General features: G+C 50.7%; 48 protein-coding genes (2 of these 48 cut by a window edge). 35 read left to right on the plus strand and 13 right to left on the minus strand.

Annotated features, from left to right (window positions below):
- Window positions 1-720 carry the beginning of a catalase/peroxidase HPI gene (katG, locus tag LN341_RS06010; protein ID WP_234204397.1) on the minus strand. The gene continues 1,491 nt to the left of window position 1, outside the view, so the window shows 720 of its 2,211 coding nt (coding positions 1-720); it begins with the start codon at window positions 718-720; its stop codon lies off the left edge, out of view.
- Window positions 721-1,317: 597 nt separating this feature from the next.
- The gene (locus LN341_RS06015; protein ID WP_162486088.1) at window positions 1,318-1,467 is read right to left on the minus strand and encodes a hypothetical protein; all 150 of its coding nucleotides are present in this window, start codon (window positions 1,465-1,467) and stop codon (window positions 1,318-1,320) included.
- A gap of 135 nt (window positions 1,468-1,602) precedes the next feature.
- On the opposite strand from LN341_RS06015, the gene LN341_RS06020 reads away from it, so the two are divergent.
- The 6 genes from LN341_RS06020 (at window position 1,603) to LN341_RS06045 (ending at window position 5,532) form a co-directional block, all read left to right on the plus strand.
- A complete protein-coding gene (locus LN341_RS06020) occupies window positions 1,603-2,052 on the plus strand; it encodes a hypothetical protein (RefSeq protein WP_234204398.1) in 450 nt (149 codons plus the stop codon).
- Between the two features lie 420 nt (window positions 2,053-2,472).
- A complete protein-coding gene (locus LN341_RS06025; protein ID WP_046219301.1) occupies window positions 2,473-2,730 on the plus strand; it encodes a DUF333 domain-containing protein in 258 nt (85 codons plus the stop codon).
- A gap of 160 nt (window positions 2,731-2,890) precedes the next feature.
- Complete coding sequence (locus tag LN341_RS06030) at window positions 2,891-3,421, plus strand: cytochrome b (protein ID WP_234204399.1); 531 nt, start codon at window positions 2,891-2,893, stop codon at window positions 3,419-3,421.
- Between the two features lie 282 nt (window positions 3,422-3,703).
- Window positions 3,704-4,402 carry an aquaporin Z gene (gene aqpZ / locus LN341_RS06035; protein ID WP_234204400.1) on the plus strand — a complete coding sequence of 233 codons (699 nt, stop codon included), beginning with the start codon at window positions 3,704-3,706 and terminating at the stop codon, window positions 4,400-4,402.
- Between the two features lie 115 nt (window positions 4,403-4,517).
- The gene (locus LN341_RS06040; RefSeq protein WP_234204401.1) at window positions 4,518-5,279 is read left to right on the plus strand and encodes a metallophosphoesterase; all 762 of its coding nucleotides are present in this window, start codon (window positions 4,518-4,520) and stop codon (window positions 5,277-5,279) included.
- A gap of 100 nt (window positions 5,280-5,379) precedes the next feature.
- A complete protein-coding gene (locus LN341_RS06045) occupies window positions 5,380-5,532 on the plus strand; it encodes a DUF2256 domain-containing protein (RefSeq protein ID WP_234204402.1) in 153 nt (50 codons plus the stop codon).
- On the opposite strand, the gene LN341_RS06050 is transcribed toward LN341_RS06045, so the two are convergent.
- From LN341_RS06050 to LN341_RS06060, 3 genes are all read right to left on the minus strand, one after another.
- Window positions 5,519-6,223 carry an SDR family oxidoreductase gene (locus LN341_RS06050; RefSeq protein ID WP_234204403.1) on the minus strand — a complete coding sequence of 235 codons (705 nt, stop codon included), beginning with the start codon at window positions 6,221-6,223 and terminating at the stop codon, window positions 5,519-5,521. The genes LN341_RS06045 and LN341_RS06050 overlap by 14 nt on opposite strands.
- 6 nt (window positions 6,224-6,229) lie before the next feature.
- Entirely contained in the window at window positions 6,230-7,561 is a 1,332-nt protein-coding gene (locus LN341_RS06055; RefSeq protein ID WP_234204404.1) for a DUF2252 family protein, read from the minus strand.
- A gap of 127 nt (window positions 7,562-7,688) precedes the next feature.
- Window positions 7,689-8,624 carry a DMT family transporter gene (locus tag LN341_RS06060; RefSeq protein ID WP_234204405.1) on the minus strand — a complete coding sequence of 312 codons (936 nt, stop codon included), beginning with the start codon at window positions 8,622-8,624 and terminating at the stop codon, window positions 7,689-7,691.
- Window positions 8,625-9,019: 395 nt separating this feature from the next.
- Between LN341_RS06060 and adhP the strand changes: the two genes are divergently transcribed.
- The 13 genes from adhP (at window position 9,020) to LN341_RS06125 (ending at window position 22,638) form a co-directional block, all read left to right on the plus strand.
- Entirely contained in the window at window positions 9,020-10,036 is a 1,017-nt protein-coding gene (gene adhP / locus LN341_RS06065) for an alcohol dehydrogenase AdhP (RefSeq protein WP_234204406.1), read from the plus strand.
- Window positions 10,037-10,364: 328 nt separating this feature from the next.
- Window positions 10,365-12,548, plus strand: coding sequence for a vWA domain-containing protein (locus LN341_RS06070; RefSeq protein ID WP_234204407.1), 2,184 nt, complete (start codon window positions 10,365-10,367; stop codon window positions 12,546-12,548).
- Between the two features lie 169 nt (window positions 12,549-12,717).
- A complete protein-coding gene (yeiP, locus tag LN341_RS06075; protein ID WP_234204408.1) occupies window positions 12,718-13,290 on the plus strand; it encodes an elongation factor P-like protein YeiP in 573 nt (190 codons plus the stop codon).
- A 189-nt stretch (window positions 13,291-13,479) separates the two neighbouring features.
- The gene (locus LN341_RS06080) at window positions 13,480-13,977 is read left to right on the plus strand and encodes a hypothetical protein (RefSeq protein ID WP_234204409.1); all 498 of its coding nucleotides are present in this window, start codon (window positions 13,480-13,482) and stop codon (window positions 13,975-13,977) included.
- A 346-nt stretch (window positions 13,978-14,323) separates the two neighbouring features.
- The gene (locus LN341_RS06085; RefSeq protein WP_234204410.1) at window positions 14,324-15,121 is read left to right on the plus strand and encodes a transporter substrate-binding domain-containing protein; all 798 of its coding nucleotides are present in this window, start codon (window positions 14,324-14,326) and stop codon (window positions 15,119-15,121) included.
- A gap of 78 nt (window positions 15,122-15,199) precedes the next feature.
- Window positions 15,200-16,147 carry an amino acid ABC transporter permease gene (locus tag LN341_RS06090; RefSeq protein ID WP_234204411.1) on the plus strand — a complete coding sequence of 316 codons (948 nt, stop codon included), beginning with the start codon at window positions 15,200-15,202 and terminating at the stop codon, window positions 16,145-16,147.
- 19 nt (window positions 16,148-16,166) lie between these two features.
- Window positions 16,167-16,892 carry an amino acid ABC transporter ATP-binding protein gene (locus LN341_RS06095; RefSeq protein ID WP_234204936.1) on the plus strand — a complete coding sequence of 242 codons (726 nt, stop codon included), beginning with the start codon at window positions 16,167-16,169 and terminating at the stop codon, window positions 16,890-16,892.
- Between the two features lie 282 nt (window positions 16,893-17,174).
- Complete coding sequence (locus LN341_RS06100; RefSeq protein WP_234204412.1) at window positions 17,175-19,361, plus strand: methyl-accepting chemotaxis protein; 2,187 nt, start codon at window positions 17,175-17,177, stop codon at window positions 19,359-19,361.
- A 77-nt stretch (window positions 19,362-19,438) separates the two neighbouring features.
- Window positions 19,439-20,179 carry a 5-oxoprolinase subunit PxpA gene (locus LN341_RS06105; protein ID WP_234204413.1) on the plus strand — a complete coding sequence of 247 codons (741 nt, stop codon included), beginning with the start codon at window positions 19,439-19,441 and terminating at the stop codon, window positions 20,177-20,179.
- A complete protein-coding gene (gene pxpB, locus LN341_RS06110; protein ID WP_234204414.1) occupies window positions 20,176-20,874 on the plus strand; it encodes a 5-oxoprolinase subunit PxpB in 699 nt (232 codons plus the stop codon). Before LN341_RS06105 ends, pxpB begins: the two co-directional genes overlap by 4 nt.
- Window positions 20,856-21,782: a biotin-dependent carboxyltransferase family protein gene (locus tag LN341_RS06115; protein WP_234204415.1), complete on the plus strand. Its 927-nt coding sequence runs from the start codon at window positions 20,856-20,858 to the stop codon at window positions 21,780-21,782. Before pxpB ends, LN341_RS06115 begins: the two co-directional genes overlap by 19 nt.
- A gap of 51 nt (window positions 21,783-21,833) precedes the next feature.
- A complete protein-coding gene (locus LN341_RS06120) occupies window positions 21,834-22,394 on the plus strand; it encodes a gamma-glutamylcyclotransferase family protein (protein WP_234204416.1) in 561 nt (186 codons plus the stop codon).
- On the plus strand, window positions 22,387-22,638 hold the full coding sequence (locus tag LN341_RS06125; protein WP_234204417.1) for a hypothetical protein: 252 nt from the start codon (window positions 22,387-22,389) through the stop codon (window positions 22,636-22,638). Before LN341_RS06120 ends, LN341_RS06125 begins: the two co-directional genes overlap by 8 nt.
- 17 nt (window positions 22,639-22,655) lie before the next feature.
- On the opposite strand, the gene LN341_RS06130 is transcribed toward LN341_RS06125, so the two are convergent.
- Window positions 22,656-23,435, minus strand: coding sequence for a DUF3108 domain-containing protein (locus LN341_RS06130; protein ID WP_234204418.1), 780 nt, complete (start codon window positions 23,433-23,435; stop codon window positions 22,656-22,658).
- A 475-nt stretch (window positions 23,436-23,910) separates the two neighbouring features.
- On the opposite strand from LN341_RS06130, the gene LN341_RS06135 reads away from it, so the two are divergent.
- Window positions 23,911-24,129, plus strand: coding sequence for a hypothetical protein (locus tag LN341_RS06135; RefSeq protein WP_046219284.1), 219 nt, complete (start codon window positions 23,911-23,913; stop codon window positions 24,127-24,129).
- 161 nt (window positions 24,130-24,290) lie between these two features.
- Window positions 24,291-24,767: a DUF2947 domain-containing protein gene (locus LN341_RS06140; RefSeq protein ID WP_046219594.1), complete on the plus strand. Its 477-nt coding sequence runs from the start codon at window positions 24,291-24,293 to the stop codon at window positions 24,765-24,767.
- A gap of 50 nt (window positions 24,768-24,817) precedes the next feature.
- Here LN341_RS06140 and LN341_RS06145 read toward each other — a convergent pair whose 3' ends face one another.
- Both LN341_RS06145 and LN341_RS06150 read right to left on the minus strand, forming a co-directional pair.
- Window positions 24,818-25,609, minus strand: coding sequence for a pirin family protein (locus LN341_RS06145; RefSeq protein ID WP_234204419.1), 792 nt, complete (start codon window positions 25,607-25,609; stop codon window positions 24,818-24,820).
- Window positions 25,610-25,785: 176 nt separating this feature from the next.
- Window positions 25,786-27,444, minus strand: a complete 1,659-nt coding sequence (locus LN341_RS06150) for a VRR-NUC domain-containing protein (RefSeq protein WP_234204420.1) — start codon at window positions 27,442-27,444, stop codon at window positions 25,786-25,788.
- 184 nt (window positions 27,445-27,628) lie between these two features.
- Here LN341_RS06150 and LN341_RS06155 point away from each other — a divergent pair, with 184 nt between their 5' ends.
- On the plus strand, window positions 27,629-29,146 hold the full coding sequence (locus LN341_RS06155) for a phosphatase PAP2 family protein (RefSeq protein WP_234204421.1): 1,518 nt from the start codon (window positions 27,629-27,631) through the stop codon (window positions 29,144-29,146).
- Window positions 29,147-29,325: 179 nt separating this feature from the next.
- Window positions 29,326-32,385 carry an FAD-binding and (Fe-S)-binding domain-containing protein gene (locus LN341_RS06160; RefSeq protein WP_234204422.1) on the plus strand — a complete coding sequence of 1,020 codons (3,060 nt, stop codon included), beginning with the start codon at window positions 29,326-29,328 and terminating at the stop codon, window positions 32,383-32,385.
- 59 nt (window positions 32,386-32,444) lie between these two features.
- Here LN341_RS06160 and LN341_RS06165 read toward each other — a convergent pair whose 3' ends face one another.
- The gene (locus LN341_RS06165) at window positions 32,445-33,275 is read right to left on the minus strand and encodes a UDP-2,3-diacylglucosamine diphosphatase (protein WP_234204423.1); all 831 of its coding nucleotides are present in this window, start codon (window positions 33,273-33,275) and stop codon (window positions 32,445-32,447) included.
- A 224-nt stretch (window positions 33,276-33,499) separates the two neighbouring features.
- Between LN341_RS06165 and LN341_RS06170 the strand changes: the two genes are divergently transcribed.
- The 6 genes from LN341_RS06170 to LN341_RS06195 all read left to right on the plus strand — a co-directional run bounded on the left by LN341_RS06170 (window position 33,500) and on the right by LN341_RS06195 (window position 39,761).
- Window positions 33,500-35,356 carry a diguanylate cyclase gene (locus tag LN341_RS06170; RefSeq protein ID WP_234204424.1) on the plus strand — a complete coding sequence of 619 codons (1,857 nt, stop codon included), beginning with the start codon at window positions 33,500-33,502 and terminating at the stop codon, window positions 35,354-35,356.
- 103 nt (window positions 35,357-35,459) lie between these two features.
- Complete coding sequence (locus LN341_RS06175; RefSeq protein ID WP_162940910.1) at window positions 35,460-35,615, plus strand: hypothetical protein; 156 nt, start codon at window positions 35,460-35,462, stop codon at window positions 35,613-35,615.
- Between the two features lie 342 nt (window positions 35,616-35,957).
- Window positions 35,958-36,494 carry a diaminobutyrate acetyltransferase gene (gene ectA, locus LN341_RS06180; protein WP_027252511.1) on the plus strand — a complete coding sequence of 179 codons (537 nt, stop codon included), beginning with the start codon at window positions 35,958-35,960 and terminating at the stop codon, window positions 36,492-36,494.
- 23 nt (window positions 36,495-36,517) lie between these two features.
- On the plus strand, window positions 36,518-37,783 hold the full coding sequence (gene ectB, locus LN341_RS06185) for a diaminobutyrate--2-oxoglutarate transaminase (RefSeq protein ID WP_120510542.1): 1,266 nt from the start codon (window positions 36,518-36,520) through the stop codon (window positions 37,781-37,783).
- A gap of 11 nt (window positions 37,784-37,794) precedes the next feature.
- Complete coding sequence (locus LN341_RS06190; protein ID WP_046219278.1) at window positions 37,795-38,190, plus strand: ectoine synthase; 396 nt, start codon at window positions 37,795-37,797, stop codon at window positions 38,188-38,190.
- 137 nt (window positions 38,191-38,327) lie between these two features.
- On the plus strand, window positions 38,328-39,761 hold the full coding sequence (locus LN341_RS06195) for an aspartate kinase (RefSeq protein ID WP_234204425.1): 1,434 nt from the start codon (window positions 38,328-38,330) through the stop codon (window positions 39,759-39,761).
- An 86-nt stretch (window positions 39,762-39,847) separates the two neighbouring features.
- Here the strand turns inward: LN341_RS06195 and LN341_RS06200 are convergent, their stop codons facing one another.
- The gene (locus LN341_RS06200) at window positions 39,848-42,130 is read right to left on the minus strand and encodes a YgiQ family radical SAM protein (protein ID WP_234204426.1); all 2,283 of its coding nucleotides are present in this window, start codon (window positions 42,128-42,130) and stop codon (window positions 39,848-39,850) included.
- A gap of 374 nt (window positions 42,131-42,504) precedes the next feature.
- On the opposite strand from LN341_RS06200, the gene LN341_RS06205 reads away from it, so the two are divergent.
- The 6 genes from LN341_RS06205 (at window position 42,505) to LN341_RS21845 (ending at window position 51,290) form a co-directional block, all read left to right on the plus strand.
- A protein-coding gene (locus tag LN341_RS06205; RefSeq protein WP_234204911.1) for an IS3 family transposase occupies window positions 42,505-43,616 on the plus strand; the annotation gives its coding sequence in 2 pieces (ribosomal slippage) (window positions 42,505-42,757 and window positions 42,757-43,616; 1,113 coding nt in all).
- 46 nt (window positions 43,617-43,662) lie between these two features.
- Window positions 43,663-44,385 (plus strand): hypothetical protein, encoded by a 723-nt coding sequence (locus LN341_RS06210; protein WP_234204427.1) that lies wholly within the window; start codon window positions 43,663-43,665, stop codon window positions 44,383-44,385.
- A 419-nt stretch (window positions 44,386-44,804) separates the two neighbouring features.
- Window positions 44,805-45,764, plus strand: coding sequence for a reverse transcriptase domain-containing protein (locus LN341_RS06215; protein WP_234204428.1), 960 nt, complete (start codon window positions 44,805-44,807; stop codon window positions 45,762-45,764).
- A gap of 45 nt (window positions 45,765-45,809) precedes the next feature.
- Window positions 45,810-46,307, plus strand: coding sequence for a hypothetical protein (locus tag LN341_RS06220; protein WP_234204429.1), 498 nt, complete (start codon window positions 45,810-45,812; stop codon window positions 46,305-46,307).
- An 819-nt stretch (window positions 46,308-47,126) separates the two neighbouring features.
- Window positions 47,127-49,058: an immunoglobulin-like domain-containing protein gene (locus tag LN341_RS06225; protein ID WP_370643735.1), complete on the plus strand. Its 1,932-nt coding sequence runs from the start codon at window positions 47,127-47,129 to the stop codon at window positions 49,056-49,058.
- A gap of 9 nt (window positions 49,059-49,067) precedes the next feature.
- Window positions 49,068-51,290 (plus strand): chitinase, encoded by a 2,223-nt coding sequence (locus tag LN341_RS21845; RefSeq protein WP_304622699.1) that lies wholly within the window; start codon window positions 49,068-49,070, stop codon window positions 51,288-51,290.
- 375 nt (window positions 51,291-51,665) lie between these two features.
- On the opposite strand, the gene LN341_RS06240 is transcribed toward LN341_RS21845, so the two are convergent.
- From LN341_RS06240 to LN341_RS06250, 3 genes are all read right to left on the minus strand, one after another.
- On the minus strand, window positions 51,666-53,210 hold the full coding sequence (locus LN341_RS06240; protein WP_234204430.1) for a PAS domain-containing methyl-accepting chemotaxis protein: 1,545 nt from the start codon (window positions 53,208-53,210) through the stop codon (window positions 51,666-51,668).
- Between the two features lie 439 nt (window positions 53,211-53,649).
- A complete protein-coding gene (gene asnS, locus LN341_RS06245; RefSeq protein ID WP_234204431.1) occupies window positions 53,650-55,050 on the minus strand; it encodes an asparagine--tRNA ligase in 1,401 nt (466 codons plus the stop codon).
- Between the two features lie 206 nt (window positions 55,051-55,256).
- Window positions 55,257-57,671: the 3' portion of a hypothetical protein gene (locus LN341_RS06250; protein ID WP_234204432.1), read on the minus strand. 447 nt of this gene lie beyond the right edge of the window; 2,415 of the gene's 2,862 nt are visible here — the last part of the coding sequence; its start codon lies off the right edge, out of view; the stop codon is at window positions 55,257-55,259.

Consider the following 57,671-nt stretch of genomic DNA (forward strand, 5'->3'; position numbering starts at 1 on the left):
GCCGGAACCCAATGGATCAGGATTGCCGTCCGGGCCTTCCGGGTTCACATAAATCAGGCCCATCTGCACGGCGGCCAGCGGGTTTTCTAAATCGCGTTCGCCACTGTAGCGTTTGTTATCCAGCCAGACGTCTTCGGCGCCCCAGTAGATGTCTTCTTCCGGTTCCCAGATATCCGCCCGGCCGCCACCAAAACCAAAGGTTTTGAAACCCATGGATTCAAGGGCAACATTGCCGGTCAGGATGAAGAGATCTGCCCAGGAGAGTTTGTTACCGTATTTCTGTTTCACCGGCCACAGCAGGCGACGGGCTTTATCCAGGTTGCCGTTATCCGGCCAGCTGTTTAATGGCGCGAAACGCTGATTACCGGTTGATGCACCGCCACGGCCGTCGCCGGTACGGTAGGTGCCTGCTGCGTGCCAGGCCATACGTATCATCAGCGGGCCATAATGGCCATAATCGGCAGGCCACCAGTCCTGAGAGTCGGTCAGCACGCGCTCAATATCTTGTTTCACGGCCTTCAGGTCGAGTTTCTTGAATTCTTCTGCGTAGTTGAAATCTTCGCCCAGCGGGTTTGATTTTTTATCGTTCTGATGGAGGATTTTGAGATTCAGCTGATTCGGCCACCAGTCTTCGTTCCTTGTTCCCGCGCCACGAAGATTGGTATTGCTGCCATGCATTACCGGGCATCCACCCGTCATGGTACCTTTGCCGTTGCTCATACATTGCTCCTTGAGAATAGTGTAGGGTGTTGAGTGTCTCAGTTACACACTTGAATATAGACCGACAATCAATCGAATAAAGACGTTTTTATCAATGACAACAATCGGTTTTTTCAATAGTTAAATACACCGACGTTCGCTGGCTGGAAGAGAAAAGTGCCAATAGAGTTCGTGACTAGCAGTGATACCAAGCATAGTCTGTCAATGTGGTGATTGTCATTTGAGCAAGATCAGAAAAAGGCGCATGGGCTATTTTGCTAAGGGTGACAAAAGGGAGCAGGGATTGGGTGGGGATCTGTATCGGGCCAAGTGGCGCTGAAATGCCTGTTAACACAATCCGATGACCGCAACCACCGGACTGTGACTGTTGAAAAATCAGGCTTTTTTCAGTTTCTTCAACAACTTTTTCAGTTTGCCTTCGTGCTTGGCGACTTTGGCTTTACGCACTTTGATTTCTTTTTTCAGTTTTTTCGCTTTTTTAGACACTTTTGCCATTTTCATTCTCCGGTTTGATTCACGTTTGAGGAAAAATGGCTGACATGAAAGGCACTGCTTTCACCTAACCTATCAACCGGGCTGTGTCAGGCAGGCTGCTGGTCACTGAGATTGTGCGTTTTCTTTCACAAACTGACGGATGAACCGACGCACTTCACGTGCGGCGCTGGTATCCATTTTTTCGCATAAAACAACAAAGGCATTACGTTCCTCACCATTAATTCTGATGATTAACTGACTGTCTTTCTTCATTGCTTTTGATTTCTTGCGACTCACCATACCGGCTCACGATGACACATACCTATACAATGTATATACATCCGATAGCGTTTTAGCAAATCAGTGATCTGAAATCTGCGCGGAAACGCTGACGTAAAGATATTACATATGTTTCATGAAATTGCCGCCTACTCATTGACAATCCAGCCAGGCGGAACGGCCTGTTGGTGTATTTCTCAACCCGATTCAGGAGTGATCATGAATACTTACTTTGTGATGAAGAGCGGCCATCAATACTCGGCAAGTGAAAAAGTCAGCGAGGATGAGCTTAACCTTCAGTTTGAAGCTTGCAAAGCGGCATCTGTGACCCTTGTGTCTGATAGTGTCGTTGCCGAGTCTGAAGAAAAGGCCATCAGGCAGGTAAAATCGCTCGCTTATCAAACGACAGTGATTGCACTGGTGGGGTTCATCAACACCTTATGTATGTTATTTGTGGCAGAGAGCGCCGTAAATCTTGTGATTATGATGGCTGCTATTATATGTATGGTCGGGGTATCCGGTAAGGCACGGCGTCTTGAAAGTGAAGCGCTGAAAGCATTGCGCAAAGCGTCGAAATAATCATTCAGCCACATCAGACATAACAATGATATGAATCATCGTGGTGCTGTGTCTGGGCATATTTTATTTCTACTTCAATAAAGCGGATGTGATTTATTTTGATGCACTGCTTTCCTTGCTGGTGGTGATTGTTTATATCACGGCTTATATTTATTTTTCTGCTGACTTTCCCCTGTATCTCAAGCGCGCAGGTGTTATTTGCGAACTGCTGCCTGCACTCAGCGATTGCTTTCTGTATAGATTGTTTTTGTTCAGAGTTATCAGTGATATGATAATTTCACACAGTAAAAGTAGGGAATTGCGTTTTGTCAGGATAAATTGTCTTGCTCGGACACGATGTTTAACACGATCAAGACATCATGTGACGGATTGTCTTTATACTGGCCCGCATTATAAAAGCGAATGAATTGGGAGAAGAAAATGAATAAAACGTATCTATTGGCTTGTGCGGCTGCTGCTTCTTTGCTGCTCGGCTGTGTGAGTCAGCCAGCGAGCGAACCGGTGGGATCTGCAAACCCGGCCGCCGTGTATTGTGTTCAGAAGGGCGGGAAGCTGGATATGGTGACTGAAGATGGCAAGCGGGTGACTTATTGTGTGCTGTCTGATGGGCGTCGCGTAGAGCAATGGCAATATTTCCGTGATAACCATCCTCAGGTTTCTGAAGCAGAAGGCATGTAAATTCTGAGCAGGGCCACGTGATAAGCGTGGCTTTTTTGCTGTCTGCCGGTCATGCCTTCAGCCCGTTTACGTAAGTAAATGTAAATGTGTTACTTTCACGGGAAATTTTTCTGCAGATCAGCGTCTAAAGTGCTTATTAAGAAGCAATAAGGATCATGTGATGTCAGTTCTGGATAATGCTCAGCGCTATGGTGCAATCAGTCGGTTTTTACATTGGGGAGTGGCAGTGCTGCTACTCTGGCAGTTTTTGTCGGCAGCAACGCACGCCTTGCTTGAAGATTCGTGGCTGGATGAACTGATGTGGGCAACACATAAGCCGTTGGGCTTTCTGTTGCTGATCATCATTGCGTTACGCCTGGTGTGGGCGCTGCTGAATGTGTCACGTCGTCCGGCCGCTGTCAGCCGTCTCGCTGCACTGGGCCATCAAGCCTTATATGCACTGATGATTGTCATTCCTGCGCTGGCACTGATCCGACAGTATGGCTCTGGCCGTGCCTTTTCGCCTTTTGGGATCCCGCTGATGGACGGTTTTGACAACGAAAAAATTGAGTGGATGGTCGGGCTGGGGAATCTGCTGCACGGAGAGCTGGCCTGGCTGCTGCTGGCCTTTACGCTTGGTCATATTGTGATGGCATTCTGGCATCGCATTCGTAAAAGCCATGAGGATGTACTGGCGCGCATGTGGCGATAGTGTTCGTTATGCTTGGATCATGACTTGCAGCATTGCTGCAAGTCATGATCGAGCAGCACTTTATCCAGCAGAAATCCATTCTTCTCATTAAGACGCTGTTTCAACATTAATAACGAAGGCAGTTGCGTCTTTTTTTATTCGCGCCATTCATATACTTAACCTTTCTGGGCTCTCTGCATGCATGAGCTCTTACAGTGTTAGCACTGCTGTTTCTACGTTGAGCGTCAATACGCGAAACTATCGGGCAATGTGACCCGGATACAGATCGAAAAGGTTGATCATATGAATAAGTATCTTGCTGAGTTTATTGGCACGTTTTGGCTTGTGCTGGGTGGCTGCGGTAGTGCTGTACTGGCGGCAGCATTTCCCGAGTTAGGGATTGGTTTGATGGGAGTAGCCCTGGCATTTGGCTTAACTGTGCTAACCATGGCCTTTGCTATTGGGCATATATCTGGCTGCCATTTGAATCCGGCTGTGTCGGTTGGTCTATGGGTTGGTGGACGTTTTCCTGCCAGTGATCTTTTACCATATGTTGTAGCTCAAGTGCTGGGAGGGATAGTGGCGGGGGGCGTGCTCTACGTGATTGCTTCTGGTCAGCCGGGGTTTGATCTTTCCGCGGGATTTGCTTCTAACGGCTACGGTGAGCATTCTCCGGGGCAGTATTCATTGTTGGCTGCCTTGGTCTGCGAAGTCGTAATGACCATGATGTTCTTGATTGTCATTATGGGAGCAACCGATTCTCGCGCTCCCGCGGGATTTGCACCGATCGCAATTGGTTTGTGCTTAACCTTAATTCATTTGATCTCAATTCCAGTGACAAATACGTCCGTCAATCCTGCCCGTAGCTCTGGTGTTGCCGTTTATGTTGGCGACTGGGCAATGGCACAACTCTGGTTATTTTGGTTGGCACCTATAGTCGGGGCTGTGATTGGTGCCACGATTTACAAAGTGATTGCTCGGGACGGAAGCTCGGCTCAATGACTTGACTCTCTGGCGATCAGACACCTTTTGAAAAGAAGGCACAGTCAGCATTCTGTCCGTCATATTGTCTGTTGCTAAACTTAAGTGAAGAACAGGCAATATGACGGGTGGTTCCATGCACGAATACCTTCAGCTCGACCCCCATTACGACATTTATTTTCTGTCTGATCCGCACGGACAATACGCGCTGTTGCAAGATGTGCTGGAGGAGGTGGGGTTTCGTTATCCGCTGGATGGTGAAATCCGGGACCGGTTGTTTATTCTGGGCGATATGATCGATCGTGGCCCGGATTCACTGGCGTTATTAAAAGCCGTGCGGGATTGCCCGGCCATTTATGCCATTCAGGGCAACCATGAACAAATGGCGTTCAATGCTATGGCAGAGAATGCCGACAGATCCTTATGGATCATGAATGGCGGCCGCTGGCATCAAGATGTTGCTATTGCTGAGGTCAGAAAAATGCTGGCTTTTGCGGCAAATTTACCCCTGTGTTTTACCCTGCAGATTAACGGTCACTGCATTGGTCTGGTGCATGCCGCCGTGCCTGCGTCTTATGACTGGCAGCAGTTCACCCAGTGCTGTGACGCGCACACGCTGAGCAAAGAAGAGCTGCATGATTGTGTCTGGGATCGGGCTGTGTTCACCCATGATGAACACAGTGTTGTCGCTCATATTGATGCGGTGTTGATGGGCCACAACATCGTGTCCGGGCTGAAACCGAAAGTGAGCGGTAACCGGGTTTATATTGATGGTGCAATGTCTCTGGGGGACAGAGGCATGTTGCTGAAATACCGTCGGGGAGGTGAAGTGCTGGGCCTGTTTCAGGTCTACTCCTTCCTGCGGGAACAATCGACCGATGGCTTAATGTGGATTTAACACGCACTCACTTTCAATTCAGCGGAGGCGGGAAAACCTGCAGCTTGATTGGGAATACTGGTTAGATGTTCGGATGCTTCGGCGAGTTGGAGGGTAGGTGATGACAGGCCGGGATTTACCGACAAAAATCTGCCTTTATTGCCACAGGCCCTTTACCTGGCGCAAGAAATGGGCCCGTTGCTGGCAAGAGGTGAAATATTGCTCTGAGCGCTGTCGTCGCAATAAACACAAACGGAAGATTACCAATCAATAACGCTGCCGTCGTAAGCCAGAAACTGTCCGGTCTGAGCTGGTGTCAGCGATTCAATGATTTTTATCAGGTCACTGGCAACACGGTGAGGCGGAAACAGTTTTCCCGCTGGCACATTGTGCTGAAATGGCTTGGATAGTGGTGTGTCTGTCGTACCGGGATGAAGCGCCACGACACAACTGTTGGGCATCGTGCGTTGCCACTCAATACTGATCGATTTCACGGCCATATTCAGTGCAGCTTTGGCACAACGGTAGCTGTACCAGCCACCCAGCCGGTTATCTCTGATACTGCCCACCCGGGCAGATAACACAGCCAGCCGTGGCGAAGGACTGCGCTTGAGTGCGTGGGTAAAATGCTTCGCCAGTAATAGGGTGGGGAGCGTATTCACGCGAATCATTTCTTCAAATGCTGCGGCTTCAAACTGTTGCAGGTTCTTTTCTGGCTGAATGGTTTCCGAGTGTAATTTACCAGCGGTATTCATGATCCAGTCTACTCGCTCCAGCTTGCGGGCCAGTTCGATGATATCTTTTTCGTTCGTAATGTCAGCACGGTGCCATTGGACGCGGCTTGATAGTTCGGGCGGTGGCGTGTGATGCCACAGTGCATGCACATTCACTGCCTCAAGCTGGCTGAGTCTTTCGACCATTGCATGGCCAATGCCGCCGGTACCGCCAGTGATCAAGATATCCATGACGGCTTATTTTCCGAGCAAGCCACAATGGATGTTGTAGTCTTGGATGACCTGCTCACTGTATTGCTGACAGGCGGTGAGCAATGCGTCCTGATTGCCGGGCAGGCCTTCGAGCATAAATTGTTCAAAACGTGCTGAACGCCTGTCCCCCCTTGAATGGGCCAGCGCCAGTGCTTCACCACAGGCAGAAGCATACTGACAAAATGCCGTGCTGGGATCTTTGTCATTTAAGATCAGATCTTCGGGTTTGAGAGACAGGCGTGCATGGTGCCGTGAACGCACCAGCCAGTGTTTATCCCGCCAGATCACCTCATCGAGTAATAAATCGGGTCTGCGTTGCATGAAGCGCTGGCAGTCAGCGGTTAAATGAGCCGGATTCAGGGCATTGACCGGGTTGATGTCAGGAAAGGCAAATATCGGTGCAGCCTGACGCTGTTGCTTCACTTCCACAATATGGCACAGAGGTAAGTCATCGATGCTCCTGACGTCACTCGGCCCGACCAGAAAATAATATCGCCCGACGTTGTTTGAGCCGGTTCCGGCATCAAGACGAATCACAATATCCAGCACCTCATCATCCAGATATGGCCGGAACGTTTTTTCTGCCTCTGCATATTCAGCAGTATCAATGCGCTGATATTTTAACGGCTTATCTGCAAAGCGCAGCTTGCCTTCTTCAAAGGTGGTGGATTTGGCAAGCTGGCTTTTACTCAGAAAATCTTTTCCCCCAGCGGCGCGTTTGCTGGCTTTACGGCAATATTTATCCAGCACATGATCTTCATCGAACTTTTTCAGGACATTGTATCTGGCATCGTTGTCCTCAATAACATCCTGAAGTCTTCTGGTGTAAGCGTGCAGAAAGGCTTCACTGGCCTGCCTGACGTCATCTGTGTTGACGGCGTTCAAGTCGTCATCAATATCAACTTCATCGGTCAGATAACGCCCTTCCAGTAACCCGCAGCCAAAATCGCTCGCCAGTGCCAGGCTGGTCAGATAGCGGGCGATGTCCCAGACGGCATAGCCGACACAGGCATCATCGAAATCATTGGGTGAAAATATCACCTGATCACCTTGTGAACCTTCTTCGGTCAAGAAGCCAAAATTAGACAGATGACAGTCACCCATGATGAAGGTCTGACCGGGTCTGGCCAGTAATAAATCGGGTAAGGTGAATAACTCCTGGGCGAGATCGGCATAAAACAGCTGGGCGGTGCCGCGGAAGAATTGAAATGGACTCCAGGCCATTTTCAGGTGCTTGTTGAGTGGATTCTCCGCATTCGGGACGATGCCATCAATCAGGCGGATTTGTTTGCACAGGAACTCGCGTCGGGTTGTCATAAGCATCTTCTGTGTTGCTGGCGATATCACTACCAGTATTGTTGATGCTCAAAAGAAATCTAGCCGGGGAGGATAGAAAAATACCGCCCGGAGGCGTGGGCGGTATTTTTTTGCAGTATGCTTCCGATTATTTTGCCAGTGCTTCCTGTTCTGGTTTGGCAACCGCTGCATGGGTGCCGGGCGAACCGCGGCGAATCATGACAGTCATCGATAGCAAGACAGTGACCACGCCATAACTGACTTCTTCCCAGGGAACCAGATTACCGGTGAAACGGTTCACCAGCAGCACCAGCACTGGGATCAGATAGGTATAGGCCGAGACCTGTTCAGGAGCCAGTGCGACGCTGCCCTGCTGGAACAGGAAGAAACTGATTGCCGTTGCGAACACCGCCAGATACCCAATCCCCAGCCAGATTTCCGCTGGGATCTGCGTCCATTGTACCTGTACCAGCTGAGGTGCCGCGGCGACGGTCAGCAAGCCGGTGGCACAAATCAGAGTCCAGCAGGTCAGGTGGACGAAAGATTCGCCTCGATAGCACTTTTTCACAATGATCGGATTGAGTGCCATGCCCAGACAGCCCAGCAAATAAATTTTGTTCGAGGCTGTCATGGCGATCGAACCGGCCGCGCTCAGATCGCCCCGGAAAATAATCAGACCTGCACCCAGCATACCGCCCAGCAAAGCCAGGGTGACAGACAGGGAGGTGCTGCGCTTGAATACGAACGCCGCCAGAATGGCGCTCATTAACGGCACTGTCGTATACAGGGCACTGGCGTCCAGCGGGCTGGTGTCGCGCAGGGCAATAAACATGGCAACAAAATAGCCCAGTGCCGGCAGGCTGATCAGCGTGTATCGGCCTAAATCTTTCGCAGAGGGGATGCGGAACTGTTTTTTCGCGACCAGAATTCCGACAAACAGCAGGCTGGCCAGCAGATAACGCACCCAAGTGACGACGAGCGGATCCATGGAAGCCGTAATATAGCTACCAATCGGGAAAGACAGGCTAATCAGCACAGTGAAGAAAAATAACTTCAGGTGTGAAATTTGGTTCAATGACAACATTCAACTTCTCTATGACTAAGATTAACTCGAAAACCAGGGCATTTAACCAAAACCTGACCGACAAGACAAGAAATTTTGACCCGAAAGTTAAACCAAAAACTGGCAATATTAGTTGCCAGTTGTGATCTCTGTCAGCTTGTTTGTTGTAAAATTACAACTTATTCACAGGAATGATGTGTTATCAAAGTGCGAATGCGATAGGTGATGTGCCGCTGGGTCCTGCGCTGCCGCTTGCTGTCTGGCGTGGCCTTGAGCTTGATCTTGTCCGCGTTCACACATTTGCTCACGTGTATCACAAAACAGTATTCAATTAGATGAATATTGATCCAGATCTATAAACAAGGTGAATTTTTCACCAACAATGGCTGTTCAACCACGCGTAAGGAGTTGCCGTCATGAAAGCCGCTGTAGTGAATGAATTCAAAGGGAAACTGGAAATCAAAGACATTCCCCTGCCTGCTGTCAAACCCCGGGACGTACTGGTGAAAATTCATGCCTGCGGGGTGTGTCATACCGATTTACATGCCTGCCACGGCGACTGGCCGGTGAAACCCAAAATGCCACTGGTGCCGGGCCATGAGGGCGTCGGCGCAATTGTTCAGGTGGGCAGTGAAATCCATCATCTCAAGATAGGTGATCGGGTGGGTGTGCCCTGGCTGTATTCAGCGTGCGGTCATTGTGAGTATTGTCTGTCCGGCCGTGAAACCTTGTGTCTGGATCAGCAAAATGCCGGCTATTCAGTCGATGGCGGTTATGCCGAGTACTGCCTGGCGCATGGCGAATATGTGGTGAAAATTCCGGACGGATTGTCTTATGTCGATGCCGCGCCTTTGTTCTGCGCCGGGGTGACCACTTATAAAGCGCTGAAAGTGACCGAAGTGAAGCCGGGCCAGTGGGTCGCCATTATCGGTGTGGGCGGTTTGGGCCACCTGGCCGTTCAGTACGCCAAAGCCATGGGCATGAACGTGATCGCGGTGGATACCGGCGCCGAGAAAATGGCGCTGGCGAAAGAGCTGGGTGCTGAACACTGTATCGATTTCATGCAAGAAAAGCCGTCTGAAGCTATTCACCGGCTGGTGGGCGGCGTGCATGGTGTTGTGTGTACGGCAGTGTCCAAGCCTGCGTTCGAAGAGGCTTACCGCTCGGTGCGGCGGGGCGGCAGCTGTGTGCTGGTGGGCTTGCCGCCGGAAGACATGCCAATCCCTATCTTTGATACCGTGCTGAATGGCACGAAAGTGATTGGCTCAATTGTCGGCACGCGTCAGGACTTACAGGAATGCCTGCAATTTGCTGCCGAAGGCAAGGTGAAAGCCATCACTGAAGTGAAAGCACTGGAAGATATCAACGAGATTTTTGATGACATGCTCAAAGGTGAAATCACAGGACGAATCGTGATGAACCTGGAGTCATGATCATCTGAGCTTGGTTCAATCCCTCTTGGTGCAAACCCGGAGGGATTTTTTTTAGCGGCGTGATCGTGATAATTGAATTCAAATGGTGTCGATTACATCAAACTTTTTTGGTGAAATTATGAATTTCACCTGCTGAAATACCCGCACAGATTCCAATTCTCAATGGATTCAACCACACTCGGTTGCATAGTTGCACTTATCAGCTTCTGCAACTTACCGCCATATCAAATCGAAGTCTGTCTGACGTACGCCTGATGCCCGCATCAGGTGTTGATGGTGATTTGTTGTGTTTACAGAACAGATAAACGTCAATGAGTTAGGTGAGAACATGAGAAAGGATATTCAAGTCGCGCTGCTGGCAGTACTGACCAGTGTGTTAACTGCCTGCTGGGATGATGATAAAGATGATGATGCTTCCGGCACCGAGAGAAATGCGTTGATTCGAACGGAAACGTTAGCCGCCAACGATTCGCACTGCGCCTCCGGGGGGCTGCGGATTATTGCGGGTTACGATGAAAACCAGAATGCGCAGTTGGATGAGGCGGAATACGTCTCGTCAAAGTATGTCTGTAACGACGGTCAGCAAAGTTCAGATGGTGAAGGGAACTCAATTTTTGATGAGGCATTGGTTGGGATTGCCTTTATTGCCAGGGAGGATGTGAATTGCCCGGCAGGCGGGCAGCAGATCTACATGGGTGTGGATAAGAATAACAATCAGATCCTGGACAGTGACGAAATTACAGACACTGAGATTCTCTGCAGCGACGGAACGCTGGATGCACCGGCCTCTGTGATTAATGCGCTGACTGCCTCACCAGCGACAGTGCTGAGTCACGGTGTTTCTGTGCTTGAGGCAACCATATCCAATGCTTGGCAAGTGGATAAGATCCAATGGACAGATCAGAACGGTCAATTATTGTCTCCAAGAAGCAGCAGCGAGCCACATGTCCTGGATCTTCAGGCCGGCTCGGATCTCGGACAGTTTACATACACAGTGAGCATTGAAAAGCTGAACGACAGCGGTAAGCAGATACTGCAGTCTAAATCCATTACGATCACAGTCAGCCAGGCCCCGTCGGCCACTCAATCAGTGTCGCTTGAAACCCGTCAGGTATTTTTGCCGGATGACTTTACGATGTCACCAGTGACGGGGGATATCTCTGGCACCGTGATTTACGGGAATCCGAAAACGGCGTCTGCGAGTTCGCGAATGATGGCAATTCCAACACCGGAAGAGACTGAGCTGGTGGGCTTTGTTGCTGAACGGGGGGCACTGAATCAGGGCACGACAGCCCAGCAAATTCTGCAAACCATGGTCAATGCGGTCAGCCAGCATTTGCCATCAGCGGGAGATCGGATTGAACAGCTTTCACAGACAGTGCTGGAAAATGGCAATGTGTCTGCCAGCTATAACATCACCCTCAATACAGCCATGCTGCCAACCCATTTGCTCCATCTCCTGCTTCAGCAAATGGCTGTGAATGTGATTGGCGGCGTGACAGATACGTTAATACCAGCGGCGACAGAAGTGGCCGCCTCGACGTTTCAGTTTGATCTGGTTGTGAGCTATGACCCGTTGCAGGACAGCCTGATTATGACGGCGACACTGGTAGATAAAAGTCATGTCGGACGTTATGCGGATGTTATCAGCGCCACGACATCCGAAACGATCAGTGCAGCGCTGGGTTCAACCTTGCTGCTGCAGTCAGATCAGTTTACCGCGGTTGAACAGACGCGCTCGAAAGCGGACTTTCTCTTTGTGATTGATAACTCGGGCAGTATGTCAGATGAACAGCATGAGCTGAGCCGCTTGACCCAAAGTTTTATTCAAACCATCGGGGCTTCCGGAATCGATTATCAGGTCGGTACGATCACCACAGACTCGGATCAGCTACGTGGCGTTGGGTTTACCCATGATGCCACGCAAATTGAAGCGGACTTCATTCCGGGGACTCACGGTAGTGCGACGGAGCGGGGGATCTTTTACGCTGAAAAGGCGCTCGAACCGGTGAACGGGACGGTCACTCTGGCCGGATATCCCCGGGTTGGCGCGTCACTTTCTGTCATTATTGTCAGTGATGAGCCAAGTCAGTACGGCAATAATCCGCCGTTTGATCCGAGCCAAAACCTGTTCACGGATCACGGTTATCGCGTCTATGCCATTGTGAAGCCGGGGGATGCTGGCATCAGTCAATATGATGATCTGGCGGTATCGACGCTTGGAAAAATCCTGAACATTGATTTGATTTCAGAATACGACAGCTTCATGAATACGGTGGCAAATAATGCTGGGGCAACCAGTGCCGGCTATCAGTTATCCCTGGCCGCAACCCATCAGATCCTGTCTTCTTCTTTATCCGTCAAAGTGAATGGGGTTACGGTACAGCGCAGCACGGCGAATGGCTGGCAGTACTATCCGTTGTCGCAAGCCGTTGTGTTCACCGGTGCCGCAATTCCGGCGGTAGGTGCCACAATTACCATAGCCTATCAATATGTACAAACCACACCCTAAATAGTGCACCACAGCCGGGCTGACAGAGGTCAGCCCGCTGTTTTTAGCGCCTTGTTTCGTTTGTTCAGGTGGAACGGTAAGAAAGGTCACTTTTTTTTCACTGTCTACTTGTCTTCATGCCGTTTCGTGCTATTTTCTCGCGACAAATGTCTATCTGGAGTTTATGGCTATGCCAAAGGCAAGTGAGATTAAAAAGTCTGCAGCGATTGAACACGAAGGTAAGGTTTATTTTGTTAAAGAAATCAACAAACTAACGCCAAGTGGCCGTGCTGGTAACAGCCTGTACCGTATGCGTATGTATGATGTGGCAACCAACGCGAAAGCGGATGTGAGCTTCAAAGCGGACGACATCATCACACTGGCAGACTTTAGCCGCCATGGCGCGTCTTTCTCTTACATTGACGGTGAAGAATATATCTTCATGGACAATGAAGACTACACCCCATATCACTTCCACAAAGATGTGATTGAAGAAGAATTGCTGTTCATTACTGAAGATATTCAGGGGCTGCATGTGCTGGTGGTGAATGGTGCGCCGGTTGCGCTGGAACTGCCGTCTACAGTGGATCTGGAAATTGTAGAAACCGACCCTTCCATCAAAGGCGCCTCTGCCAGTGCACGGACAAAGCCTGCGGTACTGAGCACAGGTTTATCCGTCCAGGTGCCAGAGTACATTGCAACCGGTGATCGCATTCGTGTGAATACACTGGAACACAAATACATGAACCGTGTAGAGAAGTAAGTTCTCTGCACTGCCGGAAAAAAGCCGCAGTCAGAAGTGCTCCCTCAATACAGGACACTTTTGTTTTGCGGCTTTTTTTTGAACAGCCTCCCAGCATCGCTGCTTCAATTTGCACAGCGATTCACTATCGTTAAGCTATGCAACACGTTTTTATTTGATCTCCCACAGCCCGGAACCGGAAATCGTCGTATGAAAAAGGCATTGTCCAGCCTGATAACTTTACTCTTGCTTCAGGGGTGTGTCGGCTATGTCGGCGGCGATCTGGAAGATGTCGTGGTTGATACCTATCTTGATCAGTGCCGCAATACGCCCACCTATTATGAAATGAAAGTGTATACCGATGCGAAGAATGACTACGCAGATGAAAACATCTCCGGCATGATTTCGACTTATACCTTAGGACTGTTTCCGACCTACTGGCTGTCTGAAGTGCGCAGTAAAGTCATGATAGAAGGTAAGGGGAAAGCGATTTATGCCAGAAAAGATGTCAGTCGTATTCATACGTTCTATGGGTTTTTATGGCTGCTGTTTTTAAGTGATGACAGTGTGAATGCGCTGCGGGCGGATGAAGGTTCAGGCCTGCGGGTGATTGAAGGCATTCAGGACAGAGCCGTGGCGAAAACGCTGAATGAAATGCCTGACAGCATTGATATCAATGAACTGTGTGTCACATACCTGGATTTATAATATTTTTGTGTATCTGTCTGCCGGTTTGGTAGATTTTCCTGTCTTCTGTGGTGTTAAATTTGTTAATAATGAGCCCACTGTCAAATAATCAACTTAAATATCATCCTTTGTGATTGGCGCTGACTTCCGCAATCTGTGCTGCCTGATGCTGCTTTTCTTGTAATTTGGTGCTGTTGAAAGTCGTTGGTGTGATTATTTATGCCATAAATTAGCATGAATTTGACATTTGTCCTGATTATTTTCTGTTCAGTCTCAATTGAGTTCGCAAGATTTAATTTGCTATAACCATCTTCGTATGAGTTCGATACATCAGCATTTTGATAAAGAGAAGGATACAAGGATGTCTATGCGTAAATTCGTAAGCAGTGTTGTGGCAGCCTGTGCATTGTTAGGCACGTCAGTGTCTGCCACTGCTGGCCCGGTCATGGATGATATTGTGAAAACCGGCGAACTTCGGGTGTGTTTTGACGCAGGTTATATGCCGTTCGAAATGAAAAGCAAAAACGGCTCTTTTGTCGGTTTTGATATTGATATCGGTAAAATGATGGCCCGCCAGATGGGCGTGAAATATGTGCCGGTCAACACAGCCTGGGACGGTATTATTCCAACGCTGTTAACCGGTAAGTGCCACATCATCAATGCGGGGATGACGATCAACGCGCAGCGCAATATGCGCGTCAATTTTGCCGACCCTTACATCATTGTGGGTCAGAGCATCCTGCTCAATCCTGAGCTGGAAGGGAAGATCAAAAGCTACAAAGATCTGAATGACAGCAAATACACGATTGCAACCAAACTGGGCACCACAGGTGAGCAAGCGATCAAGCGCATGATCAGTAAAGCAAAGCTGAATGTGTTTGAAACTCAGTCTGATGCTGTACTGGAAGTGGCAAATGGCAAAGCGGATGCCTTTATTTACGATATGCCATTCAACGCCATTTATGCTTCGCAGAACAGCGGTAAAGTGGTTCACCTGGAGCAACCATTTACCTATGAGCCATTAGGCTGGGCGGTCGCACAGGGCGATATGGATATGCTGAACTTCCTTAATAACTTCCTGCGCCAGATCAAAGGCGACGGTACCTATGAGCGTATCTACGACAAGTGGTTTAAAGACAACAGCTGGCTGAGCCAGGTGCAATAAATCCAATCACGGCTGGCCGCAGAGCCAGCCGTGCATTCCCGCTGTTTTCTCATTCCGACACGCCTAAGGAAGAAGTATATGATTAGGACGTCTAACCGGTGGCTCTGGCAAACTGTATTTGTCGTCATCCTGGCACTGCTGATGACGGGGCTGTATCAGGCTTCGCAAAGCATCAATTACAACTGGCAATGGCACCGTGTCTTGCCATTTATCGTGGATACCACACCGAAAGAGTTCAGGGCGCAGGGTGATGGTACGGTTCAGATTAACGCTGATAACTCAATCACCATCAACCTCGACTATAACAATGTGCCGCAGCAGATCCCGGCCTATGATAGCCGTTCAGTCCAGCAAGGCGATCTGGTATTTGAAGGCGATGTGGTTGCCAGCAGCTCGCAATGGACGATTGGTCCGGTCACGCTGGGCTTGTGGGTGACTCTGAAAATCTCGGTACTCTCACTGTTCTTCGCCATTATTCTGGGCCTGATGGCAGGGTTGATGCGGATATCTCATAACCCTGTGACCAAAAATCTGGCTTTTCTGTACGTTGAAATTATCCGTGGTACCCCTTTACTGGTCCAAATTTTCATCGTGTACTTTTTCCTGGGCACCATTTTCGAGCTGGAGCGTTTTACCGCCGGTGTCGTGGCGCTGTCTATCTTTACCGGCGCCTACATTGCAGAAATTATCCGCGCCGGTATTCAGTCGATTCCGCCAGGGCAAATGGAAGCGGCCCGCTCACTGGGGATGAGTTACCCCAAGGCGATGATGTATGTCATTTTGCCGCAAGCCTTTAAGCGCACTTTGCCACCGATGGCGGGTCAGTTAATTACGCTGATCAAAGACTCATCTCTGGTGTCGGTTATTTCGATTACCGATTTGACCAAGGCAGGCCGGGAAGTGATCAGCGGCAGTTTCGCCACTTTTGAGGTGTGGTTTGTGGTTGCAGGATTGTATCTGCTGCTGACGACCAGCCTGTCGTGGGCCGTACAGCGAATTGAGAAGAGGTTGGCGAGCAGTGACTAATACATATCAGGGCGACAACATGATAGTCGCCGACAAGGTCAATAAAATTTATCCCAATCTGTGCCATGCCCTGAAAGATGTCAGTGCAACGGTGAAGCGTGGCGAGGTAGTGGTCATCATCGGGCCGTCAGGCTCGGGTAAATCGACCTTTCTGCGTACGCTCAACCAGCTGGAAGTGATTACCTCGGGGCAGATTCAGATTGATGGTATGAACATGTACGCCAAAAGCACCAATATCAACGAATTGCGTGCGAACGTTGGCATGGTCTTTCAATCGTTTAATCTGTTTCCTCATAAAACGGTGAAAGGCAATGTGATGCTGGCACCCCAGAAGGTCAGGGGACGCACGAAAGCGGAGATAGAGCCGGAAGCCGAAAAACTGCTCAAGCGGGTCGGTCTGGCAGACAAAATGAATGTCTATCCGTCGCAGCTATCCGGTGGCCAGCAACAACGGGTGGCTATTGCCCGGGCTCTGGCCATGCGGCCGGACGTGATGCTGTTTGATGAGCCGACCTCTGCGCTCGACCCTGAAATGGTCGGCGAGGTGCTGGATGTGATGAAAGATCTGGCCGCAGAAGGCATGACCATGGTGGTGGTCACGCACGAGATGGGCTTTGCCCGTGAAGTGGCTGATCGCGTGCTGTTCATGGAAGACGGTGAGTTGCTGGTCAGCGATTCGCCTGAGAACATATTTGACTCGCCCAAGCATCCACGGCTGGCGCAGTTCCTGTCAAAACTTCTCTAGCAGACAAGTCTCTTCCTGAAATCAACCCAAGGCAGGCCAAGCTGGTCTGCCTTTTTATTTCCGCAATCTTTTTGGTTTCGTAATCAAGTCATCCTCTTGCACCCGAATGAGGCACATTTTTCCCGGTTGAACCCGATTGGTGCATGGGTCGTACAAATATTGCGCAATTCCCGCCTGAGACAATCCATTGCAGTGGCACTGAAATTGCAGCCAGTCGAGATAAACAACAATAAGTTACGACAAACACGACACATAAAATGCGAGATGCAGGGAGTTTGCACAATGGATTTGTCCGCTCAGGAAAAACATTGGTTACCCGTTTGGGGGCGTACGGGAAAACTGGCTATGCGACGGGCTTGCTGGCTCAATCGCAAGCGTCAGGATGATTTGCAACAAACCTTCACCAGTGTGGCACTCACACGGGTGAGAATTTTGGAAACCTGGGTGGAGAACCAATGGCTGTTTTTGCAGGATGCGGCCTTGTATCTGGCCACTAAACCCGAGGATGAACGCGATGAGGCGTTGCGCAGACTCAAAGGCCGGGCGGCGCACTTCTCTGAGTTGTTTATCTCGGACAGCCATGGCCAGATCAGCAGCTCGACGCACCCTGGCCACAAAGGGCAGACACGGGTGACGCAAAAGGCGTTGCAGCACGGACTGCAGGCGCGTTTCCTGCACGGCCCTTATGTTGATCCCGTCACAGAACAACTGGGCCGCACCACTTCTTCTTTTCATGATGCAGTGACCCTGATGTTCTATCAGCCGGTGACTGTTCAGCTGGCCGACGGCACCACTCAGGTGCAGGGATGTTTGTGTGCCAGACTGCCCAATGATGTCATCAGTGATTTAATTCAGCGCGAGGCCGGGCATATCTATCCTGAATCGGGCGATAACTATATTTTTATGGTGGAGTCTGCGTTCGATCCGCAGCTGCTGCCGGGCACGGCGCTGTCACGCTCCCGGTTTGAAGACGACACCTTCTCTCACGGCGAGAACCTCAAATCCGGGATTCACACCGGGTATGGCACGGTGAAGGTCAACCGGCACACTGAGTTTGAAATCCGATTTACCGATCCGGCCACCGGAGAGCTGCATCCCGGCGTCAGAGAAACCATCCGGCACGGACAAAATCTCTTCGTGTCTTATCCCGGCTATTCGGACTATCGCCACATTCCTGTCATCGGCAAAGGGGTGACATTTCAGTTGCCGGGTTCGCCGGATCGCTGGGGGATGATGTGCGAAGCGGATCTGGAGGAAGTTTACCGCCACCGATCCTTGCATTACCGGCTCAGCAAAACCTTTTTCATGTGCAGCGCGGCCGCCATTTTCTTCCCGATGCTGATGAGTGTTGTTTTCGGGCTGGGCCCCATTGCTCAGGCTGGATTAGGCGTGCTGACTGCCATACTGAGCTTACTCGTGTTCCGTTTTACCGCCTCCGGTCCTTTGGTGAAGCAAATGCAGGAAATGACTTCAGTGATTCAGGCGCTGGCGGAAGGTGACGGAAATCTGCAGCAGCGATTGAATGCCGAACGCTTTAAACCCGATGAAACCGGTGAAATGGGGCGCTGGATTAACAGCTTCATCGACAATCTGGATGGAGTGATCAGTGAAATGATCCACGCGGCCAATGAGGTCCGGGAAGTCAGTGAGTCCATGCTTCGCCGTTGTGAGCGGATGGATGGCGCGGCGAATGACACCTCGACTGCCATTGCAGCAATGCTGAACCTTGCGGGTAGCCAGCAGAGCGATATCAGCTCGGCATCGGTATCAGCACACCAGATGCAGGATGTGATGCACCTGGTGGTGGTGGAAGCGGAGCAGGAATATCAGCAGGCATTAGCCAACACCAATAATATCAAAGGCGTGGTTGCCCGTTCCGCTCAGAGTGTGAACGGGGTGAATAACGAAATGAGCCAGATTGGCGATATCGTTAAACTGATCACCGACATCACGGCGCAGACCAATCTGCTGGCCCTGAATGCAGCAATTGAAGCGGCAAGGGCCGGCGACCATGGCCGGGGCTTTTCTGTGGTGGCGGATGAAGTACGCCAGCTGGCAAGCCGCACGTCAGAGGCGGCGAACCATATTGGTTCGTTAATGGAGAAACTGCGCCTTGAATCGGCGGCGGCGGTGCAGTCGATGGAGCAGGGCATCCGGGATGTCGAGCAGAGCACTGTGGTGATTGATGCCGGAGAGCGCAACAAACAGATGCGGCAAGCGGTGGAAGCCATGTTTGAGGTGATCAACCAATTGGCAGGAAACAGCGAACGTCATCACGACACGGCCCAGGCTGCGCAGCACTCCACCGAGCTGCTGACCCGTTCGTCCCAGCAACTCAGCCGCCGGACTGTGTTGGTTCAGAATGCCATTTCCCGGCTGCGTCAGATGGTCGACAGGTTTGAAGTCAGCTCAGGCGATCACACCCATCATGCCTCTGAACGGTTGCCGGGTCACAGAACCTATGGGTGAATGGCGGTGAATCTTTGACAAACTCGTTATAATTGAATCAGGTAGGATGATGATATCAACGAGTGCTAAGGATTCGCATGAAACTGAACTGTGATATGGGTGAAAGCTACGGAAGCTGGCAAATGGGCGATGATAAAGCCGTTATGCCCTGGGTGGATATGGCAAACATTGCCTGCGGCTTCCATGCTTCTGATCCGGATATTATGTCTGACACCGTGGCCTGTGCAGTGCAGCATCAGGTGATGGTCGGCGCGCACCCGGGTTACGACGATAAGCCGGGTTTTGGCCGGCGTCATATTCCGCACAGTCCGGCGGCGATCACCCATCTGGTGGCCTATCAGACCGGCGCTCTTGACGCGGTCTGTCAGTTGCATGGCACCAGCGTGTCCTATGTCAAACCTCACGGCGCCCTGTATCACGACATGATGGCCAAACCGGACGTGCTGAACGCCATTCTGGCAGCGATCGCCGCCATGAACCGGCTGCGTCCATCCCCCCTGAGCCTGATGGTGCTGGCCAGAGCAGACAACAGCGTGGCAGAATCCGCTGCCCAGGCATTCGGGGTACCTTTGCTGTTTGAAGCCTTTGCCGACCGGGCATATGATGAGGCAGGGAATCTGGTACCGCGCAGTCAGCCGGGCGCGGTGCATCATGATCCGGCCAGAATCAGGCAGCAGGCGATTGAACTGGCGTCGGGCACAGTGACCACTCACAGCGGGGCTGTGCTTGCGCTGCATGCCGATACCTTGTGCGTTCACGGGGACAACCCGGAGTCGATCGCGACCATTGCGGATATCAGAAAGGCGATGGCGCTATGATTCGATTTGATTCGGTTTCCGAAACCGGCCTGATGGTTCATCTGGCCGATGAGATTGACGTCAGCCTTACGCCATTGATCGGGCGGCTGGTCAGCCAGCTTCAGGCCGATTTTCCGCACCAGCTGATCGAGATTGTGCCTTCCTATACCTCTATCCTGATTCATTTTCACCCGGATAAAGTGACTGAACGTCTGCTCAGGGAACGGATCAGTCTCTGTCACAGCCAATGGCAGGATAAACCGGTCGCGACTGTGGGTCAGGTGATCGAACTGCCGGTTTTTTATCATCCGGATGTTGGCCCGGATCTGTTACCCCTCGCTGAAGCCAAAGGGCTGAGCGTGGATCAGGTGATTGCACTGCACAGCGAACAAACTTACACCGTGTGTGCTATCGGTTTTGCGCCGGGTTTTGCCTTTCTTGCCAGTGTTGACGAAGCCATTGCCATGCCACGTCATGCCGAACCCAGATTAAGCCTTGCTCCGGGCAGCGTTGGCATCGCCGATCGTCAGACAGCCGTTTATCCGGCGCAGTCACCCGGCGGCTGGCAAATCATAGGGAACTGTCCCAAGCCATTATTCAATCCGGAACAGGAGCCGATGACCCCGTATCATGTCGGCGATCAGGTCCGCTTTCAACCTGTAGACCGATCCACCTTTAAGTCGCTCGGAGGTAAAATATGGCCACACTGGAAGTGATCCGCTCAGGCACGCTGACGCTAATTCAGGATACGGGCCGCCTGGGCGTTGCCAGTTATGGTCTCAGCCAGGGCGGGGCGGCGGATATGCATGCCTACTGCTGGGCCAATTATCTGCTCGGCAACCCGATGAACTGTGCACAGCTGGAGATCACGCTGGGTCAGGCCAGCTTCAAAGCCCATGCCGATATGGAATGTGCGCTGACAGGGGCTGAGATGCAGGCCAGTCTGGATGGCGAGCCTGTGTCTGCCTGGAAGACCTTTGTGATGCGAAAAGGACAGACGCTGCAACTGGGTTATGCCCGTTCGGGGCTGCGTGCCTATCTGGCGATTCAGGGCGGTATTCATACCCCCAGCGTGCACGGCAGCCGGTCAACCGTGGTGCGTAATCAAATCGGTGGCATTGAAGGACGTCCCCTGCAGAAAGGTGACAAGCTACCGGTTCAGGCCAGTCTGGTCCGCCACAGTCCGCGTTATGTCCCGCCTCGTTTCATTCCCGATTATGACAAGCCGATTGAACTGCATCTGTTGGCTTCGTCCCAGTGGGATTATTTCTCACCGGAGGCCAGAAACCAGTTTTTCGATAACCATTATCATGTCAAACCGGAGAGTGACCGGATGGGGTGCCGTCTGGAAGGTAATGCCATACTCGGCGGCCCGCAGGGCATTGTCTCTGAAGGCATTGCGCTGGGTGCGGTGCAGATCCCGCCCAATGGTCAGCCGATTGTGCTGCTGAACGACCGGCAGACATTAGGCGGCTATCCAAAGCTGGGCTGTGTTGCCAGAATCGATCTTCCCCGACTGGCACAGGCGCGCCCCGGAAAAGACATCCGATTTATTCGTGGCGATTTGGTATCATTGCGGAAAGCCTGGCAGCGTTTCTCGCACTTTTTCGGCTTGCCTTATTAGGCAGTCCTGGCTGCCAGGCGGTTCATCCGGTGAATTTTGAGGGAGGAAAGGATGTTTATCTTCGGCTACGGTAGCTTAATCAATCGGGCGTCACGTCAACTGACCGGGCAGACAGGGCAGGCTGTCCCGGCTGTGGTTGAGGGCTTACAGCGCCACTGGGGGAAAGTGGATGGCAGTTATGCTATTGCGCCGTTGGTCGCTTCGCTGGGTGAAGGTCGCTGTAATGGCGTGCTGCTGAAAGTGGAAGATAACACACTGGCGCATTTCGACCGCAGGGAGCGGGGATACACCCGGGTGGAAGTCGATCCCTCTTTGATCACGCATCACGGTAGTCTGCAGTTTGATGCGCCGGTCTGGGTGTATGTGAAAGCCAATCCGGCACCGCCTTGTGTGAATCAGCCCATTATGCAGACCTACGTCGACACCGTGCTGGCGGGTTGTCTGAGTATTTCCGACGCCTTTGCCAGGACGTTTATTGAAACCACGTCCGGCTGGCATCATCCGCTGGAAAATGATCGTCACTCCCCGAAATATGGCAATCTGGCCGGGGTGGAGGATGCGCATCTTCCTGTGATTGACCGCTTACTCTCTCCGGCACGGAACCATGGCTAAGCCCAATAAGAAAGGGCCGGACACCACAGTTGAGATTTTCTGCAGTCAGTGCCGTACGCGTCTGTTTAAGTACCGTAAAGGGGGAAAGGGCGCATTGGTGAAGTGTTTCAAAGAAAGGATCGTGAAAGACTTTACACGCTCTGCCTGCCAGTGCCCGAATTGCGAGCAGACTTTTGCCCGCGAGACCCTGATACGTGGCACGCCTGCTTTTAAAATGATCGGCGGCAAAGCGTTCCAGAAATAGCACTGGAACGCGGGTGATTACTGACTGACCGCGGTACTGACTGTCATCTCATCGAGATTGTTGCTGAAGTAGCTTTGCGGGCAAACTTCCCGTTTGGTACGCAGCACGGCTTTGAGATCTAATATCTTGCGTTTATAGGTTCCGCGAACCAGCTGATAGTCAAGCTCAGGAGAAAACCAGAGTTTGACTTCCCGGTCGGGTTTTTTAATTTGCTCAACCCGGATGGTCTCGACAGTACCGTAATTGGTCTGGAGCTTTTCTTTACCTGCAACCCGGAAAAAGTAGTGATTCACTTCGTCCGACTCCTGCATCTTGAAGTCAAAAGTCTGCTTGCCCTGGATCAGGTTCAGCCGCATTTGGCTGGCCACAGCTTCCACATCCAGCAACGGCAGGTCATTACTGTCAAAGCTGAGCTTTTCCCCGTCGGTGGTGATGTCTGAACGGGTGCCGTCCTGATTAAAGCTGCCACGGGTTGTGCCGTCCAGCAGTCCTGTGATATTGCGGTTGAATGACTGAGTCAGGAAAGAGCCTTTCACATCAGACCAGACAACCCGTGTTTGTTGCTGAAAATGAGTTTTGGCCACGATGGCCGACAGGCGGCTGGTGGACTGAATATCAACACGCTGGTTGTTCTGCCAGCTTAACTTGCGTTCAAAATAGCCGATTTTATGGCTACCGTAGAACAGATCGTAGGTCAGGGTTTTGACACACTGATGCCACTCAACGGGCGGGGAAGCCATCAGGTGAGAAGATGCCAGGCAAAGTGGCAGCATTACAGACAGAGTAAGTCGTTTCACGGAACCTCCCCATGTACATGGCCGGATGATCAGGCCTCTTTAAGCGTAATCAATTTGGTTGGTGATGTGCATTGAACTGTGCAAGCAATCCACAGATGAGACACCTATTTTAAGGCAGCTGCGCCAGTGAATGCGACCTGTGTCCGGTAAGTGACTGGTTTTCCGGTAAAGCATGCCTGATAAAGTGTCTTTGCAGCCTATCTGAATGATGAAGTTTTTATGTCATTTCTCAGTCAGTAAATTCAGAGGCTTACCGTTAGAGTTAAGTGTAGCTGGCAAGAGAACAACCGGGATGGCTGCATAATTGATTGATTTCTGGTGAGTCATTTTTCCTGTCCTAGCAAGCCAATGTGACAACCTTATGTCGGGAATTTGACGCTTTTGAGAAGGGAACCTATGTTTTATGGGCCCTTGAGGTACATCGCTTGTTCAAAGTGAGCATAGGTCAGGTTCAATCCACGAGCAGGAGGACAGAATGAAAAAGGCAAATGGTGTCTATCGGCTGCAAATCATCAAGGAGGTTGCAACAAGAAAGCAGCTTGAAGGCAGCAAAGATCCAATGGCAAACCATATCCACCAGTTATTGGAATCCAGAGCGGCGGATTCCAATAGCGAAGAGAATCACCTGTTCAGTGGCAATCACTTTGATGATCAGGCAGGTGGTTGGGTCAGCAATTTCTGGAGCGCTAAGTAACCGGAATATGTGATGACATGACCGGGTCAGGCCTGCTGGGATCTGACCCTTGTCGGCGCCGGGAGCGACGACTGGTAATCTTTCTTATCAATCGCCTGGTTCTGGCATCAAAGCCTTATCTGCGGTACATTTCCCGGTCTCACTTTATTCTGAATCAGATAATGCATTACATCGACATCAACACTTATACCCGCAAATGGATTTTCACTCATGCGTCTATGCCGGTTCCGGCAGAAGATCTGGCACAGATTCAGCCTTTGACCCAGGCCCGATCGGCCACATTATGGCGTGAATTTATCAGCAGCCAGAGCCCGGATTCAGATCACTTCGGTAAGGGCGACTGGGCCGCAGAGGATAAAAACTGGACAGAGACTGTCGAGTGGCAAGCGGCGTGGGATGACGATGAGCCGGCATTACCTGAAGCATTGGCCGATTTCCTCGACTGGGAAGACAATACCCCTGTCTATTTCTGCTATGAAAAATATAACCTGATTGAGACCACCTGGGCAGTGTTTAAGCGGAACTGGAAAAACTTCCTGTTTTTTGATGACGGTCCCTTACTGATTGCCAGAAAGAAAACTCAGGCCGTGTGGTTCCATTCAAACGGCACCTGCAAGATAGGCCACAGAAACGCTTAAATCATCATGCGCAGCCCGCATCAGAGCTGGCCGCGAATAGGGCGGCCTGCTCAGGAACTGATTTCAGATCCTGCTTTGCTTCCCATGAGCCGGGAGATGTTGTCACAGGCCAGATGCATGTTTTCCTGATTGGAATGCACCGAGGCGCCTGAGCTGAGCAGAGGCTGTTGGAGCGGCTGACCCAAGACCAGAAACAAGCGGGCCCCTTTCTGGCTGGTTTTGATATGGATGGGTAATGCGGACGGTTTGAGGATACCCATTTGCTGCGGATAAAGCTGATTGGCCCCGATATACACTGAGCCTGAACGCAGATAGACAAAACCGGCAACCAGCGCTTCATCCGGCTGCCAGTACCAGCCACCGTAAGGCGAGATCATAATATCCAGGTAAGTGACCGGGATACTGGAAGCGATGGGGCTGGTGGCGTCTTTGTACTGACCAATCAGTACCTTGGTGGTCGCATCGGTTTCTTCGACCAGCGGCAGGTTCTGGGTGCAAACGTACTGGCTGGAGGCATCGGCCATTTCCTGCTCCCCGGCCGGCAGTGCTGTCCAGAGCGCGAACGATTCAGCGCGGCCGCCCAGCGGCTGCATGGTATCTTTGTGAACGACACCGTTGCCGGATGTCATGATCTGAAGATCGCCGGTTTGCATGGTCACAGTGCAGCCACAGGAATCGATGTGATGCAGGGTGCCCGTGACCGGATAGCTGAATGCTTCTATGCCGGAATGCCCGTGGTAGTCGAGCCCGGTTTCCTGCTTGATGCCATTGGCGTCAAAATGATCCCAGAGCACAAAAGGGTTCAGTTCAGCCAGATTATCGCGGTAAATGTAAGCGGTCATGGGCCCGGATTTCCGACCGTAGCGGACTTTATTGATTGTTCTCGTCGCTTGCATGATCGCCACCCACTTTTCTGTACTTCTTGTGATTAGAGCTTAGCTTATACTCACACTAAACGACTATTTGAACCCTTTTGTTTTCTGAAAATTGACGCCATTTTTACCATCCTTGACTCAGTTCACATTTGCCAGACAACATGGCTCACTTTCGCATCCAGCCCCAATTGCTGAAACAGACGCAGCCAGCGTTTCTGATTGGCCTGCAGGGTATCACCCGGACCCTTCACTTCGACCCATTGAATCTGTCCGGCTCTGAACATGACTAAGTCGGGCTGACCGCTGCGATTATGGCGGGGATCGAACAACAGACGTGACAGCAGCGCATAGAGCTGCTCGCCATTTAAGCAAGATACGGTCTCCGCAATCAGCTCTGGTGTCAAAATCGTCCAGTTCACCCAGTCATTTGTGATCCCCTGCTTTTGCTGAAAAACTTTCAGCCAGTTGTGCCAGCCACCTGTGCGGATGGCATTGAGCCGGGCTGTGAGCATGTCTCGCCTGCGCTCTGAAAATTCACTGTGGTACATGTCACGAGGTGCCCGCTGGAAGGGATTGAGAAAAGCACCGGTAACCGGGGCAAAAATAATGTCCCAGAATGCCAGACCAAATAATCCGCCCAGCAGGGCATTCTCGGTATAGTAAACCTGCCACCCTGCTTGCTGGTAATGATGAGCCACCGCCAGTTCTACACGCGCGTTGCTGACCGGTAATGTGAGGGTCTCCTGAAGAAAGTTGTCTTTGATTACCGGTGTGACAGGCAGCTTGAGGGAACGGCGGAGTTTCAGATCCAGGCGTTGTCCGACTTCGGCTTCTTCTTCATTAAAGGGCGCCGCCAGCATCTGCTGGCAGATTGCCAGCGCGGTTTGGTGGCGTTGCAGTCTGTCCAGGATCCGCACCCGGCGCTCACGACTGGGCGGTAGTCTGCTCTGGCTGAACAGAAACAATGCCAGATCGTCCTGACCCAGACGTTCCAGATCCCGGGCTACCCGGTTGACCAGGCGTTGCCGCAGCCGCTCAAGCGGCGCCCATTCGCCAGGCCCTGGCAGGTGACGGGCGAACTGGCGCATTGCCCGGGTATCTTTGCTCAGTGACAGCGCCTCGTACTCGGCGGCTAAGGCTTCCAGAGACAACCACGCCTGTATGTGTTGTCGTTGGGTAAACAGCCGTGTTGTCGCGTCGATTTGATAGTGTTCAAAGGTATGCAGACCCAGATCGGCCAGCACAAACTGGCTTAAGTCCTGATACTGGTTGCCGAAAAACAGCAGCAAGAAGGTCGTCAGATGCGTTTGGTGTTCCACACGCACGATGGGCTCTTTCAAAGCTGATACGGGAGGTGACAGGGCCAGAATGGCTTGGATGAGCTCGGCTTTTCTGGCGTGCTTTAACGCCTGAGGGTGCGTGTGTCCCGCAGGAGAATCCTGGTCGCTAAACAGGTTGAGCAGCTCAGGTTTGGTGAACAAAGCCAACAGTTCATCAACGGGCCAGTTTGCTTGATGACAGGTAATCAATTGCCTGCTCTGCAGTTCTTCAATTGCATTTTCGGTATCGCGGATTTCAGGGTAGCTGAATTTGCTGACACGAAAGTAGCGGCCTTTGCGGGACAACATCCGGATGTACAGCTGCCTGGCATCCGGTGTCAGCAGGAAGTAAGCCCTTAGCCATGCATGTTCGGCATGACTCAACAGGTCATGATATTGCTGGCGGACAGCGCTTAGCAGGAGATCAAAATTGTGGCGGTAATAATCCGGTGCCAGTACCGCTGGTATCGTTTGAGTCATCATGGTCTCACTGGCTGATGGTCTGTGACCTGTTGTGGAAATTTCTCACGTTGCCGTAAAGCTCTTGAAATCTGAAGCGATAAAATGACAGTAACATAACATCATAATTGATGGGTAAATCATGGTGGCATATCCTTCATATTGATAAACTTGCCACAGGTAATTGTTTTAAAATGAAAGGTTTTCAGTGATCAGACAGCGTGGTCTTTTTCCGTCGGCTTTAATCATGCTCGCGCTTGCCGTGTTCACTTCTCTTATTGCTTTTCTTTCGTGGAATCTGCATGCCGAAGAAGCACACAGCCAGCGCGCCATTTCTGTTGATCCGCACAGTGAACAGCCTGCCAATCTGGTCGGGGCTGCTTGTGTTATCCGGCATGGCAAGCAGATGGTGATGGTGTCTGAGGTGATTTCTCAGAAGCTGTCTATCCCGGGCGGTTATATTGACAATCTGGACACGGCCAGTGAGGCTGCCCGCAGAGAAGCACTGGAAGAAACCGGCTTGAATGTTGAAGTGGTCAAGCTGTTGCAATACCGGGGCAGAGCCGCCATTTTTGCCTGTGTGACAACACAGCCGATTCTGGTCGCAAAGCAAGAAGCAAAGGAGCCGCGCCAGCAGATAGCAGCCTGGCACGCGGCGGATTTCAGCCGGGAAATTAAAGCGGTCTACCTGGTCTCACCCTTGTCTGTACAGGACACTGAGTATCGCTTTCCCGAAGATACACCCTACTTATATCAGTGGATGCTTGAAACGCCGGAAAGTGAGGTTGAGTTTTATACCGATATCAGTGCCCGGGCAAGCGCATTACATCAGACCGAACTGATTGTGATCAAAGCCTTTAAGGACTGGGCTAATCACCTGCCGGATGCCGCAAAATCTGTGCTGGACAGCATGATGTGGCTGCTGAATTTGTCCGGTGAATACTGGTTCGTGTTCTTGCTTGTGGCTGTTATCGCCGCCTTATTCGGACCAACGGCCATGCTGCAGCTGCTTGCCGCGACTGTGCTCACCATTTTGGTCTCGACCAGTCTGAAACAGATTTTCTACGTACCTCGTCCCTTTTATCTGGTGCCGGCCTTACAGAACGGCGCGGCTTACGGGTTCAGTTTTCCGAGCGGGCATACCTTATTAGCAACTGTCCTCTGGGGCATGTTCTGGATGAAACTGTGTGCTGGGAAGTCATGGCTGAGCACCTGGGGGGGCTTATTGCTGGTGACGGGGTTGATCATCGGCCAGGCGCTGGCCCGTATCTGGTTTGGCGTGCATTTTATTTCCGATACCCTCGCGTCCATCCTGATCGGCATTGTGCTGCTTGCCCTGTTCTCCCGGCTGATCACTCCGAGCGCCATTCGGGGGAAGGCGATCTGGCTGGGTATTACGGTGCTTACCGGGCTGGCCGCTGGTTTAACCTTGCTGCCTGCACATACCTATCTGTTTGCCATTTCGCTGGGCGTGTTTCTCAGCCTGGATGCGTTACCGAAAAGAAGCCTGAATCTGTCTGTGCTCCGGCATATTCTGGTGGCGCTGATATTGCTGGCGGGCTCAGGTGCGATTGCTTACTTTGCTGCCGTGATCACCAGTTTCTCCACGGTCAGTCTGATCACGCTGGGCATGCGTGCCACAGGTGCATTTTTGCTGGCAGTCTGGCTGGTCGCTGGCTCATCCTTGATGCTGAAATTACTGGCTGACCCGGAAACGACCCCATAACGCTCTGGCGGGCACGGCTAAAGCAAACAGAAACCTGTCAGTAAGCTGTGCCTGACACTTTGTTTCATGACTTGAGTGCGGTAAAGTGAGCGCAAACGATTATATCAAACAGGCATAATAGTCTGGATTAATATGGAGCCAGTGAAAGCAGGATCGCTAAATACTGGACAAGGAGAGCAATGTTACCCGCACTGACGTTTGAGAACAGTATCGATGAGATCGTACTGTCGTATCTGGATGCGCTGGAAAATGCAGGATTTTCCGGCGATGTTGAACGCACCTATGCCAGCCGTCTGGCTGTCGCAACCGACAATAGTATTTATCAGCAATTACCTCAGGCTGTTGTCTTTCCGAAATCGGTAGATGACTTGGTGCTGGTCGGAAAAGTGGGTCAGCAACCTGCTTTTCAACAAGTCAGCTTTTCGCCCCGTGGCGGCGGCACCGGAACGAATGGTCAGTCACTGACCCCGGGCATTGTCGTTGACCTCTCGCGTCACATGAATCAGATTCTTGAGATTAATCCGCAGGAAGGCTGGGTCAGAGTGCAGACCGGGGTGGTCAAAGATCAGCTCAATGACGCACTGCGCCCGCATGGTTTCTTTTTTTCTCCCGATTTATCCACCAGTAATCGCGCAACCATTGGCGGCATGGTCAATACAGATGCCTCCGGTCAGGGCTCGCTGCAATACGGTAAAACCTCAGATCACGTCCTGGCACTGAAAGCGGTGCTGGTGGATGGCTCAGTGCTGGATACCGAGCCTTTGTCGCAAGACGGGCTGGCCCGGATCGGGCAGCAACAAGGTCAGGTCGCCGAAGCCATCCGTGTCGCGGCGAACGTGTGCCGCGAGAAGCGTCAGCAAATTCTGGATAAATTTCCGCCACTGAACCGTTTTCTGACCGGTTACGATCTGAAGAATGTGTTCAATGATGCAATGACACATTTTGATCCGGCACGTCTGCTGTGCGGCGCTGAAGGCTCGCTGGCCTTTATCGCCGAAGCTAAACTCAATATCACCCCGATCCCTAAAGCCCGGGCGCTGGTGAATATTAAATACGACAGCTTTGACGCGGCGCTGCGCAATGCACCTGTGATGGTGGAAGCGAAGGCGCTGTCGGTCGAAACCGTGGATTCAAAAGTGCTCAATCTCGCCCGGCAGGATATTGTCTGGCATACCGTCAGCGATCTGATCACTGATGTGCCGGGTAAGGATATGCAGGGGATCAATATCGTTGAGTTTGCCGGCAACGATGTCGAGTTGGTTCAACAGCAGGTGCAGCAACTGAGCGAGCGCCTGGAAAACTTAATCGGACAGCAGGGGATTATCGGTTTTCAGGTCTGTGAGGATCTGGACAGCATCAACAAGATCTACAACATGCGCAAAAAAGCTGTGGGTCTGTTGGGCGCTGCCAAAGGCTGGCAGAAACCAATTCCTTTTGCCGAAGATACCTGTGTTCCACCGGAAAATCTGGCCGATTTCATTGTTGAGTTCCGCCGGTTGCTGGATGAGAAACAGCTGCATTACGGCATGTTTGGTCATGTCGATGCCGGTGTATTGCATGTGCGTCCTGCGCTGGACATGTGCGATCCGGCGCAAGAAAAAATGATGAAGGAAATCTCCGATCAGGTGGTGGCGCTGGTTGCCAAATACGGCGGTCTGATGTGGGGCGAGCACGGTAAAGGCTACCGTTCTGAGTACGGACCTGAGTTTTTCGGTGAAGAATTGTTTACCGAGCTGCGTCGGATTAAAGCCGCCTTTGACCCGCACAACCGGCTGAATCCGGGCAAGATCTGTACCCCATTAGACAGTGATGCCGAACTGGTGAAAGTGGATGGCCTGAAACGGGGCTATTTTGACCGCCAGATCCCGGTCAAAGTCAGAGACAGCTTCAAGCAGGCGATGGAGTGCAACGGTAACGGCTTGTGTTTTAACTACGACACCAGCTCACCCATGTGCCCGTCGATGAAAGTCAGCGCCGACCGCCGTCACTCGCCGAAAGGCCGGGCCGGACTGGTTCGCGAATGGCTGCGTTTGCTGGCTGATCAGGGCGTCGATCCGGTCAGGCTGGAACAGGACCTGATGGAAAAGTCGCCGTCGGTGAAGCAAATCATCGATCGCTTCCGCAATACCTTCGGATCTCAGCGTAAAGCCTATGATTATTCGCACGAAGTGATGGAAGCCATGAACGGCTGTCTGGCGTGTAAAGCCTGTGCCAGTCAGTGTCCGATTAAAGTGGATGTGCCGAGTTTCCGCTCGCGTTTCATCAATATGTACTACAGTCGTTATCAGCGTCCTGCCAAAGACTACCTGGTCGGCTACGTGGAGAGCTATCTGCCGGTGATGGCCAAAGCCCCGTCACTCGTCAATGCCGTGATGCGTCCCGGCTGGTCAAAATCTTTGACGGCGAAAGTGCTTGGCTATGTGGATATGCCTGAACTGTCAGTGCCGACCCTGATGCAGGGACTGGCGGGCAGCCATGCAACCCGGTTTGATCTGCAGTGGCTGCAGGCTTTGTCTCAGGAAGAGAGACAGCAGTATGTGCTGATTGTTCAGGACCCGTTCACCAGCTACTACGATGCGGAAGTGGTGCGGGATTTTGTTCATCTGATCGAAAAACTGGGCAAGAAACCTATGCTGGTGCCGTTTAAACCCAACGGCAAGGCGCAGCATGTGAAAGGTTTCCTGCGTCAGTTTGCCAAAACAGCGAAAAACACCGCCGACTTCCTCAATCAGCTGGATGAGCTGGGCATGCCGATGGTTGGTGTTGATCCGGCTTTGGTGCTCTGCTATCGCGATGAATACAATGAAATGCTGGGGGATCAGCGCGGCGATTTCAAAGTGATGACAGCTCACGAATGGCTGACGCCATTATTGAGTGATCTGGCGCCTCTGGCGCCGCGCAATGACAGTGAGTGGTATCTGTTTGCCCACTGTACCGAAAAAACCAAAATGCCAAACGCGGAAAAAGAGTGGGCGGCCATCTTTCGTCACTTCGGTGCCAGCATGAAAGCTGTTTCTGTCGGTTGTTGTGGCATGGCGGGCACTTTTGGCCACGAGAAAGATAAGCTGGAAACGTCCAAAGGGGTGTTTAATCTCAGCTGGCAGCCGAATCTGGCGCAGTTGGATGGCGACCGCTGTATGGCAACCGGCTATTCGTGCCGCAGCCAGGTTAAGCGTTTTGAGCACATTAAGATGAAGCACCCGGTGCAGGTGTTATTACGTTTGGTGAGTACAGCCTGATAACCGGCTGTTTGTCAGACAGACTGTGACGGCGGAGCGCTCAGGCCTCCGCCGTTTTTTTACGCCACTTTTTCTTTTTGTTTCTCTGTATCAAACAGGGGGGTGATCTGAGGATTGACCTGAAACAGCGTTGAGCTGTCGAGGCATTCGGCCTGCTCTGTCCAGCGTATCAGCTCAATCACGCCGTCGTGGTGCTCGGCCAGAAAGGTGCAGTTTTCGATCCAGTCCCCGTCATTGAGGTATAAAATGCCGTCCTGTTCAGTAATTTCCGGATGGTGGATATGACCGCAGACAATGGCGTCCACGTCTTTGTGTTTGGCCATCGTGACAGCGGCATGGCGGAATCTGGCAATCGCCAGATTGGCTTTTTCAACTTTGCTTTTCAGGTAACTGGCCAGCGACCAGTAAGGTTGCCGGGTGAAGCGGCGGTAGCTGTTCAGCCAGCGGTTCAGGAACAAGAGGAAGTCGTACCCGGCATCGCCCAGTAAAGACGTCAGCTTGCTGTGGCAAACCATGCTGTCGAACTCATCACCGTGAAGAGCAAGAATACGCTTTCCGTTTGCGCTGGTATGGATGTATTTGTGTGCCAGTTCAACATGGCCAAGATTAAAGTGAATAAATTTGCGGATGGCTTCGTCGTGATTCCCCGGTATATAGATGATCCGGCAGCCCTGATCCGCACGTTCCAGTAACAGACGGACGGCTCTGGTGTGGCTTTCCGGCCAGTGAAACCGCGATTTCAGCGACCAGAGGTCAACGATGTCACCAACCAGAATGAGGGTGTCTGCCTGATAGCGGGATAAAAAATCAAGCAGATAGTCGACTTTACAATCCCTGTTTCCCAAGTGGATATCTGATAACCAGAGTGTACGGTAGGTATGTTTTCCCATAGTCGATTTAACCCTTAGAGCAAGGTATCAGTGTCAGAAATAAGACTAATTTTCTTATATGACATTTGGGTGTCGTATCAGTGACGCCTTGATGGCAATGAATCGGCTGTAACATGTTACGGCATGCGCGCTCTGACAATTAGGTTGCGACATGCCTTTGTTGATTAAGATATAATCACGCTCACTCAGATTTTGCCCCATGTTTTATTGAACAGATATTATCAATGGAATTTAAGCCTAAGTATTTGATTAAAATGGTTCTGCCATTGCTCGTTCTGCTGGTGTCGGCGCTGGTGTATTTAGGCTATTCGGATTATCGCGCCATCCGGGATAGTGCCTATTCACAGGCACAGGCGAATTTGAATGTGGCGAAAAAATACTTAGACCAGAATTATATTGCGGCAACGAATCAATTATTTTTATTATCCGCGATCCTGAAAGGAGCAGAGAATATTCCTGCATTTCTTGATGCGGCGAACTATGTGGTCAACAACCAGAATAAATTTCTGGAGATCGGTTTACTGGTCGATTCAGATTATTACGGCACAGACGGATTTCACCTGTCAGGAATTGACGAGCGGGTAAAGCGCCGGCCCTGGTATTCTGATAAACAACAATCCGGCGATATTTTTCTGTCGGATCTGTACCACAGTAACAGCACTAAAAAGTGGTGTGTTGCCTTGGTTTCAAAACTGACGTTACCCGGAAAGAATGATGTCCGGATCATGATTGAGTTTGATGCTGGTGCGATGTCGGATGATCTCTCCGGTCTGAAAACGATGAAGAACGGTTATTTGTATGCGATTGAGCCGAAGACAAGCAGGGTTGTGATTCACCCCGACAAAGCGCGATTGGGTGTAGACTCTGTCAGTATCAACCCTGAGCTGCTGACTCAAGTGTTGGCCGGCGAGGCTCAGGGCAGTATCCCTTCTTACCAGTACGACAATCAGTATAAATTCAGTGTTTACGATACCCATAACCGGTTTAACTGGGTGCTGTTGTCGGGGACCAATAACAGTGAAATTGCGGCCAATGCCTTAAGAATTGGCGTTGTGGGTGGCGCCTTGATGACCGTCGTTTTTATTATTTTGCTGGCAGGTTACCTGCATACCCGTGTTCATCAGGTCGGAGGGCAGCTCATTGAAGCGCAGGAATTTGATGAGCTGCACGAGCAGTTGTCGGCGTTATTGAACGATACTATGGGGAGCAGCCGAATCTATCTTTTCGTGATGAATACCAGAGAAGGGCTGCTGGAGGAGGCATATCATCATATACGGGCCGATGTGCCGGCAGATTTACTCTGTCGTATTGCCGGTTGCCAGCAACTTGGCCGGTTCTGCAGGCCCGAACAGGATGAGATCGTCCGTCTGATTGCGCCGAGCGAGCCCTGCATCCGGCTGCCTTTAGTGAACAGTGCCAGGGCGGATGACAGTCAGCAGGCGGGCAGCCGGTTGATTGGGGTGTTGTATATTTGTCAGCCCGGTTTGGCTTATCCGTTTTTCGCGAAAATGATTGCCAATTATACGCTCAGTGCATTGAACCAGTTACTGCTGACGCAGCACATACGCAGCGAAGATCAAATGACAGGGCTGAAAAATAAAAACAGTCTCCGTCAGCATATGGAGCAGAAGCTGACAGACGGGGCCACGGGTTACTTTCTGGCCATGATTGATGTGGACGACTTTAAATCAGTCAATGATACTTATGGCCATTTGCTTGGCGATCAAGTCATTCTGAACGTCGCAAGTCAGATGAAACGCAGCTTTCCGCCACAAGCTGTTTTGTGTCGGTATGGCGGGGAAGAGTTTGCGGTGTTAATGGAAGCACCTGACCAAGAAACCGCCCTCAAGACATTGGATGATTTCCGTGCAAAGGTAGAGGGTAGCCTTATTACGGTTCATGAAGGCAGATCCTTTGCCATTACCGTCAGCATTGGTTTTGCTCCTTTGCGTCAGGGAATGGAATCGACTATCTCGTCTGCAGACAGGGCACTGTATCAGGCGAAATCCCAGGGTAAAAACCAGGTTCTCAGTGCAGATATGTGTTTAATCGGAACAGAAACGGAAGCAGTAACAGCCTGATGTCGTAATTGGTGCTAAGTTGAAGAGTTGGCAGTGAATTTCTGACACGGACATATGCTTGTTATAACAACCAGGCGATTTACAGACACCTACAGGGGGAGGCATGCTTAAATTTGTAGTGATAATCCTGCTGATTGCAGCGGCAGTAGTCATGGCTCGGTTTTTGGACGAGCGGCATCAGAAAAAGCTGTATATTGGCATAGTGATCTCTGCCATTATTGCGATTGCTGCTTTTATGGCAATGGAACTTGCCAGGTAATGTCTGCGACAACGGATTCTTCATTTTTCTTCCTTCTTTACGTCAAGTCGCTGAGTCTGACGACAGCGGCTTGAAACGTCATTCTCTTCTTTTCCCACAACTGAACTGAACATTTCTGGCCTGCAGATCTCACTTATCGCGGTTTGATGTCGCTTTAATGACAGTAATATGATTAGTTCTGTAATTATTAGCTTTGTAATCATTTTTCAGTATTAACCATTTAAATATCAATACCTTATCGTGACAATCAGTAGGTTGCTAAAAATATTAGGGTTGATCTTATCGTTTCAGTCCCTATAATTGTTTTTGAATTCATTAGAGCACTAAACAATGTGGCGACCAATGATTACAATGGCACCATGGGCATTAGCCCCAGAAACATCGACTAAGACTCAGGAAGAGTTTGTTTTTCGAAAACCGGAACGAACAGATGGTAATCGAGTGCATTCACTGATCGAATCTTGTCCCCCATTAGACACCAACTCCTCTTACTGCAATTTCCTGCAGACCACTCACTTCAAAGACACATGTATTGTTGCTGAATCAGACGGTGAGATGGCAGGGTTTGTCTCGGCTTACAGAGTCCCTGAAAAGGAAAATACTCTGTTTATTTGGCAGGTTGCTGTCGGCGAGAAGGCGCGTGGTAAAGGGCTCGCTTTCAAGATGATTCAACAACTGCTGGCGCGTGATGATCTCAGCGATATTCGCTGTATCGAAACAACCATCACCCGCCTCAATAAAGCCTCTTGGGCGTTGTTTAAGAAGGTGGATCAGGCGAACGGTAACTTAGGTGAAGTCTCGCTGTTCCTTGATGAAGAGAAGCATTTCGACGGTGAACACGACTCGGAATATCTCTATCGCATTCCACTTAAACAATAAATCACGACAAAACAGGATAAGTCATGAATATCTTTAATGCGCAGGAATCAAATGTTCAATGTTACGCCAAAAACTTCCCGGTGGTGTTCTCATCCGCAAAGGGCTGCTGGTTGAACACCAGCGAAGGTGAGCGTTACCTGGATTTCCTGGCAGGCGCTGGTGCGTTGAACTATGGCCATAATAACCCGGTGCTGAAAAAAGCACTGATGGATTACATCGATCAAGATGGCCTGACGCACGGTTTGGATATGCATTCCGAAGCAAAAGCGACATTTCTTGAAAACCTGAAAAATTACATCCTGACCCCTCGTGGTCTGGACTACAAAGTACAGTTTACCGGCCCAACAGGCACTAACGCCGTTGAAGCCGCGCTGAAACTGGCGCGTAAAGTAAAAGGACGCCAGAACATCGTTGCCTTCACCAATGGCTTCCACGGTGTGTCTTACGGTGCACTGGCGGCAACTGGTAACCAGCATCACCGTGGTGGTGCGGGTATGGCACTGAGCGGTGTCACCCGTCTGCCATACGAAGGTTACGCCGACCTGGATGGTCTGGCACTGTTCGAAGCTATGTTGACTGATAACTCCAGCGGCCTGGATAAACCGGCGGCTGTCATCCTCGAAACCGTACAGGGTGAGGGTGGTCTGAACGCGGCTTCCAACGAATGGTTACAGCGCCTGAGCGCTATCTGTAAACGTCACGACATTCTGCTGATTGTCGATGACATTCAGGCGGGTTGTGGCCGTACCGGTACTTTCTTCAGCTTTGAGCCGTCTGGTATCAAACCGGATATGGTGACCCTGTCTAAATCTATCGGTGGTTACGGTTTGCCAATGGCGGTCGTACTGCTGAAACCGGAACTGGACAAGTGGCTGCCAGGTGAGCACAACGGCACCTTCCGTGGTAATAACCACGCATTTGTGACAGCCGCTGTTGCGATTGAAGCCTACTGGCACAACGACGAGTTTGAGCAGCACATCAACGCACGCGCTGCCCAGCTGAACGTTACATTACAAAAAGTACTCAAACAGTACCCGGCGGTATTTGAAAAAATTAAAGGCCGCGGTCTGATGCAGGGTATTGCCTGTCACGATGGCGAATTTGCGGGTGCAATCGGTAAGCTGTGTTTTGAAAACGGCATGATTATCGAAACCGCTGGTCCGGATGATGAAGTGCTGAAGTTCTTCTGCCCGCTGACTATCAGTGAAGCAGAACTGGAAAAAGGCCTGCACATCTTTGAAAAAGCGGTGGCCGAGTTTGCAAAATCCAGCATGAAGAAAGCGTCTTAAGGAGAATAAGAATGATTGTACGCACCCTTGAAGAGTGCCAGAACAGCGAACGCCGGGTCGTGGCTGAAAACGGTAACTGGGAAAGTGTCCGCATGTTGCTGCGTGATGACAACATGGGCTTCTCGTTCCACATCACTACTATCTTTGCCAATACCGATACACACATTCATTACAAGAACCATCTGGAATCTGTGTATTGCGTATCGGGTGAAGGGGAAATCCAGACCACTGCCGATGGCAAGACTTACCAGATCAAGCCAGGCACCTTGTATGTGCTGGACAAGCATGATGAACACCAGCTGCGCGCCAACAAAGGTGTCGATATGGTGATGGCTTGTGTTTTCAACCCGCCACTGACGGGCATGGAAGTCCACGACAAAGACGGTGTTTACCCAGCAGCCGAATAATCACAGCTGTATTGACGCAAGTGATTAACCCTCCTTGCGATATCAACCTGAGGGTTACCGGAAGGCGGTGCAAACCGCCTTTCAACACCATCAAGCCCGGCACTCTTGCTGCGCTGATGAAAATAAAAGGAGTTACCATGACTCATACCGTTGAAAAGATTGGCGGTACTTCCATGTCTGCGTTCGATGCGGTAATGGACAATATCCTGCTCTATCCAGACAATCCTTATCAACGTATGTTTGTTGTTTCGGCCTACGGCGGTATCACTGACGCACTGTTGGAATGCAAGCGAACCGGTGAACCGGGCATCTTCCGCTACATTGCAGAACGCAACGATGTGTGGCGCGAGAAATTAAAAGCACTGGAGCAGCGTATGCTGCTGATTAACGACACCATGTTCCCTGAGCTGTTCTGTCGTAACCGTGCCGATAATTTTGTCAAAGAGCGTATTGCGAACGCCATTACCTGTATCGAAAATATTCTGGAAACCTGTCAGTACGGACAGTTTTCCCTGACCAGCTATTTGCCGCAAATTCGCGAGTTTCTGTCTTCTATTGGTGAAGCGCATTCTGCCTTTAATACCACGCTGATGTTGAATAACCTGGGTATTAATTCTCGCTTTGTCGATCTGTCGGGCTGGGGCGCCGAGAACAATGTCCAGGGCGATCTGGATGCGGTGATTCTCGATGCCATTAAAGATATCGATCTGAGCAAAGAACTGCCTATCGTGACCGGCTATGTGTACTGCGATGAAGGTCTGATGAAGACCTATGATCGTGGTTACAGTGAGATGACATTCAGCCGTCTGGCGGTATTGAGCAAGGCAAGCCGCGCGGTGATCCACAAAGAATATCACCTGAGCAGTGCTGATCCCCGTATCGTTGGCCCTGAGCATGTCCGCCCGATTGGAAAAAGTAACTATGATGTGGCTGACCAGCTGGCCAACCTGGGTATGGAAGCAATTCATCCCAACGCGGCTTCAGGGCTTCGTCGTGCCGGCATTGAGCTGGCGGTGAAAAATACCTTTGAACCTGAACACCCGGGCACTTTGATTTCTCAGCATTATCAGCCCAATACGGGTAAAGCCGAGATTATTGCCGGTCGGGATAAGGTTTTTGCGCTGCATCTGTTTGACCAGGCTATGGTCGGCCAGGTGGAAGACGTCAGCTATGAGCTGATGGAAATCATCCGCGAAGAGAACGTCCAGCTGATCAGTAAAGAGATGAACGCCAACTCGGTGACTTACTACCTGGATGGCAGCACATCAAGCCAGAACAAGGTATTGTCCAAAGCGGAGAAGCGTTATCCGAAGGCCAAGATCACCGGAAAAATGGTGGCGCTGATTTCGGTTATTGGTTCGGCTATCGATACCAATAAAACCATGAGTCAGGGTGTCTTGGCCCTGCTCGATAAAGATATCAGCCCGAAAGCGGCCCATGCCTCGCTGCGTAATGTTGATGTGCAGTTTGTGGTGAAAGACAGCGATTATCACGGGGCAATCTGTGCGCTGCATGAGAGCTTCATGAGTGAAAGCAAGGCGGCAGTAACGGCAGAGAAAGTCGTCGCTTAGTAACGCTTTCCTCCGGTTTTCCCCCTGGAATAAAAAAGGCAAGAGCATGGCTCTTGCCTTTTTGTTATCCGTTCACTAAAGCCTTATCAGGCTCGAGCGCCACGTTTTGCGGAGGGTTTACCGCGAGACTGTGGTTTACCCGGCGATGACGGGCGTTTGCCGGCACCTTGTGGTTTACCTGAACCCTGAGCACTGCTGCCGCTATGGGTTTTGGGTTTACCAGAACCCTTGCGTTGCGTCGTTCCGTCTTTACGGATATCCGGCTGATTCGGGTGCTTGGTGGCGAAACGCTTGGCACCGTGACGGCTTGAACCGCGACGGGTCGCTGGCGTCAGGGCCGCTTCGCTGCCTTCGGCAGGCACCAGACAATCGGCTCGGTCACCGATCAGGTGTTTTTTACCCATGCTGATCAAGGCTTCACGGATCAGCGGCCAGTTGGCCGGATCATGATAGCGCAGCAAGGCTTTATGCAGACGGCGCTGACGCTCGCCTTTGGCCACAAACAAATCTTCACGCTGCTTATACTTCACACGCTTGAGCGGGTTCGTTTCTGAGTGATACATGGCGGTGGCATTACACATAGGCGACGGATAGAAGTTTTGTACCTGATCGCACTGGTAATCATTTTTCTTGAGCCACAAGGCCAGATGCAGCATATCATCATCGGTTGAACCCGGATGGGCCGAAATAAAATACGGGATCAGATACTGTTTCTTGCCGGCTTCGGCGCTGTATTTTTCAAACAGCTCTTTGAAGCGGTCATAGGTGCCCATGCCCGGCTTCATCATCAGATCCAGCGTGCCTTTCTCAGTATGCTCCGGCGCGATTTTCAGATAACCACCCACATGGTGGGTCACCAGCTCTTTAATGTACTCCGGCGACTCGATAGCCAGATCGTAACGCACACCCGAAGCGATCATCACCTTCTTGATCCCTTTCACTTCGCGGGCTTTACGGTAAAGATCTATGGTGTGTTTGTGGTCGGTATCCAGCTTCTCACAGATTTTCGGGAAGATGCACGACGGACGACGGCAGTTCTTCTCGGCGCGCGGATCGGAACAACCCAGGCGGTACATGTTCGCCGTCGGGCCGCCCAAATCGGAAATGGTGCCGGTAAAACCGGGTACTTTGTCGCGGATGTCTTCCAGTTCCTGCAAAATCGACTCGTGAGAGCGGTTTTGAATAATCCGGCCTTCGTGCTCGGTAATCGAGCAGAAAGAACAGCCACCAAAACAGCCACGCATGATGTTGACACTGGTCTTGATCATGTCATAAGCCGGGATCTTGGCTTTACCGTAGGAAGGGTGCGGCACCCGCGCGTACGACAGACCAAACACAAAGTCCATTTCTTCGGTGGTGAGCGGGATAGGCGGCTTGTTCACCCATAATTCACGGTCGCCATGCAGCTGGATCAGCGCACGGGCAGAATAAGGGTTGGCTTCCAGGTGCATCACACGGCTGGCATGGGCGTACAAAATGCGGTCGTTGCGCAGTTTCTCGTAAGAAGGCAAACGCACGGCGCTGGTAAAGGCGTCGTGACGTGACGGCTGAATCTGCACCGTCTGAGCTTTCACCGGCTCAGCCTCGGCTTTGGATTTATTGGTCTCGCAGACTTCTTCCGTGGCATAAGGATTAGGCATCACCATAGATTTGCCCGGCTTATCGATGCGGGTGGAATCGATAATTTTATAATGGGCAGGTGCTTCTTTCAGGATCACCGCCGTACCCGCAATGTCTGTCATAGTGCTGATGTCTTCGCCGCTGGCAATGCGGTGCGACACTTCCACCAGTGCCCGCTCGGCATTACCGAACAGCAGGATGTCCGCTTTGGCATCAAACAGCACGGAACGGCGCACTTTATCAGACCAGTAATCATAATGTGCCAGACGGCGCAGACTGGCTTCAATGCCACCCAATACAATCGGGGTGTCTTTATAGGCTTCACGGCAACGCTGCGAATACACCAGCACAGCACGGTCAGGGCGCTTGCCGCCAACATTGTCCGGGGTATAGGCATCATCATGGCGCAGCTTGCGATCCGCCGTATAACGGTTGATCATCGAGTCCATGTTGCCGGCCGTAATCCCGAAATACAGGTTCGGCTGACCCAGCGCCATAAAGGCATCTTTATTGTTCCACTCGGGCTGAGCGATAATCCCGACACGGAACCCCTGAGCTTCCAGTACCCGACCGATCACCGCCATACCAAAGCTCGGGTGATCGACGTACGCATCACCGGTCACAATGATAATGTCACAGCTATCCCAGCCTAACGCGTCCATTTCTTCACGCGTAGTCGGCAGAAACGGCGCTGTTCCATAGCATTCCGCCCAGTATTTCGGGTATTCGTTAATTTTCTTTAAATTCATGCGTTTACTGTTGCTCGCTCAATGTAGGGCATTTGGGGCAAATATAAAAAACGTACGATTTTACCATGTTCCCGCGGTAATACATCATTTTCTATTGATGGACGCATCAGGGGGGATTACCTGGCGTCATTTTCAACGCAGCGGTTCAAGGCATGGGTGCAAGGGCTATCAGGCTTAAAACGGGCGGCGTTTCGATCTGGCAAACTCATGGGCGAGTACGTTACTACGGAGGATCTCTGAAAAAGCTTATGTCACCCGCCAGGCATACGCGTGTGCGGCGGGTGGGGTTGAGTACGTGTGTAACCCTCCCCGAAAAACATGTCGCTAGTAATTAGAGCTTTTCCGTTTACACTGAAATAAACGGAGAACGCATGATGAAAAAATCACGCTACACAGAAACACAGATCGTGAAGATCCTGAAGGAAGTGGAGGCTGGCCGTAAGGTCAACGAAGTCTGTCGTGAATACGGTATCTCTGACGCTACCTATTACAACTGGAAATCGAAATATGGTGGTATGGAAGCGTCCGATGTGAAGCGGCTGAAAGAGCTTGAAGATGAAAATCGCCGACTCAAGCAGATGTTCGCTGACCTCAGCCTTGAGCATCGTATTGTGAAAGATATTCTGGAAAAAAAGCTGTAAAGCCAGCGGTTAAACGCGAACTCGTGGAGTATGTTCGTCAGCAATTTCGGGTCAGTCTCAGAATGGCCTGCCGCGCAGTTGGCATCAGTGATTCTGTCTATCGATATCAACCAGACCCTCATCGAGATGATGAGGTCATCGCCAAGTTGCAAGAAGCCGTAGAGCGATATCCTGCTTATGGTTTTGGCAAGTTATTTAAAGTTCTCAGACGCTGGGGATATCCATGGAACCACAAGCGCGTTTACCGTGTTTACTGCTCACTCAAGCTCAATATGAGGCGCAAAGGAAAAAAGCGGTTACCGAAACGGGAGCCAGTCCCGCTGGCACGTCCTGACGGGGTGAACGGCTGTTGGTCGATTGATTTTATGAGTGACGCTCTGGCTTGCGGCAGACGTTTTCGTACGTTTAATGTTGTCGATGATTTTAACCGCGAAGTGTTAGCCATCGAAGTGGACTTAAATTTACCAGCCCCAAGAGTCATCCGGGTTTTGGAGCGTATCACAGCGTGGCGCGGGATGCCCGGCAAACTCAGGATGGATAATGGTCCAGAATTTATCTCCACAGCGTTAGCCGAATGGGCCGAAGAAAATCGAGTTGAACTTGAATTTATTCGACCAGGAAAACCCACTGAGAACTCATATATTGAGCGCTTTAATCGAACCTATCGCACAGAACTTCTCGATATGTACGTTTTTAAAACGCTGAGTGAAGTTCGAGAGTTAACCGAACAATGGATGAAGGAATATAACGATGAACGCCCTCATGATGCCCTTGATGATCTGACCCCGTGGGAATACTTAGCAAGGTACGAAAGCAGGAAAAACTCTAATTTAGGCTGCCATTAAAGTAGGGAGGGTTACAACTACGCATAGCCCGTCGCTGGCGGGGCTGGTGAATACAGATAAAATCCGATTTATTGATCGAGTAGATGGCTCCACTATTGTTCGTAAAGGGAGTCAAGAAAACTTGGAGGCTATTGCAAATACGTTAGGTATGTTACCTGACGTATCGCTCTCAATAGATAACTTAGGTGTGCAAACGATCCTTTGTCTGGAAGGCCCAACTGATGTTGAGTTCTTTAGTCATATGGGCAAACTATTCGATCTAGACTTGAAAAATGATGACCGCATATTAACGATATTCTTAGGCGGTGGCACTTTAATGCATTGGGTTAATAACAACTATTTAGCTAAACTGAATAAGCCTGAAGTTCATATATATGACAATGATGTATTTAAGTACCAGCTTGCTGTCGATCAAGTTAACCAGAGAGAAGGCTCTTGGGCTACATTAACCAATATGCTAGAGGTAGAAAATTATATTCATCCTCGCTTGTTTAAAGAAGTTTACCCTATTGACGATGACTTCATTGACTTAGTTGATGGTTGGGAAAATGAATGGAAACATAAGAATATTCCAAAGGATTTATCAATATTTTTGAAGGAGCTAAAGGCTGCTGGCAATAATGAAATAGCAGGTGAAGGCGCAGGGTCGATAAAAAGGATTCTATCCGAAAAAGCTGCCCCGCTTGTCACAGTCGAGGATCTCAGACAGCTTGGAGCTTATGAAGAGGTCTGTGGTTGGTTTGATAGGATAAAAGAAAACCTCCAATAGATACTAGCGTTAAGGCTTCAAGATACTTTTTCTTACCCTAAATAAATGCGTTAGTTCATTTGCACTAACGTATTTCTGCCCAATGGTGTGTCACAGTGGCTCACGCTAGTACAACTTTGCCTTATCACCAGCTATTCGAAATGGCGTATGTATGAATTTAGGCGGCTTTTAGTCGTTTGGTTCGCGTTAATCGCCTGCATATTATTGACTTTGTTGAATAATTATGGTTAAATCCCACGCATGCCTATAGAGGTGAGCGGACACCCTTACCACTTAGTTATCCCTCTTGACTAATGGATGGCTGAGCAGGGACGTTAGTGGATAAAACATCTGTCTAATGTATGTAGTGACTATCTTTTACGTAGGTTGTGTCCGTGGAATAAACCCAGCGAAAGCTGGGTTTTTTTTAGGAGAAATTTGTGGAATTGCATGAAAAAATTACGTGGTACATTGAAAAAGAAGCAGAGAAATTAGCTCTTCGCCACCACGCATATCACAACGCATTACATGTTGAGAATGAGAGAAAGCGTCAACGGTCTTCATCACCTACAAACCTGAAAGTGGTAGCAAAACCACCGCACTGGTCACAAGATAAAAAGTTCGACCCTTTTTATGTAAAAAAGCACGCTAAGACAATAGCATATTCAATTGCCAAGAAAATCGAGTCTCATACCTATAAACCATTTGAACCATCGAAAAACAAGGTGGCTAAATCATCTGGAGGTTACAGAGAAGTAGCAATGTATCAGATTCCTGATGCAGCCATATCAACCTTATTTTATCATCGGTTGCTGTCTAAGAATAAGCATCGCTTTAGTTCATTTTCATATGCCTATCGTGATGATCGAAATGTGCACTTTGCAATTCAGGATATTGCTGTAGAGTTATCTCAAAACTCTAGGTTGTTTGTCGCGGAATTCGACTTTTCAAAGTTTTTTGATGCGATTTCACATCAGTATTTGTTCGAACAATTCGAAAAAAATGGTTTCTTCATTAGCCAAGAAGAGAGAGCTGTAATTAAAGCGTTCTTAAACGGACGTGAAAGAGGTATCCCTCAAGGTACATCTATTTCACTTTTCTTAGCTAATCTGGCTTGCTGGAAACTTGATAAACAGCTAGAAAAAGAGGGATTACAGTTCGCTAGATATGCCGACGACACTATCGTATGGTCACAGGACTATACGAAAATCACCAAAGCTTTAGACATCATGAGTAATTTCTCTAAAGACGTCGGCGTTGCATTAAACGCTGAAAAGTCTGAGGGGATCAGTATTCTTTGCCCTAATGGAATGAAATCAGAGTTTCATAAAAGCAAAGACAAAGTCGAGTTCTTAGGTTACTCGATATCTATTGATAAAGTTTCAATCAAAGGCTCGTAGGTCGAAAAAATTAAACGAGAAATATCTTACATTTTGTATAAGCACTTGATTCAGCCTCTAAAGTCTTCACCGCTAAAAGCCCTAAAAATACCAGCAAACAATCAGGATGAAGCACTACTGAGTGCCATTTGTGAAATACGTCGATATATGTACGGTAATCTATCTGAAGATATGTTGTCAGCATATCTTAGTGGACGCAGTAATCGAATATTTTTTAAAGGAATAATGAGTTTTTATCCTTTGATTAACGATGAGGCTCAAATGAAGTCTTTGGATGGCTGGTTGGTCAATGCCATTTTTAAAGCTGTGCGACACCGTGCGATTCTTCTTGCATTTCATCGTCAGCCTCGAAATCATATTTTCCCTTTTAACGTATCAAGGAGAGAACTCTTAAAAGGTTGTAATCGAACTCGCATCAAGAGAATGAAGCTTCTTAAATACCCAAGCTTTTTAACTATATATAAAGCTATGCAGAAAGGTCTGGTAGAAGTTGGTATTGCGGGAGTAACTGATTCCAAAGCTAATACCTACAACTACATATAGTAAAGGCACTTAAAAAGCGTTTAAGGCTTCAAGATACTTTTACTAATCTCAGTTCGGCGAGCTAGAACAGAAACTCTAGCTCATTTCTGTCCAGAGCCTTGTTAGAAGTCTATTTTGGGCGGGATAAGTCTTACAAAGGTAAGACAGGAAAATCTAATGAAATCTGGCTCTGGCTTTGTCACCTGTTTGACCTGAAACTATGGGGACAAAAAAGGGGCAATTAAAAACGGGTGTGAACAATCAAGGAAGGCAAGAAAAACTGTTTTATATTAGTGTCTTATGTTGATATCGTTGGTTTACGCAACTTCAGGGGATATTACTAATCCATTCGGCCCAATTATCTAAGATACCCACTATCCCCGCACATTCATTTGTTTACTATTACTTGTTTTATGCAGGTGCATTCAACGAAGTTAAAATCTGTAATTAGCCCGTAACCGCACAAATGTTTCTGGCTGTTCATGCTGTCAGAAAAATCAGGCACGTTATTGTGTCCTGTTAGTTTCCATCTGGTGTACACATATACACCTCAATGAACAGGTTATAAATTAATAAAAAATAAAATAATTAGTTGCCTTTTAATTCATATCATCAATGAATTAAAAATCATTTCCTTTATTTCTTGTCATTTTTTGGAATCAAAAGCTAATTATGACATTTACCCTGACAGTGTTGACATTCACTATTGGTAATCTTTTTTTCTGAGGTAAAAAAATTAACACCGACATATTTTGCTCTGCTAATAATTGAGGTGGATAATTTTCAATCAACCTGTCTGAATTGGTGGACAATAAGGAAAAAGGAAAATCAATGCCAACCATTTTTAAAGCAAAACCCGCCGCTTTTGCTGTGTTAACAGCGCTCGGATTCATGACACAACCAGCCGTGGCTGACAGCAGTGAACTTGTCGCACAAGACGGTACTGTGCTGGTCGGTTACTGGCACAACTGGTGCGACGGAAGGGGTTATCAGGGTGGCAATGCGCCGTGTCTGCCCCTGTCTGACGTTGCCAGTGACTATAACGTGGTGAATGTGTCCTTCATGAAAGTGTATGACGTCAGCGAAGGCCGGATTCCCACCTTTAAGCTTGACCCGAATATTGGCCTGTCTGACGCCGAATTCATCAGCCAGATCAGTGCACTGAATGCGCAGGGCCGCTCGGTGTTGCTGGCATTGGGTGGCGCGGATGCACACATTGAATTAAAAGCCGGTGATGAAGTTGCTTTTGCCGATGAGATTATCCGCCTGGTTGATACCTACGGTTTTGATGGTGTGGATATCGATCTGGAGCAAGCCGCTGTCGATGCCAGCGATAACCAGACGGTGATTCCGGCAGCGCTGCGCATGGTTAAAGATCATTACCAGCAGGCGGGCCAGCATTTTGTCATCACTATGGCGCCCGAGTTTCCTTATCTGACTGCATCCGGCAAATACACGCCTTACCTGAAAGGGCTGGAAGGCTATTACGACTATATTAACCCGCAGTTCTACAACCAGGGGGGTGATGGCGTCTGGGTCGACGGTGTTGGCTGGCTGGCGCAGAGTAACGATGCGGTTAAAGAAGACTTCATTTTCTATATGGCGGACTCACTGGCAAACGGAACACGCGGTTTCACGCAAATTCCGGCCGAAAAACTGGTCTTTGGTATTCCGTCTAATATTGATGCCGCTGCAACCGGGTTTATTCAGAATCCGGCTGATCTTTACCGAGCATTTGACCGCATGAAAGCGCAGGGCCAGCCGTTAAAAGGTGTGATGACCTGGTCGGTTAACTGGGATGTGGGCACCAATGCCTCAGGTCAGCAGTACAATGGCCAGTTTGCTAAAAATTACGGACCATTCGTACACAGTCAGACGGTGCCAGTGCCGGACGGCAAACCGGTACTGAGCGGGGTGGAAGATATTCGCGTGCCGGTTGGCGGCCAGTTTGATGCCATGGCAGGTGTGTCGGCCACTGATGCGGAAGATGGTTCTCTGACGCAAGTCGTGGTGGTTCAGGGCACAGTAAATACAGCAATCACAGGGGCGTATTCACTGACTTACACAGTGACCGACAGCGATGGCAATCAAACCTCGGCTGCCCGCTTGGTAACGGTTTATAACAGTGCGCCCGTGCTGAGCGGTGTCAGCGATGTGATTGTCCTGCAGGGTGAAGTGTTTGATCCGCTGGCGGGCGTGTCGGCCTCTGACGAGGAAGACGGTGATTTAACGGCATCTGTCACTGTGTCGGGCCAGGTCGACGTCAATACGATTGGCAGCTATGTCCTGACTTACAGCGTGTCAGATGCTGATGGACTGAGTGCTGAGGCAGAGCGAACCGTGACTGTCACCGACGACAGCCAGGTATGCAGCGATGCCTGGCAGGCAACGGCGGTTTACAACGCCGGGGATGTGGTCAGTTACGACGGCAAAACCTGGAAAGCCAAGTGGTGGACGCAGAACAATGTGCCCGGCGCAGAACAATGGGGACCGTGGGAAGAAACCGGCAGTTCCGGCTGTGCCGGCACTGTGGTCGTCCCGGTTGAGCCTGTTGATCCAGAAACACCAACAGATCCGACCGATCCTGTGGAGCCGGGTGCTTATTCCGCCTATCAGGCAGGTGAGAACTATGGCGCAGGCGATCGCGTGTCCAATCTCGGCAGTGACTATGAATGTAAACCTTACCCTTATTCAGCCTGGTGCGCCGGTGCTGCCTGGGCCTACGAGCCGGGTGTAGGGTCAGCCTGGCAAGATGCCTGGATCAAACTGTAAGGATACGAGATGAAAAAGCAAAAAGAACGTTACCTGACGAGCCTGGCTGGGCTCGTTATCGGCCTGAGCACGGCGGGTGCTCAGGCGTATACGCTGACTCAAAGTGAAGTCAACGCCGATGAGGCGGCCATTATTGCGGCTCAGCCGGAGGGGCTGCAACTGGTCAGGGATGCGATTCGCACGCTGGATAATGCAACGGTTGAAGCCATTACGGTCGGCGCAGGCAGCAATCCGGATAATGTCAAGCGGGTAGAAAGGATAGTCAGTGAGTCCGACTGGCAGTTCCTGTTTCCTGAACGAAATGAAAAGTACACTTACCTGAACTTTTTGAAAGGGATAGGGAAATTCCCTGCCTTCTGCGGCAACTATTCTGATGGCCGCGATGCTGATGCGATCTGCCGCAAATCTCTGGCGACTATGTTCGCGCATTTTACCCAGGAAACCGGCGGTCATAACAGTTACAGCGCGAATCCGGAGTGGCGTCAGGGGCTGCTTTATTTGCGCGAAGTAGGCTGGACGGAAGAGATGTCCGGCGGCTACGGCATCTGTGCGCCCGGGGTCTGGCAGGCGGATGCGTACCCGTGCGGCACCAACGCTGATGGTACATACAAAAGCTACTTTGGCCGTGGCGCGAAGCAACTGAGTTATAACTATAACTACGGTTCGTTCTCGCAGATGATCTATGGCGATGTCTCTGTGCTGCTGGAGCATCCGGATCGTGTTGCAGACACCTGGCTGAATCTGGCCAGTGCGGTGTTCTTCTATCTCTACCCCCAGCCGCCGAAACCCAGCATGCTGCATGTGATTGACGGCACCTGGCAGCCGAATGCAGCGGATTTGGCCAACGGTCTGGTGCCTGGCTTTGGTGTCACGACGCAGATCATTAATGGTGGCGTCGAGTGTGGCGGCAGTGCCGAGCACATTCAGTCACAGAACCGGATTAACTATTACCGGGAATTTGCCAGTTACCTGAATGTGCCTGTCCCGGCAGACGAGGTGCTGGGGTGTGCCGCCATGAAGCAATTTGACGGCGAAGGGGCCGGTGCACTGGCGATTTACTGGGAGCAGGATTGGGGCTGGCGTCCGGATACCCCGGATAACCAAACCTACCGCTGTCAGCTGGTGAATTATCAGGGTCCTTATTCGGCATTTATCGCCGGGGATTACGCTAAGTGCGTCAGTGAAAAATTCGGCGTGGATATCCTTGATGACACGGGTCCGGTTGCCCCGGTTGCCCCGGTTGCCAATGCAGGTTCTGATGTGACTGTGGTCGGTGACAATTCGGCAGTGACGCTGGATGGCAGCCAGTCGAGCGATGCCAATGACGATATCGTCAGCTACAGCTGGGTACAAACCAGCGGTCCTGCACTGAGCATGTCAAATGCGAATCAGGCGCTGGCGACTGTGATGGTTCCTGAGGTCGCAGAAGAGACGCAATTTGAGTTCACCCTGACGGTCACAGACAGCACCGGCTTGTCTGCCTCGGACTTTGTGGTGATCACAGCGAAGGTGGTGTCCGACAATCAAGCCCCTGTGGTGACTCTGACTGCCTCTGATACAGCCACGGCAGAGCAAGAGGTCACAGTGTCGGCAGCTATCTCAGATGCCGATGACACTGATCTGACGCTCAGCTGGGCTGTGTCCAATGATCTGACACTGCAAATCAGCCCGGATCAGCGTTCAGCCACATTTACCGCGCCGGTCGTGACGGTTGAAACGCCTGTGACTGTGTCGGTTGTTGTGTCTGATCCTGCCGGGAACAGCGTGACGGCAACCAAGACAGTGACGGTTCAGCCAGCCGGGGAAATCTGTGCGCAAAGCTGGTCAGCCACGGCTGTGTATGTCGCTGGTGATACTGTGGTCTTTGCCGGTCAAACGTGGCAAGCACAGTGGTGGACCCAGGGCAATGAGCCGGGTGCTGAGCAGTGGGGACCATGGACTGTGGTTGGCAATGCCAGCTGTACGGGTGAGACGACAGAACCTGTTGTGCCGGTTGACCCGTCTGAACCGACGGATCCTGAGGAAATCACAGATCCGGCAGAGCCTGTGATCCCGGGGGATTACCCGGCGTACGAAGCAGGCACGGCCTATGCTGCCGGCGATAAAGTCAGTGCCGGAGGCGTGGATTATCAGTGTAAGCCTTATCCGTACTCAGCCTGGTGCAGCGGCGCTGCCTGGGCCTATGCGCCGGGTACAGGCACAGCGTGGCAGGATGCCTGGACTGTGTTGTGATTCACGCTACAGGTAGATGGAACGGTCTAGCTGCACGCTGTTTCAGGATACTGAATCACGTGTGTGGTTACTGATGCAAAGCCCCCTTTTATTAAGGGGGCTTTGATATCAGCGCCGCGGTTTGGATGAAAAATCAGTTATTTATTGGTATGAGAGAGTAAAAGGTTAAATTTACTATTCAGGCTTGATGAAGCCACGCAAGATAAATATGTGTCTTCCTGAGTGATGGCATAAAGACAGGTTAAACAAAACGTGTACTGATTGCTTGGACAATATTGCTCATCTCAATTGCAACCATAAAAAAAAGGCCGTAATGCGGCCTTGGGATTTCACGGCAGTGGTCGGGTAGAGCACTGCTTTTTCAGGGGAAAAGGGTTAACCGAAAGATTTACTCATGCCTTCCAGAGACGCCACTTTTTCGCGCATCTGGCTTGCGGCCTGTTCCATGCGTGACATCATCACAAGGTTTTCAGACGAGGAGGTAGAAATCTGATGAACGTTGTTGCTGATCTCCTGAGCCACAGTGCCTTGTTCCTCCGCCGCTGCGGCAATTTGCGTTGAAATGTCAGCAATTTCATCCACCATGGACACTACTTCCAGAATACTGGCTGCCGTGTCATTGGTATGGGTGACACATTGTCGGGTCTTTTCAATACTCTCGGAAGAGGTTGCCTGCCATTGGTTCAGGGTGGCGTTGATATTAACAATGCTGGTTTTAATATTTTCAGTCGCACCGTGGGTACGCTGCGATAGGGCGCGCACTTCATCGGCCACGACAGCAAAACCCCGCCCTTGCTCGCCAGCCCGTGCTGCTTCAATTGCGGCGTTCAGTGCCAGCAGGTTGGTTTGCTCAGCAATACCTTGAATTTCCATCATCATGGTTTCAATTTGTTCCGACACTTTGACCAGTGACTGGGCGGTTTGCGCCGCGTTTTCGGTGTCTTTGGCCAGGTCATTGATATTGTTTTGCGTAAGTTGCAACACTTTGGTGGTGTTGGCGCATTTTTGCTGCGCGGTGAGCACTTTGTCTGTCGTTAACTGAGTATTTTGTGCAATTTCTGTGGCGACAGCAGACATTTGGGTAATGGACGTGGCGATATGCTGGGTATCTTTGTCCTGATTGGAAATGGAGTCGCGGGTGGAAATTGTGACATTCGTGAGTTCATCGGTAACTTCGCGAATGGTCTGCGCTGCATCATCGACCCGGCCCAGTACGGTTTTCAGTCGGGCATCGTTTAATTTCAGATGGAAATCGGCAATGGACGTCAGGTTGTCGCCGCTGTAGACAATGCGGGTGAGTGCATCATAGTCACTGGATAGCTGCTGAAAAAAACGGGGTACAGCAAATAGTTCACCCCGACAAAGGATCGCAATGAAGATCAATGGAACAGCAGCGGATAGGAATTCGAACTGAGGGAGATAAAAATGCGTCAAGGCAACACACAAAACGGTCAGCAGGGCAGACAGTCCCAGCTTGGCCCAGCTGGATAATCGGAACCCATAAGGATTTTTTTCATTGTTCAGTTGCTGATAGACATGTGTCGCTGTGCTGATCATGTCCTGAGTTGGCTTACGGCGCACCGATTGATAGCCGGAAACACGATTGTTTTCGTACAGCGGGGTGACGTAAGCATCCACCCAGTAATGGCTGCCGTCTTTACAGCGGTTTTTGACAATACCGCGCCAGGGTTTTTCTGCTTTCAGGTGGCTCCACAAGTCACCAAAGGCCGCTCTGGGCATGTCCGGGTGGCGGATAATGTTGTGGTGTTGCCCAACCAGTTCGTCAAAGCTGTAGCCACTGACTTCGACAAATTCGTCATTGGCATAGGTAATCACACCCTGTAGATCTGTTGTGGTCACTAACTGAGCGTTCGGATCCAGCACCACTTCCCGGTCATTGACCTGGCGATTTTTACGCATGAATTGTCCCTCTTCGTCACGCAATAGATGGCAGCATTGTTGAACTGTGAGCAGTTCTTTTCATTATGTATCACGTCTGACTCAACTCTAGATGAGGGAGATTTAACCGCATAAGGCAAATGGCGGGGATTTGAATTTCCTCAAGGAATGCAAATTTAGTGGCAGAAAAAGTAAGCAAAGCTGAAATCAGCGATTATTATCTATGTCCGCAGAGTATATTTTTGCACTGAGTCAGTCAGATGGCTCGGATGACATAATTCCATATAAAGAGTGCGTCTATTCTGAATGAACATTTAATCGGAAGCGTACCATTACGCTATAACGGCCACTGTTTGTCTGAATCTTGTCTTAAATGATGAAAAGATGGTCGACTAGGCAAGAAAAAACCCTGCGAGCGAAAGCAGGCAGGGTTTGAACTATCAGCCGAATATATGACGGATTAGAAGTTCGCGGAACGCGGTGTCCGTGGGAATGGAATCACGTCGCGGACGTTCGCCACACCGGTGACGTAAGAAACCAGACGCTCAAAGCCCAGGCCGAAACCGGCATGCGGCACTGTGCCGTAACGGCGCAGATCGCGGTACCAGTTCATATCTTCCGGGTCGATGTTCATGGCACGCATGCGCTGATCAAGAATCTCCAGACGCTCTTCACGTTGCGCACCACCAATGATTTCACCAATGCCTGGTGCCAGAACATCCATGGCCGCGACCGTCTTGCCGTCTTCGTTCAGTCGCATGTAGAAGGCTTTGATGTCTTTCGGGTAGTTCTTCACGATAACAGGCGCGTTAAAGTGCTCTTCGGCCAGATAACGTTCGTGCTCGGAAGACAGGTCGATGCCCCACTCAACGTCGAACTCGAACTGACGGCCGGACGCTTTCAGGATCTCAATCGCATCTGTGTAATCCACCTGAGCAAAATCAGAGTCAACGAATTTTTCCAGACGGGTGATCGCTTCTTTGTTGATGCGCTGTGCGAAGAATTCCAGATCATCGCGGCGCTCAGCCAGCACGGCTTTGAACACATACTTCAGCATGTCTTCTGCCAGTTTAGCGACATCGTTCAGATCCGCGAATGCCACTTCTGGTTCAACCATCCAGAACTCAGCCAGGTGACGGCTGGTGTTGGAGTTTTCAGCACGGAAAGTCGGGCCGAAAGTGTACACTTTGCTCAGGGCACAGGCGTAGGCTTCAGCGTTCAGCTGGCCGGAAACCGTCAGGAAAGTCTCTTTGCCGAAGAAATCTTCGTTGAAATCGACATTGCCTTGTTCGGTACGTGGCAGGTTTTCCAGATCCAGCGTAGACACGCGGAACATCTCACCGGCACCTTCTGCGTCAGCGGCAGTGATCAGCGGGGCAGAGACCCAGAAGTAACCCTGCTCGTGATAGAAGCGGTGAATGGCCTGAGACAGACAGTTACGCACACGGGCAACCGCGCCAATCACATTGGTACGCGGACGCAGGTGGGCCACTTCACGCAGGTACTCAATCGAGTGGCGTGTTTTCGCCATTGGGTAGGTGTCAGGGTCATCAACCCAGCCAACCACTTTCACCTCAGTCGCTGCCAGTTCGAAGTCCTGGCCCTGAGCCGGAGATTCAACCACTTTGCCCGTGACTTCCACGGAACAGCCAGTGGTCAGTTTCAGAACTTCTTCCTGGTAATTATTCAGTGCATTCGGGACCACGGCCTGAATCGGGTCGAAACAAGAGCCGTCATAGAGGGCAAGGAAAGAGATTCCGGCTTTGGAATCCCGACGTGAACGGATCCAACCGCGTACAGTGATCTCACTGTCAACCGCAATCTTACCGCTCAGTACGTCTGAAACAGGCGCGTAAGTCATGATGTCATTATTCTCCGTTTAGGCACGACTGAGTGCTGTGCTTAATTTACTGTCCAAAACAGCAATATTACCTGTCTTGACACAAGCATCAAGCCTTGATGCGCTACCTGATGGGAAATAATCACATTGTGTTGTGTTTTGTGTCGATTAAATAATCGCTGCGGCAATGCTGGCGACCGTTTTCCGGCCGCCAGCGAGAGTTGATCTTAAGGTGTGGGTGTCGCTGGTGGTGTTAAGTCGCACGATTCTCCGTCTCTTAAGATGGTGCCGGGGTATGGGCTGTCTGGCAGCGGAGCTTCCGTGGGTGTCTGCACTGTCACAGCGGGCACATTCGCTGCCGGGATCAGCGCTACCACATCGCTCCACATTTCGCCGTCGTCTGCACCCAGCGCCGGTGTCGCACTCTGCCAGCGGGTGAAATGATTGAAGCCTTTAACCGTGAATGTCAGGCCATCGGTATCAGAGACCTTAATCCACTCTTTGAAATTGCCGGTTGGGAATCGTTTGGCGCCGTTGCTGAACACCGCGTCGATCTCCGATTGGGCCATGGCATTTTCGTAGTACAGCGTGCCATCGGCTTCCAGTTTCCAGCGGATCGGGATGTCAAACCCACAGCCGTCACTGTCTTTGTAACGACCGGTCTGAAAGCCGCTCTGACTGTCGGCCTGCGCATTCAGGACCAAATGACGCGAGGTATCGCTGAACGTCAGCGCCTTACCGGCCAGCATGCTTTGGGTGAAGCGGGGGGTTCTGCCTTCCCAGCTGACGGTGCAGCTGGCCGCCTGACTGGTGAAGGCTGCCCTGGTGCGTGCCGTTGCAGGCATTTGTGTTCCGCTGTTCCAGCCAGAATCGCTGGCCGTGCAGGCAACCAGGGTGTCAGGGACATATTGCTTGGTCATCAGGTTGTCAATCACACTGGTGTTGGCTCCGCCGATGTCGGTCTGGCTGAAATACTTGACGGCAAGAATCGGCCGATCCTGATATTTCTTGTGGGTGAGCGCCCAGAGCTGGTAATCGCTGAAGGTATCATTGCTGTTTTCAGTCAGGCGCAGAAAGCCGTTGTCATTTAACTGCCAGCTGCGGTTGCTGCTGCCCGGTTGCAAGACGGTATTGAGGTAATACTCCCAGGTGTTGTCGCTTTTCAGGATCAGGGTTTCCAGCTCGCCCAGCGAGCCCGGGTCAGTGGAGATTTGCACCAGATGCTGATCAACCAGGCTGTTGACGCTGTCGGTGACGAAACGCTCATCGCCGCCACATTCGGTCACGGAATTGAGGAACTGATCTTCAGTGGCCGGGGAAGTATTACCAAAGCTGCAGTCGCCAAAAGCCGGCAGATTGTCACGGGAAGTGACCGCATAAATCTCTTCTTTGGCGGCGTGATTAAAGCCGGCGAAATGGTAGTCGGTGTCTTTCAGAATCGCCTGACCCTGATGCACCGCACCTTGTTCGACGACTAAAAATAAATAGGGCGTATCAAACGGATAGTGGTTCGCCAGCTGTTTGATGACATCAGGCACGGCGAACTGGAACATCTCTTTGCCCAGTGAAGACACCGCGCCCCAGATACCGGTTTCAACCACCATCCAGTCATCACCGCCGACATTGACCCAATAGTTGGCCTGATGGGTGCCATTCAGCACTAACTCCACCACCACGTTATCGGTCAGATGATAACCGTTGACCTGCTCAATACTGCCAGCGCCTTCTACCGACACCATGTCCTCAAGGGACGTATAAGGAACGGTCGGATTGTCTCTGGGCGCCACAGTGCATTCGTCGCCACCGACCTGCGTGTTACACAGCAACATTCGGGTGGCCACCGGATTCCAGGTGAAATAGTAGCCTTTGGCGGCTTCACCAAAGGTGGTGTCGGCGGGCACGTAACGGGTCATGAAATGGTTTTCTTTGGTGGTGAGAAAATCATGCATTTTCAGACCAGACAGTGAATAGCTGTTGACCCGCATGGTGATGTTGCGGCCATCGGCTTCTTCGAGTCCGGCATCTGTCATGCTGGCGGTGCTGCTGGAAGAAATCAGCACTTTGAAATACTCGTACAGATCTTTCCAGCCGCTTGAGGTCAGGATCTGGCCCTTGATCGCATCGTCTTTGCTGTCGAACTGAACCAGCCCCTGTTCGCTGAGGTAAGTGAAATCTTCCGTCAGCGAAATGTCGCTCTCGCCGTTTTTGGTCCAGCGCCAGTCGATCTGGCGGGTTTCATTGGTGGCGGTATCCGGGCTGTTGTAGTCCATCATGTCAGCTTCCAGGGTGCTGCCTGTGTTTGAGCTGTGGCTGGCCAGGCGCCAGAAACCCGAATTGAAGATGGTGGCTATTTCGTCTTTTTGCGCCGTCAGCTCGGTGTATTTTCGGGTCATGATGCCTTCAAGGATATCGTTGACGATGCTGAGCGACATCAGATTGCTCAGGCTGACGCCATTAAGGCCGAGTTTGGGGATCAGGGTGACACTCAGCTCATCTGCCAGTTCATTGACGAAATCGCCAGCATTGCGAACATCGATATTACTGGGGTCACTGACAGTTTCACTGAAGATGCCCCAGTGGCCGTCTGTGGCGACCCGTTTGATCAACGCACGGTAGGCGAGGGTGGTTTTCAGGGACAGGGC

This window comes from Photobacterium sp. TLY01 (assembly GCF_021432065.1).
Taxonomy (GTDB): Bacteria; Pseudomonadota; Gammaproteobacteria; order Enterobacterales; family Vibrionaceae; genus Photobacterium; species Photobacterium halotolerans_A.

Bases quoted from the DNA above. Each gene is read 5' to 3' on its own strand.
- LN341_RS06015 (WP_162486088.1), bottom strand. From the start codon at position 1,467: ATGAAGAAAGACAGTCAGTTAATCATCAGAATTAATGGTGAGGAACGT.
- LN341_RS06020 (WP_234204398.1), top strand. From the start codon at position 1,603: ATGTTTCATGAAATTGCCGCCTACTCATTGACAATCCAGCCAGGCGGA.
- LN341_RS06025 (WP_046219301.1), top strand. From the start codon at position 2,473: ATGAATAAAACGTATCTATTGGCTTGTGCGGCTGCTGCTTCTTTGCTG.
- LN341_RS06030 (WP_234204399.1), top strand. From the start codon at position 2,891: ATGTCAGTTCTGGATAATGCTCAGCGCTATGGTGCAATCAGTCGGTTT.
- aqpZ (WP_234204400.1), top strand. From the start codon at position 3,704: ATGAATAAGTATCTTGCTGAGTTTATTGGCACGTTTTGGCTTGTGCTG.
- LN341_RS06040 (WP_234204401.1), top strand. From the start codon at position 4,518: ATGCACGAATACCTTCAGCTCGACCCCCATTACGACATTTATTTTCTG.
- LN341_RS06045 (WP_234204402.1), top strand. From the start codon at position 5,380: ATGACAGGCCGGGATTTACCGACAAAAATCTGCCTTTATTGCCACAGG.
- LN341_RS06050 (WP_234204403.1), bottom strand. From the start codon at position 6,223: ATGGATATCTTGATCACTGGCGGTACCGGCGGCATTGGCCATGCAATG.
- LN341_RS06055 (WP_234204404.1), bottom strand. From the start codon at position 7,561: ATGACAACCCGACGCGAGTTCCTGTGCAAACAAATCCGCCTGATTGAT.
- LN341_RS06060 (WP_234204405.1), bottom strand. From the start codon at position 8,624: ATGTTGTCATTGAACCAAATTTCACACCTGAAGTTATTTTTCTTCACT.
- adhP (WP_234204406.1), top strand. From the start codon at position 9,020: ATGAAAGCCGCTGTAGTGAATGAATTCAAAGGGAAACTGGAAATCAAA.
- LN341_RS06070 (WP_234204407.1), top strand. From the start codon at position 10,365: ATGAGAAAGGATATTCAAGTCGCGCTGCTGGCAGTACTGACCAGTGTG.
- yeiP (WP_234204408.1), top strand. From the start codon at position 12,718: ATGCCAAAGGCAAGTGAGATTAAAAAGTCTGCAGCGATTGAACACGAA.
- LN341_RS06080 (WP_234204409.1), top strand. From the start codon at position 13,480: ATGAAAAAGGCATTGTCCAGCCTGATAACTTTACTCTTGCTTCAGGGG.
- LN341_RS06085 (WP_234204410.1), top strand. From the start codon at position 14,324: ATGCGTAAATTCGTAAGCAGTGTTGTGGCAGCCTGTGCATTGTTAGGC.
- LN341_RS06090 (WP_234204411.1), top strand. From the start codon at position 15,200: ATGATTAGGACGTCTAACCGGTGGCTCTGGCAAACTGTATTTGTCGTC.
- LN341_RS06095 (WP_234204936.1), top strand. From the start codon at position 16,167: ATGATAGTCGCCGACAAGGTCAATAAAATTTATCCCAATCTGTGCCAT.
- LN341_RS06100 (WP_234204412.1), top strand. From the start codon at position 17,175: ATGGATTTGTCCGCTCAGGAAAAACATTGGTTACCCGTTTGGGGGCGT.
- LN341_RS06105 (WP_234204413.1), top strand. From the start codon at position 19,439: ATGAAACTGAACTGTGATATGGGTGAAAGCTACGGAAGCTGGCAAATG.
- pxpB (WP_234204414.1), top strand. From the start codon at position 20,176: ATGATTCGATTTGATTCGGTTTCCGAAACCGGCCTGATGGTTCATCTG.
- LN341_RS06115 (WP_234204415.1), top strand. From the start codon at position 20,856: ATGGCCACACTGGAAGTGATCCGCTCAGGCACGCTGACGCTAATTCAG.
- LN341_RS06120 (WP_234204416.1), top strand. From the start codon at position 21,834: ATGTTTATCTTCGGCTACGGTAGCTTAATCAATCGGGCGTCACGTCAA.
- LN341_RS06125 (WP_234204417.1), top strand. From the start codon at position 22,387: ATGGCTAAGCCCAATAAGAAAGGGCCGGACACCACAGTTGAGATTTTC.
- LN341_RS06135 (WP_046219284.1), top strand. From the start codon at position 23,911: ATGAAAAAGGCAAATGGTGTCTATCGGCTGCAAATCATCAAGGAGGTT.
- LN341_RS06140 (WP_046219594.1), top strand. From the start codon at position 24,291: ATGCATTACATCGACATCAACACTTATACCCGCAAATGGATTTTCACT.
- LN341_RS06145 (WP_234204419.1), bottom strand. From the start codon at position 25,609: ATGACCGCTTACATTTACCGCGATAATCTGGCTGAACTGAACCCTTTT.
- LN341_RS06150 (WP_234204420.1), bottom strand. From the start codon at position 27,444: ATGATGACTCAAACGATACCAGCGGTACTGGCACCGGATTATTACCGC.
- LN341_RS06160 (WP_234204422.1), top strand. From the start codon at position 29,326: ATGTTACCCGCACTGACGTTTGAGAACAGTATCGATGAGATCGTACTG.
- LN341_RS06165 (WP_234204423.1), bottom strand. From the start codon at position 33,275: ATGGGAAAACATACCTACCGTACACTCTGGTTATCAGATATCCACTTG.
- LN341_RS06170 (WP_234204424.1), top strand. From the start codon at position 33,500: ATGGAATTTAAGCCTAAGTATTTGATTAAAATGGTTCTGCCATTGCTC.
- LN341_RS06175 (WP_162940910.1), top strand. From the start codon at position 35,460: ATGCTTAAATTTGTAGTGATAATCCTGCTGATTGCAGCGGCAGTAGTC.
- ectA (WP_027252511.1), top strand. From the start codon at position 35,958: ATGATTACAATGGCACCATGGGCATTAGCCCCAGAAACATCGACTAAG.
- ectB (WP_120510542.1), top strand. From the start codon at position 36,518: ATGAATATCTTTAATGCGCAGGAATCAAATGTTCAATGTTACGCCAAA.
- LN341_RS06190 (WP_046219278.1), top strand. From the start codon at position 37,795: ATGATTGTACGCACCCTTGAAGAGTGCCAGAACAGCGAACGCCGGGTC.
- LN341_RS06195 (WP_234204425.1), top strand. From the start codon at position 38,328: ATGACTCATACCGTTGAAAAGATTGGCGGTACTTCCATGTCTGCGTTC.
- LN341_RS06200 (WP_234204426.1), bottom strand. From the start codon at position 42,130: ATGAATTTAAAGAAAATTAACGAATACCCGAAATACTGGGCGGAATGC.
- LN341_RS21845 (WP_304622699.1), top strand. From the start codon at position 49,068: ATGAAAAAGCAAAAAGAACGTTACCTGACGAGCCTGGCTGGGCTCGTT.
- LN341_RS06240 (WP_234204430.1), bottom strand. From the start codon at position 53,210: ATGCGTAAAAATCGCCAGGTCAATGACCGGGAAGTGGTGCTGGATCCG.
- asnS (WP_234204431.1), bottom strand. From the start codon at position 55,050: ATGACTTACGCGCCTGTTTCAGACGTACTGAGCGGTAAGATTGCGGTT.